Source organism: Streptococcus sp. (assembly GCF_032481935.1).
Taxonomy (GTDB): domain Bacteria; phylum Bacillota; class Bacilli; order Lactobacillales; family Streptococcaceae; genus Streptococcus.
Genome location: NZ_JAWERU010000002.1, coordinates 1 through 57,671 on the forward strand (window position 1 = coordinate 1; position 57,671 = coordinate 57,671).

The window sequence follows — 57,671 nt, forward strand, 5'->3', positions numbered from 1 at the left end:
TCTACCACAAACGTCTCACACTTAATTCCACCATAAAAATCCGTTTTAGACTAATTTCCACTTTGGTCAGGAAAGTGGAAGTTACTTTGAGAAGTTACCTCCCCAAAATAATCAAAACAACTTCAAATTAAGGTTTGTTAAAAATGATTTTTTATGGTAGAATGTATAAGAATGCATATCATTCGGATAAACAAATAAATTGAGGTAAAAACATGGAAATTATGGCGATTGTTATAGTTGTTTTTGCCGTCATCATTGGTTTAGTCATTGGATATGTCAGCATCTCAGTCAAGATGAAATCATCACAAGAGGCTGCAGAGCTGATGCTTTTAAATGCTGAACAAGAAGCAACTAATTTACGAGGACAAGCTGAGCGCGAAGCGGATTTATTACTCAATGAAGCTAAGAGCGAAAGCAAGTCTCTTAAAAAAGAAGCACTATTGGAGGCCAAAGAAGAAGCCAGAAAATACCGTGAAGAAGTGGACGCTGAATTTAAATCAGAACGTCAAGAACTCAAGCAAATCGAAAGTCGTTTGACCGAACGTGCTAGCAGTCTTGATCGTAAAGATGACAATTTGACGAACAAAGAAAAAACACTTGAACAAAAAGAACAAAGTATTTCTGATAGAGCAAAAAACCTTGATGTACGTGAAGAGCAACTAGAAGAAATTGAGAAACAAAAACAAGCTGAACTAGAGCGTATTGGAACTCTGACTCAGTCGGAAGCAAAAGACATTATCTTGGCCCAGACAGAGGAAAACTTGACTAAGGAAATTGCTAGTCGCATTCGTGAGGCTGAGCAAGAAGTTAAGGAACGTTCAGACAAATTGGCTAAGGACATCTTGTCCCAAGCTATGCAGAGAATTGCTGGTGAGTATGTAGCTGAGTCTACCAACTCTACAGTTCACCTGCCTGATGATACCATGAAAGGTCGTATCATTGGTCGTGAAGGGCGTAATATTCGTACCTTTGAAAGTTTGACAGGGGTTGATGTTATCATTGATGATACGCCAGAAGTGGTAACCTTGTCAGGTTTTGATCCTATCCGTCGCGAGATTGCCCGTATGACGATGGAAACCTTGCTTAAGGATGGACGTATCCACCCAGCTCGTATCGAAGAGTTGGTTGAGAAAAATCGTCAAGAGATTGATAATAAGATTCGTGAATATGGTGAGGCCGCAGCCTATGAAATTGGTGCACCAAACCTTCACCCAGACTTGATGAAAATCATGGGTCGCTTGCAGTTCCGTACTTCATACGGACAAAATGTCTTGCGTCATTCGATCGAAGTTGCTAAGTTGGCTGGTATCATGGCTAGCGAACTTGGTGAAAATGCTACCCTTGCTCGTCGTGCGGGATTCCTTCACGATATTGGTAAAGCCATTGACCGTGAAGTAGAAGGTAGCCACGTTGAGATTGGTACCGAGTTAGCTCGCAAGTACAAGGAGCACCCAGTTGTGGTCAATACTATTGCCAGTCACCACGGAGATGTAGAACCTGAAAGTGTGATTGCAGTTATCGTTGCTGCGGCGGATGCATTGAGTGCAGCCCGTCCAGGAGCTCGTAGTGAGTCACTCGAAAGCTACATCAAACGTCTCCATGATTTAGAGGAAATTGCGAATAGCTTTGAAGGTGTTCAAAATAGTTTTGCCCTTCAAGCAGGTCGCGAAATCCGCATTATGGTAAATCCAGGTCAAATCAAAGATGACAAGGTCACAATCTTGGCTCATAAAGTTCGTGAGAAAATTGAAAGTAATCTCGATTACCCAGGAAATATCAAGGTAACCGTGATTCGTGAACTTCGTGCAGTTGATTATGCAAAATAAATAAGAAAGAGCAGTTGAAAAATTACTGCTTTTTTGTTACACTAGATAGAAAGATTGTAGCGAGCAGAAATGGCTTTAGATATATAATCTTACAGAAATTTTCAAGTCATTTCACAAACTATCCAAAGGAGATATAATGGCAGACCGAGGCTTACTAATCGTTTTTTCAGGTCCTTCAGGAGTTGGAAAAGGAACGGTTAGACGAGAAATTTTTGAGAGTTCTGAAAATCAATTTCAATATTCTGTATCTATGACGACACGGGCACAACGTCCAGGTGAAGTAGACGGTGTTGATTATTTCTTCCGTACAAGGGAGGAATTTGAAGAATTGATCCGTCAAGGGCAAATGTTAGAGTATGCAGAGTATGTAGGCAACTACTACGGAACTCCTCTGACCTATGTCAATGAAACGCTTGATAAGGGAATCGATGTCTTTCTTGAAATTGAAGTGCAGGGAGCTCTTCAGGTCAAGAAAAAAGTTCCAGATGCTGTCTTTATCTTTTTGACACCACCAGATTTGGAAGAATTGCAAGACCGTCTCGTAGGCCGAGGTACAGATAGCGCAGAAGTAATTGCTCAGCGTATCGAAAAAGCCAAGGAAGAAATTGCTTTGATGCGTGAGTATGACTACGCTATTGTAAATGACCATGTTCCTCTTGCCGCAGAACGTGTTAAACGTGTGATTGAAGCAGAACATTTCCGTGTAGACCGCGTGATTGGTCATTATCAGGATATGCTACCAAAGTCTCCGACTATTCGATAAAATTTAGAAAACAGGTACAAACAAATGATGCTAAAACCCTCTATTGATACCTTGCTTGATAAGGTACCATCAAAATATTCACTTGTCATCTTGGAAGCAAAGCGTGCTCACGAATTAGAAGCTGGAGCACCTGCTACTCAAGAATTTAAATCTGAAAAATCAACTCTTCGTGCTTTAGAAGAAATTGAATCAGGGAATGTAACCATCCACCCAGATCCAGAAGGAAAACGCGAAGCTGTTCGTCGTCGTATCGAAGAAGAAAGACGATTGAAAGAAGAAGAAGAAAAGAAAATCAAAGAGCAAATCGCGAAAGAAAAAGAAGAAGGTGAAAAAATTTAAGGTTGGGGGGACTCAATCTTATTTTTTCTATTGCAAGAATACTCAATCATTTGAACGATTTAAGAAGAGAAGGAGGTGAGGACATGGCTATTGCAAAAATCATTGTGGATGTTCCCTTGATGCAGACAGACCAGCCCTATAGCTACAAGATTCCAGAGGAATTTGAGGGGATGCTGGAAGTTGGCATGCGGGTTCATGTCCCTTTTGGGAAGGCCAATCGCTTGATTCAGGGAATTGTTCTTGGAATGGAGACTCAATCTGATGCAGATGTGGCAGACGAAGATTTGAAAGAGATTGCCGAAGTGCTGGACTTTTCTCCTGTTTTAACGGAGGAACAACTCTGGCTAGCTGAAGAACTACGTAAGTCAGTTTTTTCATACAAGATTTCTATTCTGAAAGCTATGCTCCCTGGATTTTTGAACTCTAGCTATGATAAGATCCTCTATCCTCTGGAAGGCTTAAGTCAGCAGGAAAGAGAACGCTTATTTGGTTCACAGGAGTCTCTAGCATTTTCATCTCTAGACTTAGAAAAGCAGGCTGAGATGATGCGATTGACTCGAAAAGGGCTTTTAAAACTAGAGTACCAGGCTGTGGATCAGAAGAAGGTTAAGACGCAGTCTTGGATTGAAGTTCATCTTGAACAGTTAGAAAAACTAGAAATTTCAAATCGTGCCAAGAAGAAATTGGAACTGCGAGAATACTTATTAGTACATCCTGAAACAGTTCCTTTGGCTGATTTGTTAGAACATTACTCACGTGAACAAGTTAATTTCTTTGTGGAACATGGTGCTATCACCATAGTGCAAAAAGAAGTCCAACGTTCAGCGGCTTATTTTGAAGGTATTGAATCTAGCCAATCTTTAGAGTTAAATCCAGAACAAAAAGAAGCCTGTGAGGCGGTTGTTGGAGCGATTGGGAAAAAACATCCTCCATTTCTTTTACAAGGAATCACTGGAAGTGGGAAAACTGAGGTTTACTTGCAGATTATCCAAGGGGCCTTGGATATGGGAAAAACAGCGATTGTTCTAGTCCCAGAAATCTCTCTGACACCTCAAATGACAGAGCGTTTTATTGCTCGTTTTGGCGATAAAGTAGCCATTCTCCACTCGGGTTTGTCCAATGGTGAAAAGTATGATGAATGGCGCAAGGTGGAGCGTGGAGAAGCCCAGGTAGTTGTTGGTGCTAGATCTGCCGTTTTTGCACCTTTGAAAAATCTAGGGGTTATCATTATCGATGAAGAGCATGAGGCCAGCTACAAGCAAGACAGCAATCCTCGTTATCATGCTAGAGATGTGGCTCTTTTACGAGCTCAGTACAATCAAGCTGCCTTAGTTCTTGGTTCTGCAACACCTAGTCTAGAAAGTCGTGCGCGTGCTGGAAAAGGTGTCTATCAACACTTACGTCTGACCCAACGTGCCAATCCTCTAGCAAGTATTCCTCAAGTTCAACTGATTGACTTCCGTGATTATATCGGGCAAAATGAAACATCAAACTTTACACCACCACTAATTGAGGCCATTCAAGATCGACTGGATAAAAAAGAGCAGGTTGTTCTCATGCTCAATCGCCGTGGCTATTCTAGCTTTGTCATGTGTCGGGAATGTGGTACTGTGGATACCTGCCCTAATTGCGATATTTCCTTGACGCTTCACATGGATACCAAGACTATGAATTGTCATTATTGTGGTTTTTCTAAGGAAATTCCACATGTCTGTCCAAACTGTCAGAGTCGCAGCATTCGATACTATGGAACGGGAACTCAAAAGGCCTACGATGAGCTGGCTGAACTCTTTCCAGAGGCTCGCATTCTGCGAATGGATGTGGATACAACTCGTAAAAAAGGCAGTCACCAAACTCTACTCGAACAATTTGGCAATGGTGAAGCGAACATATTGCTAGGAACCCAGATGATTGCTAAGGGCTTGGATTTTCCCAATGTGACCCTTGTTGGTGTTCTCAATGCGGACACAGCCTTGAATCTGCCTGATTTCCGTTCTTCTGAGAGAACCTTCCAACTCTTGACCCAGGTGGCAGGTCGTGCAGGTCGTGCTGAAAAGGCAGGTCAGGTCCTGATTCAGTCCTATAATCCTCAGCACTATGCTATTCGTTTTGCCAAGGATCAGGATTATGAAGGTTTCTATGCCTATGAAATGGGCATCAGACGTCAGTTGGGTTATCCACCTTATTATTTCACAATTGGAATTACCTTGTCTCATAAGAAAGAAGAAGAGGTTCTTAGAAGAGCTTATGGAGTCATGGAAATATTGCGGTCAGGTTTGTCAGATGCTAGTATCATCCTTGGCCCAACGCCAAAACCTATCGCTCGTACCCACAACCTCTATCATTACCAGATTTTAATTAAATACCGTTTAGAAGATGAGCTAGGGCCAACCCTCAACCAGGTCTTAGCCTTGACTCAAGAACGGGAAAATAGTGAGCTCCGTCTCAGTATTGACCACGAACCGCAACAATTTTTATAAGAAGGAGAAGATATGACAAAACTAATATTTATGGGAACGCCTGAATTTTCAGCGACCGTTTTGAAGGGACTTTTGTCAGATGATCGCTATGAGATTCTAGCAGTTGTAACTCAGCCAGACCGTGCGGTTGGACGTAAAAAAGTCATCCAAGAAACCCCAGTGAAACAAGCAGCCAAAGAGGCAGGCCTACCTATCTACCAACCTGAAAAATTATCAGGTTGTCCAGAAATGGAAGCCATCATGAATTTGGGAGCTGATGGGATTGTAACAGCAGCTTTTGGACAATTCCTCCCAAGTAAACTCCTTGATAGCATGGATTTTGCAGTCAATGTTCATGCTTCCCTCCTTCCTAAACACCGTGGTGGTGCTCCGATCCATTATGCCTTGATTAAGGGTGATGAGGAGGCAGGAGTAACCATTATGGAAATGGTCAAGGAAATGGATGCCGGAGATATGATTTCTCGTCGTAGTATTCCAATTACAGATGAGGACAATGTTGGAACTTTGTTTGAAAAATTGGCCATTGTCGGTCGTGATCTGCTTTTGGATACGTTGCCTGCATACATTGCTGGCGAGATTCAACCAGAACCACAGGACCCAAGCCAGGTTACATTTTCGCCAAATATCAAACCTGAGGAAGAAAAGTTGGACTGGAACAAGACTAATCGTCAACTCTTTAACCAAATCCGTGGGATGAATCCATGGCCAGTTGCTCATACTTTTTTAAAGTGCGAACGCTTCAAAATCTATGAAGCCCTGCCAGTAGATGGTCAAGGGACTCCGGGTGAGATTATCTCCATCGGTAAGAAGGAATTGATTGTCGCAACAGCAGAGGGGGCTCTATCTCTCAAACAGGTTCAGCCCGCAGGAAAACCTAAGATGGACATTGCTTCCTTCCTTAACGGTGTGGGACGAACTTTGGCAGTAGGAGAACGATTTGGTGACTAAAGTAGAAACGGCTAGAAGTTTAGCCTTAGAGGTGCTAGAAGACGTCTTTGTCAATCAAGCATATTCCAATATCGCCCTAAATAAACATCTCAAGGGAAGTCAACTATCAGTTGCAGATAAGGGTTTGGTGACAGAGCTGGTCTATGGAACTGTAGCTCGAAAACTTACATTGGAGTGGTACCTGTCTCATTTTATCCAAGATAGAGATAAGCTAGATAGCTGGCTCTATGTTCTGCTTCTCATGAGCGTCTATCAACTCCAATACTTGGATAAGCTTCCTGACCATGCAGTGGTCAATGAAGCGGTGGAAATTGCAAAATCTCGTAAGAAGGGTAGTGAAAAACTGGTCAATGCAGTTCTTCGCCGTATCTTGCGAGAAGGTTTGCCAGATATTGCAAGTATCAAACGTAAAAATAAGCGCGATTCCATTGCCTATTCTCTTCCAGTTTGGTTGATTTCTAAGCTAAAGGAAGAGTACGGAGAAGAGCGAGCTCAAGCTATTTTTGAAAGTCTTTTGCAACGGAATAAAGCCAGTATCCGTGTGACAGATTTGAGCCGAAAAGAGGAAATCAAAGCTTTGCTTGGTGCAAGTGATTCTCTTTTATCTCCTGCTGGTCTGGTCAAGGAGCAGGGGCATTTTGCTGGCCATGATTTGTTTGCTGAAGGGTCTATTACTATCCAGGATGAGTCTAGTCAGTTGGTTGCACCGACACTAGAGCTACAAGGCGACGAGCAGGTTTTAGATGCTTGTGCGGCCCCTGGTGGAAAGACCGCCCATATGGCATCCTATTTGACGACAGGTCAGGTAACGGCTCTAGATCTTTACGACCATAAACTCACTTTGATTCAAGAGAATGCAGAGCGACTAGGTGTAGCGGACCGTGTCCAAACGCAAAAACTGGATGCTCGAAAAGTGCATGAATTTTTTAGTAAGGATCAATTTGATAAGATTCTTGTTGATGCTCCTTGTTCAGGGATTGGTCTATTGCGTCGAAAACCAGATATCAAATATAATAAAGAGACAGCAGATTTCGCGTCATTACAGGAAATTCAGTTGGAAATATTAGGTAGTGTTTGTCAAACGCTACGTAAAGGTGGTATAATAACTTATAGTACCTGCACTATTGTCTCTGAAGAGAACTTTCAAGTTGTTCAAGCATTTTTAGAAAGTCATCCAGAGTTCGAGCAGGTTAAACTAGAACACGAATGTAAGGATATCGTGAAAAATGGTTGTATCCTCATTACTCCGGAATTATACGGAAGTGATGGATTCTTTATCAGCCAATTTCGCAAGATATCCAAGTAGGAAGGAACTGACACAATGGAGATTTCATTATTAACAGATGTGGGTCAGAAACGTACAAATAATCAAGACTATGTCAATCTTTTTGTCAACCGTGCTGGTCGTACAATGATCATCTTGGCTGACGGTATGGGAGGACACCGTGCAGGTAATATTGCTAGCGAAATGGCAGTAACAGATTTAGGTGTTGCCTGGGTTGATACGCAGATTGACACCGTTAATGAAGTTCGCGAATGGTTTGCCCACCATCTAGAAGTTGAAAATCAAAAGATTTATCAAATGGGGCGTGATGAAGCTTACAAGGGAATGGGGACAACTTTAGAAGCCCTTGCAATCATTGATCATCAAGCTATTTATGCTCATATTGGAGATTCTCGTATCGGTCTGATTCGTGGTGAAGAATACCATCAATTGACCAGTGATCATTCTTTGGTCAATGAATTGCTCAAGGCAGGTCAATTGACACCTGAAGAAGCTGAAGCACATCCACAAAAGAATATCATCACCCAATCTATCGGGCAAAAAGACGAAATTCAACCTGACTTAGGAATTGTCAGCTTGGAACCAGGTGACTATCTGGTCATGAATAGCGACGGTCTAACCAATATGATTTCAGGCAGTGAGATCTATGATATTGTGACAAGCGATATTTCGCTTGATGATAAGGTAGCCACTTTGGTACGCTTTGCCAACAATGCCGGAGGGCTTGATAATATTACAGTTGCCCTTGTTTCGATTAAGGAGGAGGCGGCAGAATGATCCAAATCGGCAAGATTTTTGCCGGGCGGTATCGGATTATCAAACAAATTGGCCGTGGAGGTATGGCAGATGTCTACCTGGCCAAGGATTTGATTTTAGACGGGGAAGAGGTAGCTGTTAAGGTCTTGAGGACTAACTACCAGACTGACCCGATTGCTGTTGCTCGTTTTCAGCGTGAAGCGCGTGCAATGGCTGACTTAGATCATCCCCATATCGTTCGGATAACGGATATCGGCGAAGAGGACGGTCAACAGTACCTAGCTATGGAATATGTAGCTGGTCTTGATCTTAAGCGCTATATCAAAGAACACTATCCCCTCTCAAATGAAGAAGCTGTCCGTATCATGGGTCAGATTCTCTTAGCGATGCGCTTGGCGCACACTAAAGGTATTGTCCATCGTGACTTAAAGCCTCAAAATATTCTTTTAACTCCTGATGGAACGGCCAAGGTGACGGACTTTGGGATTGCTGTAGCCTTTGCAGAGACCAGTTTGACTCAGACCAACTCTATGCTGGGTTCTGTTCACTACTTGTCACCTGAGCAGGCTCGTGGCTCTAAGGCAACTGTCCAGAGTGACATCTATGCCATGGGGATTATTTTCTATGAGATGCTGACAGGGCATATCCCTTATGATGGCGATAGTGCAGTAACTATAGCCCTCCAGCATTTTCAAAAACCTCTTCCTTCGGTCATAGCTGAAAACCCATCTGTTCCCCAAGCTTTGGAGAATGTGGTCATCAAAGCAACTGCTAAAAAGCTTACAGATCGATACCAGTCGGTTTCAGAGATGTATGTTGATTTATCTAGCAGTCTATCTTATAATCGCAGAAATGAACCTAAACTTGTTTTTGATGATGCAACTAAGGCAGACACAAAGACATTGCCAAAGGTTTCTCAGACAACCTTGACCTCTATTCCTAAGGTTCAACCACAGACAGAAAGCCATCAGGCAACTAAAGCTAGCCCAGAAGCAAGTGCTAAAAAATCTGTGGAAAAACCAGTGAAAAAACGTCGTTTTAAAGCACGTTATCTAGTTCTACTAGCAAGTTTCGTACTGGTTGCCGCTTCTCTGGTGTGGATTTTATCCAGAACACCAGCTACTGTTGAGATTCCAAAAGTTGCAGGTCAAACTGTTGCTGAAGCTAAGGAAAACTTGAAAAAAGCGAATTTTGAAATTGGTGAGGAAAAAACGGAAGCTAGTGATACCGTAGAGGAAGGTCGGGTTATCCGAACAGATCCAGATGCTGGATCAGCTCGCAAAGAAGGAACTAAGGTTAATCTCATTATTTCTTCAGGTCAACAATCCTTCAAGATTGGTAATTACATCGGTCGGAAATCGACTGATGTCATTGCTGAGCTCGAGGAGAAAAAAGTTCCTAAAAATCTGATTAAGATTGAAGAAGAAGAGTCCAGTGAATGGGAACCCGGTGTGGTTTTGAAACAGAGCCTTTCAGAAGGTACGACCTATGATCTTACTAAGGCCACTTCTATCGTTTTGACAGTTGCTAAAAAGAAAAAGGTGACAACTGTGACCATGCCAAACTATGTTGGATATAGTCTTGAATTTGCTAGAAATAATCTTAAAAGTATAGGTATTAGTGAAGATAGAATTGAAATTAAAGAAGTGGAGATAGCACAAGAAGGAATTAAAGAAGGCGAGATTGCGAAACAAAGTCCTGCACCGGATGAAAAACTAGATTTAAGCAATCCGATAGTTAAACTATATATTTATAAACCTAAAAAAACTTCACCTTCAAGTAGTCAACCTTCGTCAGAACATAATTCTGGTCAAACTGACACAACAAATCCTACAAATCCTACGCAGGGTAACCATCCAACAACTCCTACGCAAGATGGAACTGGAAGTCAACGAAATCAATAGACTCTCTATATAAACCAATCTTTGTCACAGTTTTTGTGGCAAAGATTTTTTTTCCTCCGAAATTATGATAAAATAAAATGGAGTTTGAAAAAGGAGGGAAATATGGAAGAATCAAAAAAACTGAATGCAGTTATTGATGTCATCATGCTAGCTGGAACAATTCTACTTCGCAATGGTTCTGAGATTTATCGTGTTGAAGATACCATGATTCGGATTGCTCATTCACAGGGCATTATGGATTGTAATGTTTTAGCCATGCCTGCAGCCATTTTTTTCTCCATTGAAAATACAAATATCTCTCGCATGAAGCGAGTAACATCTTCAGCTTATAATATTGAGAAGGTTTGTGATGTCAACCAGATTTCACGCCAGATCGTATCAGGACAGCTTGATTTGGAAACGGCTTTTATGCAACTAAAGGAATTAAATGCTAAGGCCTCTCCCTACACCAATGTTCAACTGACTGCTGCAGCAACCCTCAGTGCTCCTTTCTTTTCAATCATGTTTGGAGGAAATCCCTACGATGCAATTGGAGCAGGAGTGGCGACCTTGTTTGCCTTTACTTTCTCTCTTTATGTAGAGAAGTTTATTCGTATTCCTTTTATGACAGCTTTTGCAGGTGCTCTTGTCTTCGGTTTGATTGCACAATTTTGGGCACGCTATTCTGGTTTGCCGTCGACGGCGGATTTAGTGATTGCAGGTGCGGTCATGCCTTTTGTACCTGGAATTGCTCTGACCAATGCTGTCCGAGATATTATGACCAATCACATTAACTCTGGTATGAGCAAGATGTTTGAATCCTTGCTGATTACCCTTGCCTTAGGGGCTGGAACATCAGTCGCCCTCGTACTCATGAACTAATATGACACTATCAACATTTTTATTGCAAGCTCTGGCAAGTTTGCTTGCCATTATCACCTTTTTAATCGTCTTAAATGTCCAGCGTTCTATGCTCATCCCTGGGGGTGTTTTGGGAATGTCAATCTGGCTCCTCTATCTAATACTCAAGGAGCCAACTAATGTCATTTTAGCAACCTTTATTGCTGCGGTAATTGGTTCTTGTATCAGCCAGATTATGAGCATTATCTACAAAACACCAGCCGTTGTTTTTGCTTTAGCCATCTTAGCTCCACTAGTTCCAGGTTACCTGTCCTATCGAACAACTTCCTTCTTCGTTACAGGTGACTACGGCCATGCCATTTCTAGTGCCATTTTAGTCATGATGTTGGCTCTCGTTATTTCCATTGGAATGGCCAGTGGAACAGTTTTGTTGAAATTGTATCATTATCTCAAAAAGAATCGAGCTAGCTAAGACTCGATTTTTTATGGCTCTTCAGTTCAGTTTGTTAGAGTATCCTAAAATGAGATAAACTTTTAAAAAAGAACTTGATTTGGGGAATCAAGTCTTTTTTCGCTCATTTGATCTCAATTATGATAAAATAGAGATGAACGAATTTTTATAATGAATGATAAAAATAGAGGTAAATATGAAAATCGGTATTGATAAGATTGGTTTTGCGACCAGTCAATACGTTTTGAAATTACAAGATTTAGCAGAAACCCGAGGAATTGATCCTGAAAAATTGAGTAAAGGGCTCCTTTTAAAAGAATTGAGTATTGCTCCTTTGACAGAGGATATCGTTACCTTGGCTGCCAGTGCAGGAAATTCTATCCTGACTGAAGAAGAAAAGCAAGAGATTGATATGGTTATCGTTGCGACTGAATCTGGGATTGACCAGAGTAAAGCTGCAGCTGTCTTTGTACACGGTTTGCTTGGAATCCAACCATTTGCTCGTAGTTTTGAAATCAAGGAAGCTTGCTATGGTGCAACTGCGGCTCTTCACTATGCTAAGTTACATGTAGAAAATTCTCCTAAATCAAAGGTTTTGGTGCTGGCTAGTGATATTGCAAGATATGGTGTCGAAACTCCTGGAGAACCAACTCAAGGAGCCGGCTGTGTTGCTATGTTGATTAGCCAAAATCCACGAGTTATGGTATTCAACAACGATAACGTTGCGCAGACTCGTGATATTATGGACTTCTGGCGTCCAAATTACTCGACAACACCATTTGTAAATGGGGTTTACTCAACACAGCAATATCTTGATAGCTTAAAAACGACTTGGGAAGAGTACCAAAAGCGTTATGACTGTAACTTGGAGGATTTTGAAGCTGTATGTTTCCACTTGCCATATCCGAAGCTAGCTCTCAAGGGATTGAAAAAAATCCTAGACAAATCCTTGCCTCAAGAGAAGAAGGACTTGCTTCAAAAGCACTTTGATGAATCTATTATTTATAGCCAAAAAGTTGGGAACATTTATACAGGTTCACTCTTCTTAGGTCTCTTGTCTCTACTTGAAAATTCTGATAGTCTCAAAGCTGGAGATAAGATTGCCCTCTATAGCTATGGTAGTGGTGCTGTATCTGAGTTCTTTAGTGTAGAATTGGTTGAAGGTTTTGAAAAGCAATTGCGGAAAAATCGCTTAGACTTGCTAGACCAACGTCAAGCATTGAGCGTAGCTGATTATGAACGAATCTTCTTTGAGGAAGCCAACTTAGATGAGTCTGGATCTGCAACGATGTCAGGCTATGAGGGACAAGACTATGCTCTTGTTGAGATTGTAGAACACCAACGTCGCTACAGCAAGGTTGAAAAATAATGAAAAAAAATTGGAATGGATTTGCTAAAAAATCAATTCAAGAGCGCCTAGAGTTCGTTAAGTCTCAGGCGCTTACTACTATTGAAGCCCAAGAAAGTTTGGAGCAAAATGAAAATCTTAGTCTAGCAGTTGCGGACCAACTGAGTGAAAATGTGGTGGGGACCTTCTCGCTTCCATACTCAATAGTTCCAGAAGTTCTAGTAAATGGTCAAGAGTATGCAGTTCCTTATGTGACCGAAGAACCGTCTGTGGTTGCTGCAGCTGCTTTTGCAAGTAAGATTATCAAGCGTGCGGGTGGTTTTACTGCACGAGTTCATCAGCGACAAATGATTGGTCAGGTAGCTCTTTATCAGGTTCCAGATAGGGATAAAGCTTGTGAGGCTATTCTGAGTCAAAAAGCAGAGTTGCTCGAACAAGCAAACCAAGCCTATTCCTCTATTGTCAAACGTGGTGGTGGAGCGAGAGAGCTAACAGTTGAGATAATTTCTGGTGAGGCTGACTTTTTAGTGGTTTATCTCCATGTAGATACTCAGGAAGCCATGGGAGCTAATATGCTCAATACCATGCTTGAAGCTTTAAAACCAAGTCTAGAGGCTCTAAGTCAAGGGCAAAGTTTAATGGGCATTTTATCCAACTATGCAACAGATTCTCTAGTAACAGCAACTTGTCGTATTGCCTTTCGTTATTTGAGTCGCCAGAAGGATGAAGCGCGTGAGTTGGCAGAAAAAATGGTTTTAGCCAGCCAGTTTGCCCAAGCAGATCCTTACAGGGCAGCGACCCACAACAAGGGAATCTTTAACGGAATTGATGCTCTCTTGATTGCTACTGGAAATGATTGGCGTGCCATTGAAGCAGGAGCACATGCCTATGCGAGTCATGATGGTTCCTATCGAGGTCTTAGTCGTTGGACTATGGATTTGGAAACAGAAGAGCTAATAGGAGAGATGACTATGCCGATGCCAGTTGCTACCAAGGGTGGATCAATTGGTCTTAATCCTCGTGTAGTTCTCAGCCATGAGTTGCTAGGTCATCCATCAGCTAAGGAATTGGCTCAAATTATCGTGTCAATTGGTCTTGCACAAAACTTTGCAGCTCTTAAAGCTCTTGTCAGCACAGGAATTCAGCATGGACACATGAAACTTCAAGCGAAGTCACTGGCCCTCCTTGCAGGAGCCACAGAGGCTGAAGTGCCTAAGTTGGTAGAAAGCTTGATTGCTGAAAAAACTTTTAATTTAGAAAAAGCCCAAACACTCTTGAAAAAATTTAGATCATAAGAAAAAACTCAGACTAATTCAGTCCGAGTTTTTTGTTTATACTCAATGAAAATCAAAGAACAAACTAGGAAGCTAGCCGCAGGCTGCTCAAAACACTGTTTTGAGGTTGCAGATGGAAGCTGACGTGGTTTGAAGAGATTTTCGAAGAGGATTAAATACTTTTACCTGGTAAGAGGCTGACTGGTAAGAAATAACCGGTTGTGGCAACTTCTTTTCCTTCGATTTTTTGAAGTAGTAAATCAACTGTCAGGCGAGCAATTTCTTCCAAAGGTTGTTTAATGGTAGTGAGGTGAGGGTAGAAATTCTCGATAAAATAAGTTCCATCATAACCAATAACCTTAAGTTGTTCTGGAACAGAGATACCAAGTTCCTGAGCAATCTTCATTACCAAGATGGCAGTCAAATCATCCGATGCGAAAATAGCATCTGGTTTTTGTTTGGTCAGGATACTTTTGATTTCCATTTCCTTGCGGAGGGGTGAAAAGTCACTGGAAATATTGATAATGGGAGCTTTTGGGAAGATAGAAGCAAATCCTGCATGGCGAAGTCCAGTTGGTGAATTGGAGTTGTCATTACCTGTAATCATAATGACAGACTTGGCTCCAGTTTTAGCCAAGGTTTGAGCTGCAAGGACTCCACCAGCATAGTTATCAGAAGAAACGACAGGAATGTCTGGTGATAGGTTTCGGTCAAAAGAAATGATAGGAGCCGTTACGCGATTGTAGTCCTCAATCCCTAAGTTATGGCTACCAGAGATAATGCCGTCCACTTGATTAGCTTCTAGCATTTCAAGATACTCACGTTCTTTTTCCGAATCGTGCTCACTGTTACAGATGATTGTCTTGTAGCCTTTTTTGAAGAGTTCGTGTTCCAATTTGTCAATCAATTCAGCATAGAAAACATGGCTGATTTTTGGGAAAATCAACCCAATTAACTTGGCTGATTTTCCTTGGAGGCTACGAGCAAGGTTGTTAGGTTTATAGCCCAACTCTCGCATGGCCTCATTGACCTTTTGAATGGTTTTTTCAGACAGATATCCCTTTTTATTGATGACACGTGAAACGGTAGTAGGGCTGACGCCAGCTAATTTTGCGACATCAGTTAGTTTTGCGACCATATTCTAATTCGTAGTAAGTTCCAGTTGGGTTTCCAGATTTAATGAGGATTCCATTTTGATCTTCATGAGGGAAGACACGACCAGAAAATACTTTTTCTCCTTTATTGATGAAAATTTCAAAGACTGAATTATCGATGAAGATATTTACAGTAGTAGCTTGGTTGTCGATTGAACATGAGCGAGTAGTTCCAAATTCTTGAGCATATTGCTCACCTGCTTGACTGCGGTCAACGGTAACTTGACCATTGACAAGGTCGAAATTGATAGAGAGTCCTTTGCCATCTTTATCAGCAAGAAGAACGATTTCACTTTGACTATCAGCTTCTAAGTTAAGCTCAAGCTCGTAGGTGTTTTTAGTTTTAGAACGATTTGAAAATTCCTCTTCTGAAGCACGGAGTTCTTTGATAGCAGCTACAGGATACTGATAGAGTTTGCCATCTTTAATGGTAAGTTCCTTGACCAATGAGAAAGTCCCTTGGTGATCAAAACGATCAGATGGATAAGACACATCTGGCAAACCAAGCCAACTAACTGCCAGAGCACGTCCATCAGGCGCATTGAAGGCCTGAGTAGCGTATGCTTCGAAACCATAGTCTAGATTGTGTAGTTCAGACACATCTACCAAACGAGCATTTTCAGGATCGAAGGAAGCACCAATTTTATACATATTTGGATAGATATTGTCATAGTCAAGGACCTTTTTGTCCAAACCTTGTGGACAGTAGAGAAGGACAGGTTGTTCTCCGACAAAGACAAGATTTGGGCACTCCATCATATAGGCAGTGCGGTCATTGTTGAAGTCCAACTCGCCAACTTCTTGCCAGTTTGTATAATCATTATCGACCGCTTTGTAGAGACGGACAAAACCTTTTTTCTCCAAGTCTTGTCCACCAACGATTGCGTAGTATTGTCCTTTAAAGTTAAAAATCTGTGGATCGCGAAAGTGGTCAGTAGCATCAGCAGGCTGATCAATCAAGACCTTATCAATCTTTTTAATATTTCCATCCTTATCCATCAAGGCACCAATCTGATAAGGGTGGCGAACCCAATTTTCATCACGGACATTTCCTGTATAGAAAAGGAACAATTGATCACCAAACTGCATAGCAGATCCTGAGTAAGCGCCGTGGCTATCCAGTGGAGTATCAGGCAAGATTTTAACACCTGTTTCAGTAAAGTGCACCAAATCGTCACTTTCAAGCTGAACCCAAGATTTTAAACCATGAGCTGCACCAAAGGGGAAGTTTTGGTAAAAGACAACCCACTTACCATCAAAATAAGAAAAACCGTTTGGATCGTTGAGAAGTCCTTCCTTTGGTTCAATGTGATAGCTGACATGCCATGGGGATTGCGCCATCTTTTCTTGGATTTCTTTTCTTTCTTCTTGTGTCCAATCTTCATAGCGTCTATAACGACGCTCGGTAGTCCATTCCATTTCTATTTCCTCCATAAAATTCTACTATCTTTATAGTAAACGTTTCCTTATAAAAAAGCAAGTCTTTTACACTAAATTAACGAAAAAAATGTCAAACGTTTGACAGAATGTAGAAGCACTATTTTATGAAAATAATGAAAAAATGAAAGTTTTTGAAAATTTAAAAGTAAAAACCTTGAGTTTATAGGGTATTTATTGCTGTATTGATGAAAAAATAGCAAAAACAATCAAAAAATAAAAATTAGCAAAATTTTTTCTGCAAAACGCTTGACATATTTTTTAAACGTGATAGAATAATATTCGTAGGGCGGATAAAATCGCTTTCAAACATTTTACAAATTTTTTATAAGGAGATTTTTGCAAATGACGAATACAGAAATTGCAAAAAAAGTCATCGAAGCCTTAGGTGGACGTGAGAACGTTAATAGTGTAGCTCACTGTGCGACTCGTCTTCGCGTTATGGTTAAAGATGAAGCGAAAATTAACAAAGATGCTATCGAGAGCTTGGAAAAAGTTCAAGGTGCTTTCTTTAACTCAGGTCAATACCAAATCATCTTTGGTACTGGTACAGTAAACAAGATGTACGATGAAGTCGTAGCTCTTGGTTTGCCAACTTCAACAAAAGCTGAAATGAAAGCAGAAGCTGCTAAACAAGGAAATTGGTTCCAACGTGCCATCCGTACTTTCGGTGACGTCTTCGTTCCAATCATTCCAGTTATCGTAGCAACTGGTCTTTTCATGGGAGTTCGTGGTCTCTTGAATGCTCTTGGAATGACACTTCCAGAAGATGTGACAACTTACACTCAAATTTTGACTGACACAGCCTTTATCATCTTGCCAGGTTTGGTCGTTTGGTCAACCTTCCGTGTATTCGGTGGTAACCCAGCTGTTGGTATCGTTCTTGGTATGATGCTGGTATCTGGTTCGCTTCCAAATGCTTGGGCTGTTGCTTCTGGTGGTGAAGTGACTGCGATGAACTTCTTCGGATTTATCCCAGTTGTTGGTTTGCAAGGTTCAGTTCTTCCAGCCTTCATCATCGGGGTTGTCGGAGCTAAGTTTGAAAAAGCTGTTCGTAAAGTGGTTCCAGATGTACTTGATCTCTTGGTAACACCATTCGTAACACTTCTCGTAATGTCAATTCTTGGTTTGTTTATCATCGGACCAGTCTTCCACGTTGTTGAAAACTACATCCTTCTTGGAACAAAAGCTATTCTTAACTTGCCATTCGGTCTTGGTGGTTTCTTGATTGGTGGAGTTCACCAAGTTATCGTCGTATCAGGTGTTCACCACATCTTCAACTTGCTTGAAGTTCAATTGCTTGCTGCTGACCATGTCAACCCATTCAACGCTATCATCACAGCTGCCATGACTGCTCAAGGTGCTGCAACAGTAGCCGTTGGTGTAAAAACTAAAAATCCTAAACTTAAAACACTTGCTTTCCCTGCTGCTCTTTCTGCCTTCCTTGGTATTACAGAGCCTGCTATCTTCGGGGTTAACTTGCGTTTCCGTAAACCATTCTTCCTTTCATTGATCGCTGGTGCTATCGGTGGTGGATTGGCATCTATCCTTGGGCTTGCTGGTACTGGTAATGGTATCACAATCATCCCTGGTACAATGCTCTACATTGGTAACGGACAACTTCCACAATACCTTCTTATGGTAGCTGTATCATTTGCTCTTGGTTTTGCTCTTACTTACATGTTTGGTTATGAAGATGAAGCAGAAGTAGCTTCAGAAACTACAACTGAACGTTTGGTTGACGAAGCGGTAACTGGTACTATTGTTGCTCCTAGCGAAGGTGTCATCCAAACTCCAATCGTTGGTGACGTTGTAGCTCTTGCTGATGTGAACGACCCAGTTTTCTCAAGTGGAGCTATGGGACAAGGGATCGCTGTGAAACCTAACCAAGATGTTGTCTATGCACCAGCTGATGCAGAAGTGACAATCGTCTTCCCAACAGGGCATGCTTATGGTTTGAAAACAGCAAACGGAGCTGAAATCTTGATCCACGTTGGTATCGACACTGTTTCAATGAACGGTGAAGGCTTCAACCATAAAGTTTCCCAAGGTGACAAGGTTAAAGCTGGAGATGTTCTTGGAACATTTGACTCAGCTAAGATTGCTGCTGCAGGACTTGATAACACAACTATGGTTATCGTGACAAACACTGCAGACTTTGCTTCAGTAAATCCAGTTGCTTCTGGATCAGTTGCTAAGGGTGATGCAATCATCGAAGTTAAAGCTTAATACTCTTCGAAAATCAAATTCAAACTGCGTCATACTCGCTTTGCCGTATGTATGTGTTACTGACTTCGTCAGTTCTATCTACAACCTCAAAGCTGTACTTTGAGCAACCTGCAGCTCGATTCCTAGTTTGTTCTTTGATTTTCATTGAGTACACTACTTTCGATTTAATAGATCAAAAAACGAACAAATGTTATGTTTGTTCGTTTTTGATTGAATCGTAAAATTTACAGAGGAAAAACTAAAATATTGAGCAACTTTCCTCCTGGAAATATGCTATAATAGAGAAAATAAAAACTAGAGGTTTATCATGACAAAATTATATGGAAGCTTGGAAGCGGGCGGTACAAAATTTGTCTGTGCTGTCGGTGATGAAAACTTTAACGTTGTAGAAAAAGTACAATTTCCAACAACAACTCCTATCGAGACAATCGATAAAACTATCGAGTTCTTTTCAAAATTTGATAATCTTGCAGGTCTTGCAATTGGTTCATTTGGTCCAATTGATATCGACAAAAATTCAAAAACTTACGGTTTTATCACAACTACACCAAAACCTCACTGGGCAAATGTTGACTTGCTTGGTGCTCTCCGCCGTGCTCTAAATGTACCAATGTATTTCACAACAGACGTAAACAGTTCTGCCTACGGTGAAGTTGTTGCTCGCAACAATGCTGGCGGACGTATTGAAAACTTGGTTTACTACACAATCGGTACAGGTATTGGAGCTGGTGTTATCCAACGTGGTGAATTTATCGGTGGTGTTGGACACCCTGAGATGGGACACTACTATGTAGCAAAACACCCAATGGATGAGGAGAAAGAATTTAACGGTGTTTGTCCTTTCCACAAGGGCTGTTTAGAAGGTTTTGCGGCTGGTCCAAGTTTAGAAGCTCGTACAGGAATTCGTGGTGAAAACATCGAACTCAACAGTTCTGTATGGGATGTTCAAGCCTACTATATCGCTCAAGCAGCTGTAAATGCAACTGTAACCTTCCGTCCAGATGTCATCGTATTTGGTGGTGGTGTTATGGCCCAACAACACATGCTTGACCGTGTGCGTGAGAAATTCACATCCTTGCTCAATGGTTACCTACCAGTTCCGGATGTGCGTGACTATATCGTAACACCAGCTGTTGCAGGTAATGGTTCAGCTACACTTGGAAACTTCGTTCTTGCTAAGAGCGTAGCAAAATAAGTATAAAAAATGAGGTCGAGATTTATCCCGGCCTCTTTCTTTAGTCTTTTTCAATTTTCGTTTCCTGATGGAATATATTTTGCCAAGTTTCATGTCTGCGCCAGATACTTGTATGGATGGTGTCACCAATCTGATAGCGGATGAGTTTTGTCTTCTGACTAATGGACGTCAAGTGAAGTTCCTTGATAGCAGAGGTTAATTCTTTTTCCTCCTTATAGGCTTCCTTGTCTAGTTCTAGTCCGTCTTGGCGAATATAAATGAAATCTTCGGCCAGTAATTCTTCCAATTGATTTCCTTGGTCGATCAGTTGCTCTCTCATGAGCAATTTTTTATAGACATTATCAAGAATTTCATCCTCAGGAATCGGTGCTGGTTCAATGTGGATATCGGTGTCAAAGACACCAAAGCGTTCTGATAACATGGATTCGACCTGATCGGCAATTTCGTGGCTTTCAAAAACAGAGAGGTCTGGATTCATCTCGAGAGTAATGTCCAGATAGATATTGCTTCCGTAAGTACGACCGCGTTGAGATTTGACCTTGCTAATCTTAGGAATTTCCATGATAGCTTTTTGGTAATCTTCGAGCAAGTGTTCATCAAAACCATCAGAAAGGCTGAAGGATGACTCGATAAAGATATCATAAGCAGTTTTAAGAATAAAGAAGGTAATGATAATCGCAACCAACTTATCCACGATTGGATAGTTAAAGCTACTAGCCAGGATAGCAATAGAAGTTCCAAGAGAAGTCACAGCATCTGACAAATTGTCCTTGGCTGCTGTCTTGAGAGCTTTGGACTTAGCTTGCTTGCTCAGATGGGTATTGTAGAGATAAACGGCAAACATGATGATAGCAGAGATGATTCCCAGAGTCGCCCCAAGTGGGTCAATGACCGTTTGCTCTCGGCTGAGTATCTTTTGAATGGTGTCCCGTAGAACATCAAAACCAACGTAAAACATGATGATGGAAGTGATGAGACTTGCCAAGTCCTCTATTTTCCAGTGGCCGAAGCGATGATCTCTATCTGCCGGTTGGCGAGCCAAACGAATCCCGATTAGAAGGGCCACGTTTCCGACGATATCTGAAACGTTGTTAAAACCATCGGCCACCAAACTGGATGAATGGAGGAGGTGGCCAGTTGCTAGCTTAGCTGCAGACAAGAATAGATAGGTCAAAATGCTGATAATGGCACCACGCTCAGCCAATTTTAAGTTTGAAACCGATTGATTCATCTAACTTCCCTTCTAGCATTTTAGTATTCTTTCATTATACTGGTTTTCCAAGGAAAATTCAAATGGCTATTAGGGTATTTATTCAGAAATCAACAGATTTTTATTTTGAAATATGATAGAATGATAAGGTAATATTTATTTTAGAAAGAGTTTTTAATGAATCATAAACAAATCATTGATAGAGTGATTCGAATTGGTTTGCTGTTGCTACCATTTCTTATTTTTTATGGCTATAGAGTAGTTAAGGGGTTTGATTATCCAGTGGTTGATGATATCATGGTTAATCAAACCATATTATCTGGTGATAATATGTTGCTTCCCTATATTGGAATTTTGTTATCATCTGCTTTAGTATTTCTTCAACAATTATATACAAATTGGAATATTTATTTTATTTTTTTAGCTATCAGTTTTTGCTTGAGTTTTAGCATCTATTTGGAGTTCTTTTTTAGAAAGAAATATTATTTCTTACTTCCCTTAGTAATTTTACTTCAAATGGTTTTAATGAAGTATTTCTCGTTTTCAGTAATTGCTTACTTGTTATCGACAGCAGCTATACTATTATTATTTGATAGAAAATACCTAACGGGAATGCTTTTGTCTGTAATAGGGTTATCGATTAGGCCGCAAATTATTGCTAGTTTATTATTGCTTTTGCTCCCCTTCCTAGCTTTTGAAGTCATCAAAGGAAAAAAGAAAAAAGAATTATTCTTGTTATCTGCTGTCATTTTACTTATCTTTGCTTCCAATAAAATTTATACCTTAATGAGACCAGATGTTCAAGAATACCTAAATTGGAATACTCTAAGTACCAATTTGAGAGATTTCCCTGCAATTGATTATGAGAAGCATGCCAAGGAATTTCAGGAACTGGGGGTCAGTGAAAACGACTTATCTGCTTCAACCTACTGGTTGTTTGCAGAAAAAGATGCTTTGAACAATGAGCTGTTAACAAAAATTCAATCCGTACGTTCTTTCTCTGAGAAGTACTCCTTTAATGTATTTCAGATGGTGAAAGATTATTTCCAAAACATTATTTTGACAACCTTTCTTCTTGTTATGGTTGGCTGGTTTTTGTTCTTCAAGCCTAAGAAAGTCTATGGCTGGGTACTCCCGCTTGTTCCATTTGTACTAATCGGTGCACTATTTGTTAGGCAGAGAGTAGTAGAACGTGTTTATATCCCGATTATCGTTAGCTTTTTAATCTTTTTCGTCTACTATGCGCCCTTATTTTACAATAAGCGTAAACTGTTGAAAAAAAGAGGAATTTTTTATAGTCTACAACTTGTAGGAATGCTGGCGAGTATGGCCTGGGTAAATAGTGTGGGACAAGAACTTTACTGGTTCCCAATCATTCAATCATCCATGGTATCAGAGTATCATGATGTAGTGGAAAAACATTCTGATAAATTGCTTGTTTTTGGCGGTTATGGAACACTTGTCAATTCTCAACCGAGCTTGGCTACGATTAGAAGGAAGCCTGATCAGTTGATTGAAAATACAACAACCTTAGGTAACTGGCAAACTTTTTCGCCACATTATTATCAATTAATGAAAAAGTATAATGTTGAGGAGCCTAGTAATCTTCTTTCTTCTGCTATCGATAAGGAGAATATCCTATTCTTTTGGTCACCCTCTTCAGGAAAGATGGATCAAGTCAAGAAAATAATGAAAGAACATTACCAGAAAGATGTTTATTTTGAAGAAGTTGAGGTGGTCACTTCTGATATGAATCTTTATCGACTAAGAACAGGAGAAGGGAGATAGGATGAAAAAGCGCATAGGTTACTTAGATATGGCTAAGGGGCTAGCGATTATACTTGTTATTATAGGGCATAGCAGTTTTGTGCCTCTTCGTGCAAAAATACTCCTCTATGTTTTTCATATCCCCTTATTTTTCTTCTTGTCAGGTTTTACTTTAAATGTCACTAAATACAAAACATTTAAGGAATATTTTCTTAGCAAGGTGAAAAGTTTGGTCGTTCCCTTTTTTTGCCTGAATATTTTTGTTTTTCTCTTTCAACTCTTTGTCATGTATCCTGAACAAGTGTTTAGTTTTAATCTTATTCATTTTACTAAACAGTTATTGTTGTCAGACCGCTTGCATGTTTATTTTCAGTTATGGTTTCTGAATGTCATGTTTTTAGCACATGTTTTTAGTTACTTTATTCTCAGAAAAAAATGGACCACTATCCAATGGCTTTTGATTAGTGTATCACTCTTATTTTTAGTCGTTTTGGGACAAAAAATCTATGCTTGGAATTTTTATCTTATCTGGAATATTGACCTGGTCCCTGTAGCCATTATCTTTACACTCTTAGGTGTCGGAGTGAGAAAATATTTAGCGCAGATGGAAAAGTTTTTTGCAATTTATTATTTGCCACTTGCCTTATTGCTAACTATATTTGTTGGTAGGTTGAACTATCATTGGAGTGGGAAACAGATTGTTGATCTTTACTATCAACAGATTGGAAACCATCTCTTGTTTTACATTGCTACAATTTCAGGTATATGGTCCACCCTCATATTCTTTAAGTCAATTCCTGAAATGACTCTCTTGAAATCAATCGGTCAAAGAACCTTGATTTACTATGGTGTCCATGCCCCGATTGTTTTAGTATTGGTAGAAAAATTAGTTTTACAATTATCTACTAGATACACCGGTATTTTTGTGAATGGCTACGTTACAACAAGTGTTGTGACAATATTGACTTTGGTAGGGTGTGAATTGATTGTCAGAGTATTTAGAGGGACAAACTTTCCCTTTGGAATTAAAAGGTTAGGAGTCAAAAATGAGTAGAAATAATCCGATTTTATATATCGTGATACCATGTTATAACGAGGAGCAAGTGTTACCTCATACCAATCCGATGTTTGTTGGGAAAATTGAGGAATTGGTAAAAAATCGAGAGGTTCATCCAAATAGTAAGGTCATGTATGTGAATGACGGCAGTAAGGATAAAACTTGGGAACTTATCCAAGAATATGCTTCATCGAATCCATATGTAGTAGGTATTTCTCAAAGTCGAAACCGTGGTCATCAAAGTAGTGTTCTTGCTGGGATGTACGAAGCTGCAGAATTTGCGGATATCGTGATTACCATTGATGCAGATGGTCAAGATGATATTGATTGTATGAATCAGATGATTGCTGAATATAAGTCAGGTTCAGAAATTGTTTACGGCGTTCGTGATAACCGAGAGACAGATTCGGCTTTTAAACGTATTACAGCAGAGGGATTCTATAAGGTGATGCATTTATTTGGAGCAGATGTCGTTTTTAATCATGCTGACTATCGTTTAGTCTCCAAACGTTTTATTCATGAACTTGCTAAATTTAAAGAAGTTAACTTATTTCTTCGAGGTATTATGCCTCTTGTAGGATTTAAGTATTCTTACGTGACTTATAAACGTCATGAACGAATTGCTGGAGAAAGTCACTATCCACTTTCTAAAATGCTTGGTCTAGCAATGGATGGTATTACTAGCCTATCTATTAAACCTATTCGCTTGATTACTAGCTTGGGAGTTATGACTTCACTTTTTAGTTTTTTGTTGATCATCTGGGTTTTGTGGAGCAAATTTGCTGGTAATGTAGTAGCTGGATGGGCCAGTACCTACGCCATTGTAAGCTTACTTGGCGGGGTTCAACTCATTAGTCTTGGTGTAATTGGGGAATATATCGGAAAAATCTATCTAGAAACGAAACAACGTCCAAGATATATTATTAGCAACCGCACCTATGATGAGAGTGATGAGTAACCCCACCTCAAAACTTGAAAACTTTTGAAATTCTGATATAATAGAACTACTCAAGGGAGTAGCTGGCGGTTAACCGCGATAGTGTCGTCATTACGAATTATTTCCGGCACTATATTAAACAGCGAGACTTGTTTTTTTAAAAAACAGGTCTCTTTTTTTGTAAAAAGAGGCCAAAAAGGAGGAGACTGTTTTGTCAAAAGAACAAAATAAAGACTTGTTTTACACACAAACCTCAGAAGAAGTCCTAAAGAACTTGGACTCATCTATCGAAGGTTTGTCAACTGCTCAAGCTCAAGAACGACTAGCGACTTATGGTCGTAATGAGTTAGAAGAGGGCGAGAAACGTAGCCTACTAGCTAAATTCCTTGATCAATTTAAGGATTTGATGATTATCATCTTGCTTGCGGCAGCGGCACTTTCTGTGATTACAGAAGGAATGGACGGTCTAACGGATGCCATTATCATCTTGGCTGTTGTAGTCTTGAATGCTGCCTTTGGGGTTTACCAAGAAGGGCAAGCAGAAGCAGCCATTGAAGCTCTGAAAAATATGTCTAGCCCAATGGCTCGTGTTCGTCGTGATGGTCATGTGATTGAGATTGACTCAAAAGAATTGGTGCCTGGGGACATCGTCTTGCTTGAAGCGGGAGATGTCGTGCCTGCAGATATGCGTTTGTTTGAAGCAGCTTCTCTTAAAATCGAAGAAGCAGCTCTTACAGGGGAGTCTGTCCCAGTTGAAAAAGATGTGACAGGACTTGTTGAAGCAGATGCTGGTATCGGGGATCGTGTTAACATGGGTTACCAAAACTCAAACGTAACATACGGTCGTGGTATCGGTGTCGTAACCAATACTGGTATGTATACAGAAGTTGGTAAGATTGCAGATATGTTGGCTAATGCCGACGAGACAGAGACACCATTGAAGCAAAGCTTGGAACAATTATCTAAGGCCTTGACTTACTTAATCATTGTGATTGCAGTAATTACCTTCTTGGTTGGTGTCTTTGTTCGTGGAGAACATCCATTAGAAGGCTTGATGGTGGCGGTTGCCCTTGCAGTAGCGGCTATTCCAGAAGGGCTTCCTGCCATTGTAACTATCGTTCTATCTTTGGGAACTACAACCCTTGCAAAACGTAATTCAATCGTCCGTAAATTGCCAGCGGTTGAAACGCTTGGTTCAACAGAAATCATTGCATCTGATAAAACAGGTACTTTGACCATGAACCAAATGACGGTTGAAAAAGTTTATACCAACGGTCAATTGCAAAGCTCAGCTGCTGAAATTGCGACTAGCAACAATACCCTTCGTATCATGAACTTTGCCAATGATACCAAGGTGGACCCGTCTGGCAAGCTGATTGGGGACCCAACGGAGACAGCTCTTGTACAGTTTGGTTTGGACCACAACTTTGATGTTCGTGAAGTCTTGAAGGATGAGCCACGTGTAGCTGAATTGCCATTTGACTCAGACCGTAAACTCATGTCTACCATTCATAAGGAAGCAGACGGTTCTTACTTTATCGCTGTCAAGGGTGCGCCTGACCAATTGCTCAAGCGCGTGACTCGTATCGAAGTCAATGGGGAAGTTCGCCCAATCACAGAAGAAGATAAAAATGCTATCCTTGCAACCAACAAAGAATTGGCCAAACAAGCTCTTCGTGTCTTGATGATGGCTTATAAGACAAGTCATGAAATTCCAACCTTGGAATCTGAAATTGTTGAATCTGACCTCATCTTCTCTGGTTTGGTCGGAATGATTGACCCTGAGCGCCCAGAGGCTGCAGAAGCTGTTCGTGTTGCTAAGGAAGCGGGTATCCGTCCGATTATGATCACTGGTGACCACCAAGATACAGCGGAAGCTATCGCTAAACGTCTCGGTATCATCGATCCAAATGATACAGAAGACCATGTCTTCACTGGTGCTGAGTTAAATGAACTCACTGATGAAGAATTCCAAAAAGTCTTCAAGCAATACTCTGTTTACGCGCGTGTATCGCCTGAGCACAAGGTTCGTATCGTGAAAGCATGGCAAAATGAAGGCAAGGTTGTCGCTATGACGGGTGATGGGGTCAACGATGCACCATCACTTAAGACAGCGGATATTGGTATAGGTATGGGGATTACAGGTACAGAAGTTTCTAAGGGAGCTTCGGATATGGTCCTTGCTGATGATAACTTTGCAACCATTATCGTAGCGGTAGAAGAAGGACGTAAGGTCTTCTCAAATATCCAAAAATCAATCCAATACCTCTTGTCTGCTAATATGGCTGAAGTTTTCACCATCTTCTTTGCAACCTTGTTAGGTTGGGATGTGCTTCAACCAGTGCATTTGCTATGGATTAACCTGGTAACAGATACGCTACCAGCCATCGCCCTTGGTGTGGAACCAGCTGAACCAGGCGTCATGACTCACAAACCTCGTGGGCGTAAGTCTAACTTCTTTGATGGTGGTGTCTTCGGAGCAATCATTTATCAAGGAATCTTCCAAACTATGCTCGTTCTAGGTGTTTATGCTTGGGCTCTTCTCTTCCCAGAGCACCAAAGTCATACTGAAATTCATGCGGATGCCCTTACCATGGCTTTTGCAACTCTCGGTTTGATCCAATTGCTCCATGCCTTTAACGTTAAGTCGGTTTACCAATCTATCTTTAAAGTGGGACTCTTTACCAACAAGACCTTTAACTGGTCTATCCCAGTTGCCTTCGTCCTCTTTGTGGTGACAATTTTGGTTCCTGGATTTAATAATCTCTTCCACGTTTCAAACTTGAGCTTGACTCAATGGATGGTGGTCGCTGTTGGAGCGCTCATGATTGTAGTCCTTGTTGAGATTGTTAAAGCAGTCCAACGAGCACTTGGAAAAGATAAAAACGCTATTTAAGCATTATGAAAAGTCATCTTCGGATGGCTTTTTGTTTGTATATAAAGGTAAACTGACAAAGATTTTATGCTATAATCAAGGAGAATGATATCGCATGGAGGAAAGAATCTTGGAAAAGAAAATAGTAAAAGATATCTTGTTTTTGTCGCAGGTATCCCAGCCTGCTAGTCAGGAAGATTTACCCCTAGCAAAGGATTTGCAGGATACTCTACAGGCCAATCGTGAGACCTGTGTTGGACTAGCGGCCAATATGATTGGGGTGCAAAAGCGAGTGATTATTTTTAATATTGGCATGATTCCCATGGTCATGTTTAATCCCGTTCTCAAGTCTTTTGAAGGGCCTTACGAGACCGAGGAAGGATGTTTGTCTCTGACGGGTGTGAGACCGACAACCAGGTATGAAAAAATTACCGTATCCTACAGAGATATTCATTGGAAAGAGCAGACTATTACTTTGACAGGTTTTCCGGCTCAGATCTGTCAGCATGAACTCGATCATTTGGAAGGTCGTATTATTTAGGCTCAAATCCTTGGTGCTCCTAGAAAAATATGCTACACTAAGACTATGAAAATTCTAATCCCAACTGCAAAAGAAATGAACACTGAAATCCCTAGTTTAGAGGCAGAACCTTTGTCTCCTGAGAGTCAGGCTGTTCTAGATGAATTAGCTAGATATTCTGCTCAAGAACTGGAAAATTTTTATAAAATTTCTGCTGAAAAAGCACAAGAAGAGTATGAACGCATCCAAGCTTTAAAAAATGGAACTGTAAACTCTTATCCTGCTTTGCAACTCTTTGATGGACTTATGTATCGCAACATCAAAAGGGACAATCTAAGCAAGGCTGAACAAGCCTATCTGGAGAAACACCTCATGATAACATCAGCTCTCTATGGTGTGATCCCGGCCTTTGCCCCCATTGCTCCCCACAGACTGGACTTTTTGATGAAGCTCAAAGTTGCTGGGAAAAGCCTAAAAAATCATTGGCAGGTGGCCTATGAAGAGTCGGTGAAGGAGGAAGATTGCATCTTTTCACTCTTGTCTTCAGAGTTTGAAAATGTCTTTCCAAAAGAAATCCGAGAGAAAATGTTGACCTTTAAGTTTATGGAAGACAGAGATGGAAAACTTAAAGTCCACTCAACCATTTCAAAGAAAGCTAGAGGTGGTTTCTTAACAGCCTTGATGGAAAATCAGGTGACTTCGGTAGAAGAAATCAAAAAGCTCAGCTTTGCAGGTTTCCACTATCGAGAAGACCTGTCTACTGGCAAGGAATTGGCTTTTGTGAAATAGATTGAAAATAGAGTCTGTCCTAGGTTGTATCAGGGCAGGCTTTTTTATGATTTGACGCTCCTATTTTTAGTTCAGAATGGTAGGAATTTTCTCACAATTTTGGTATAATAGGACTATTAGAAAATTTCGAGGAGACAAATATGTCAGTTAAGATTGCTTTACTTGGATTTGGTACAGTAGCCAGTGGTGTGCCATTCTTACTAAAGGAAAATGGAGAAAAAATTGTTCAAGCAGCACATTCAGAAATTGAAGTAGCCAAGGTTTTGGTCAAAGACGATGAAGAGAAAGCACGCTTGCTTGAGGCAGGAAATGATTTTAATTTTGTAACAAATATTGACGAAATCTTGTCAGACAAAGACATCACGATCGTTGTTGAGTTGATGGGACGTATCGAACCTGCTAAAACATTTATCACTCGTGCTTTAGAAGCAGGGAAGCACGTTGTGACAGCCAACAAGGACCTTTTGGCTGTTCATGGTGCAGAATTACTTGAGATTGCCAAAGCTCATAATGTTGCTCTTTACTATGAAGCAGCTGTTGCGGGAGGAATTCCAATCCTTCGTACCTTGGTTAACTCACTAGCATCAGACAAAATCACACGTGTTCTTGGTGTTGTCAATGGCACATCAAACTTCATGATGACCAAAATGGTAGAAGAAGGCTGGTCTTACGCTGACGCCCTTGCTGAAGCTCAACGACTTGGCTTTGCTGAAAGTGATCCTACAAATGACGTTGATGGGATTGATGCAGCATACAAGATGGTCATCCTCAGCCAGTTTGCATTTGGGATGAATGTCAAATTTGAAGATGTGGCTCATCAAGGAATCCGCAACATCACTCCAGAGGATGTGGCAGTTGCCCAAGATCTTGGGTATGTGGTTAAATTAGTAGGTTCTATCGAAGAAACACCATCTGGAATCGCTGCTGAGGTTACACCAACCTTCCTTCCTAAGGCTCACCCACTTGCAAGTGTCAATGGTGTCATGAATGCAGTCTTTGTGGAGTCTATTGGTATCGGTGAATCTATGTACTACGGACCAGGTGCCGGACAAAAACCAACTGCGACGAGTGTCGTAGCTGATATCGTTCGTATCGTTCGTCGTTTGAATGACGGTACAATTGGAAAAGCCTTCAACGAATATCATCGTGACCTTGTTTTGGCTCAGCCAGAAGATGTCAAAGCCAACTACTATTTCTCAATCTTGGCTCCAGACTCAAAAGGTCAAGTCTTGAAATTGGCTGAACTCTTTAACGCAGAAGATATTTCCTTCAAGCAAATCCTTCAAGATGGTAAGCAAGAAGGCAAGGCTCGTGTTGTCATTATCACTCATAAAATCAACAAGGCACAGCTTGAAAATATTACAGCAGCTTTGAAGGGTGTAGCTGAATTTGAACTTCTCAACACCTTCAAGGTTTTAGGAGACTAAGATGAAGATTATTGTACCTGCTACAAGTGCCAATGTGGGTCCTGGTTTTGACTCGGTTGGTGTAGCTGTAACTAAGTATCTAGAAATTCAGGTTTGTGAGGAACGTGAAGAATGGATGATTGAGCATCAACTAGGCAAATGGATTCCACGTGACGAACGTAATCTTTTGCTGAAGATTGCTTTACAAATTGCTCCAGACCTACAACCAAGACGTCTGAAAATGATTAGTGATATTCCACTTGCGCGTGGACTAGGTTCTTCTAGTTCAGTCATCGTTGCAGGAATTGAGCTGGCAAATCAATTAGGGAACCTAAAATTAACGGATCACGAGAAGTTGCAATTGGCAACTAAGATTGAAGGACATCCTGATAATGTTGCACCTGCTATCTATGGAAATCTCGTAATTGCTAGTTCGGTCGAAGGTCAGGTTTCAGCAGTTGTGGCGCCTTTTCCAGAGTGTGCCTTTCTAGCCTACATTCCAAATTATGAATTGCGTACTCGAGATAGTCGTGGTGTCTTGCCTAAGAAACTATCTTACAAGGAAGCCGTTGCGGCAAGTTCAATCGCCAATGTGGCTATTGCAGCCCTTCTGACCGGAGATATGGTCAAAGCAGGTCAAGCCATCGAGAGCGACCTCTTTCACGAGCGTTACCGTCAAGAACTGGTACGAGAATTTGCGACCATCAAGAAAGTTGCCAAGAGAAATGGTGCTTATGCGACCTACTTGTCTGGTGCTGGTCCGACTGTTATGGTCTTGGCTGATCCTGACAAGATGCCTAAGATTAAGGCAGAACTTGAAAAGCAACCTTTCAAAGGCAAGCTTCATGATTTGCAAGTAGATACACAAGGTGTTCGCGTCGAAGCAAAATAAACAGAACAATAGGATGGGGAAACTTTCTATTAGAAGGCTTCCTGTCCTTTTTTTGAAAATGAAACGTGGGAACTGATACTCAATGAAAATCAAAGAGCAAACTAGGAAGCGAGCTGCAGGTTGCTCAAAGCACTGCTTTGAGGTTGTAGATAAGACTGACGATGTCAGTTACATATATCTACGGCAAGGCGAAGCTGACGTGGTTTGAAGAGATTTACGAAGAGTATGAAATGTTTCCCGTGTTTATCGACCGATAGACGGTCAAGGAGGATTTGAAATGGCAGAAATATATCTAGCAGGTGGTTGTTTTTGGGGCTTGGAAGAGTACTTTTCACGTATTTCTGGAGTGTTGCAAACCAGTGTTGGTTATGCCAATGGTCAGGTAGAAACCACCAATTATCAACTGATCAAAGAAACAGATCACGCAGAGACTGTTCAAGTTATTTATGATGAAAAGGCAGTGTCGCTCCGTGATATTTTACTCTATTATTTCCGAGTTATCGATCCCCTTTCTGTCAACCAACAAGGGAATGACCGTGGTCGTCAATACCGCACAGGGATTTATTATCAATATGAAGAGGATTTACCGACAATCTATGCCCTTGTCCAAGAGCAGGAACGCATGCTTGGTCGCAAGATAGCAGTTGAAGTGGAGAAACTACGTCATTACATCTTAGCTGAAGATTATCATCAAGACTATCTCAAGAAAAATCCTGGTGGCTATTGCCATATCGATGTGAGAGATGCAGAGAAACCACTGATAGATGCTGCTAACTATGAAAAACCAAGTCAGGCAGTGCTAAAAGAAAAACTATCTGAGGAATCCTACCGAGTTACCCAAGAGGCTGCGACGGAAGCTCCTTTTAGCAATGCTTATGACCAAACTTTTGAGGAAGGAATTTATGTCGATATCACGACTGGTGAGCCCCTCTTCTTTGCCAAGGATAAGTTTGCCTCAGGATGTGGTTGGCCAAGTTTTAGCCGTCCTATTTCCAAGGAACTGATTCATTACTACCAAGACTTGAGTCACGGTATGGAGCGAATCGAAGTCCGTTCACGTTCAGGGAATGCTCATTTGGGGCACGTATTTACAGATGGCCCTCGTGAACTAGGTGGTTTACGCTATTGTATCAATTCTGCATCCTTACGATTCATTGCTAAGGATGAAATGGAAGAGGCTGGTTATGGCTACCTGCTTCCATATTTGAACAAGTAAAAAGATGGTGGGTTTTCCACCTTCTTCATGTTGGAATAGAAGGGACATATGAAACAATTACTTTCTTACTTTAAACCCTACCTCAAGGAGTCATTTCTAGCGCCCTTGTTTAAGCTACTAGAAGCCGTTTTTGAACTCTTGGTTCCCATGGTGATAGCTGGGATTGTCGACCAATCTATCCCCCAAGGAGACAAAGATCACCTGTGGATGCAAATGGGTCTCCTATTTGTGTTTGCGGTCATCGGTGTCCTAGTTGCCTTAGTTGCTCAGTTTTACTCAGCCAAGGCAGCTGTTGGCTTTACCAAGGAGTTGACCAATGACCTCTATCGTCATATTCTCTCGCTCCCCAAGGATAGCAGAGACCGTTTGACGACTTCGAGTTTGGTGACGCGTTTGACTTCAGATACCTATCAGATTCAGACAGGAATCAATCAATTCTTGCGCTTATTTTTAAGGGCGCCTATTATTGTTTTTGGTGCCATTTTTATGGCCTATCGTCTCTCGCCTGAATTGACCTTCTGGTTCTTGGTCATGGTTGCCATTTTGACCTTTGTCATTGTCGTGTTATCACGCTTGGTCAATCCTCTATACAGCAGTTTGAGAAAGAAAACAGACCAGCTGGTTCAGGAAACACGCCAACAGATACAAGGGATGCGTGTGATTCGTGCTTTTGGCCAAGAAAAACGAGAAATTGAACATTTTCAAGTACTAAACCAAGTCTATATGGCTATCCAAATGAAAACAGGCTACTGGTCTAGTCTCTTGACACCCTTGACCTATTTGATTGTCAACGGAACTTTGCTGGTGATTATCTGGAATGGTTATATTTCTATTCAGGGAGGCTGGCTCAGTCAGGGTGCCTTGATTGCTCTAATCAACTATCTATTACAGATCTTGGTAGAGTTGATTAAACTAGCCATGCTGATTAATTCACTCAACCAGTCTTATATATCAGCTAAGCGCATTGAGGAAGTCTTCGCTGAAAAACCTGAAGATATTCATTCTGAGATTCATGTAGGAAAAGTATCTGGACATCGAGTTTTACAAGTTAGTCACTTGACCTTTACTTATCCAGATGCAGCTCAACCTTCGCTAAGGGATATTTCTTTTGATATGCAGCAAGGAGAAATTCTTGGAATTATCGGAGGAACTGGTTCTGGTAAGTCAACCTTGGTACAGGTTTTACTTGGTTTGTACAAACCAGATAAAGGAACAGTGGCCCTCTATCAGGCTGGGAATAGTCCTCAAAATCTGGCTCAATGGCGGTCTTGGATTGCCTATGTCCCTCAAAAGGTTGAACTTTTTAAAGGGACTATTCGTTCTAATTTGACTCTGGGTATGGAAGAGCCTGTCTCGGACCAAGAACTCTGGCAGGCCTTGGAAATTGCTCAGGCCAAGGACTTTGTCAGCGATAAGGAAGGTCAGCTGGACGCAGAGGTTCAAGCAGGCGGTCGTAATTTTTCAGGTGGGCAAAAACAACGTTTGTCTATCGCCCGAGCAGTCTTGCATCAATCACCTTTTCTCATATTGGATGATGCGACGTCAGCTCTTGATACCATTACTGAATCCAATCTTCTAAAGGCCATTCAGGAGAACTTACCTGACACTAGTTTGATTTTGATTTCCCAACGGACTTCAACCTTGAAGATTGCAGAGCAGATTCTTCTTTTAGAGAAAGGTCAGCAATTAGCACTTGGAAATCATGAGGAATTGATGAAATCTAGTCAGGTCTATCGTGAAATCAATGCATCCCAACATGGAAAGGAGGACTAGAATGAAAGGTAAACATGCAAGTCAAACCCTCAAACGTTTGGCAAAAGATTTAGCTGGTCATCCAGTTCTCCTTTTTCTAGCTTTCTTGGGGACCATCGCCCAGGTTGCCTTATCAATTTATCTGCCAATCTTGATTGGACAAGTAATTGACCAAGTCTTAGTGACGGGCTCATCTCAGGTATTTTGGCAGATTTTTCTCCAGATGATCTTGGTGGTCATAGGAAATACACTAGTACAATGGGCCAATCCTCTCCTCTATAATCGACTGATTTTCTCCTATACCAGAGATTTACGTGAAAAAATCATTCAAAAGCTCCATCGTCTTCCGATTGCCCTTGTAGATAGACAAGGTAGTGGAGAAATGGTCAGCCGTGTAACGACAGATATCGAGCAGTTGGCAGCGGGACTGAACATGATTTTCAACCAATTTTTCATCGGAGTTCTGATGATTTTGGTCAGCATCCTTGCTATGCTCCAAATCCATCTATTGATGACTCTATTAGTTCTGCTCTTAACACCTCTGTCTATGGTCATTTCACGCTTTATTGCCAAGAGATCTTATCATCTTTTTCAAAAACAGACAGAGTCTAGGGGTATTCAAACCCAGCTGATAGAAGAATCCCTCACCCAACAGACCATTATCCAGTCCTTCAATGCCCAAGAAGAATTTATCCAAAAACTTCATGAGGCAAACGATACTTATGCAGGATATTCTCAGTCGGCCATCTTTTATTCATCAACAGTCAATCCTTCGACTCGTTTCGTCAATGCCCTCATTTATGCCCTACTAGCTGGCGTTGGTGCCTTCCGTATCATGGCGGGTTCTACTTTAACAGTTGGGCGTTTAGTGACCTTTTTGAATTATGTACAGCAGTATACCAAGCCCTTTAACGATATTTCATCAGTCTTAGCTGAGTTGCAAAGTGCTCTAGCTTGTGCTGAACGTGTTTATGCAGTTTTAGAAAGCCCTGAGATTACAGAAACTGGTCTTAAAGAATTGAACAGCGACCAAGTCAAGGGAGCTATTTCCTTTAAGCATGTTTCTTTTGGTTACACTCCTGAAAAAATCTTAATCAAGGACTTGTATATTGATATCCCAGCTGGTAGTAAGGTTGCTATCGTAGGACCAACGGGTGCTGGGAAATCCACCCTCATCAATCTCCTCATGCGTTTTTATCCGATTAACTCTGGAGATATTTTGCTAGATGGTCATTCGATTTATGACTATACCCGATCATCATTGAGACAGCAGTTTGGGATGGTTCTTCAAGAAACTTGGCTCAAGCAAGGAAGCATTCATGACAATATTGCCTTTGGCAATCCTGATGCTAGCCGAGAGCAGGTCATTGCGGCAGCCAAGGCGGCTAATGCGGACTTCTTTATCCAGCAGTTGCCACATGGTTATGATACTAAGCTTGAAAATGCTGGTGAATCCTTGTCTGTTGGTCAGGCTCAGCTTTTAACCATTGCCCGTGTCTTTCTAGCCATTCCTAAGATTCTTATCTTAGATGAGGCGACTTCATCCATCGATACCCGGACAGAGATCTTGGTTCAGGATGCCTTTGCCAAACTCATGAAGGGGCGGACAAGCTTTATCATCGCTCACCGTTTGTCAACCATTCAGGATGCTGATTTGATTCTTGTCTTGGTGGATGGAGATATTGTCGAGCACGGCAATCATCAGGAACTGATGGCTAGAAAAGGTAAATATTATCAAATGCAAGAAGCAGCTGCTTTTAGTCCAGAATAGACTTTTAATCGTTTATAAAGCAAATAAGCAAATACAGAATAAAAGTTGCCTTCGGGTGACTTTTTTGTTACAATAGCTAGAAAAATTATCTAGTATGAAAGCTAATACTCAATGAAAATCAAAGAGCAAACTAGGAAACTAGCCGCAGGTTGCTCAAAGCACTGCTTTGAGGTTTTAGATAGAACTGACGAAGTCAGTAACATATATACGGCAAGGCGACGTTGACGCGGTTTGAATTTGATTTTCGAAGAGTATAATTTAGAAAAGGAGCCTATTGATGAAAGTCTTTCAGCATGTAAATATCGTGACTTGTGACCAAGATTTTCATGTCTACCTGGATGGTATCTTAGCTCTTGAAAATTCTCAAATCGTCTATGTCGGTCAGGAAAATCAAGAAATTCTCAAGCAAGCAGATCAAATCATAGACTATCAGGGTGCTTGGATTATGCCTGGTTTGGTTAACTGCCATACCCACTCTGCCATGACAGGCTTGAGGGGGATTCGTGATGATAGCAATCTCCACGAATGGCTAGAAGACTATATCTGGCCAGCAGAAGCAGAATTTACACCAGAGATGACTACAAAAGCCGTCAAAGAGGCGCTAACAGAGATGCTCCAGTCAGGAACGACAACTTTCGATGATATGTACAATCCGAATGGAGTAGAGATAGAGAAGATTTATGAAGCAGTCAAGGCATCCAAGATGCGTTGCTATTTTTCTCCAACTCTCTTTTCTTCAGACATGGAGACCACAGATGAGACTATAGCAAAAACTCGTGCTGTCATCGGGACAATAAAAGGCTATCAGGATCCCAATTTCAAGGTTATGGTGGCTCCTCATTCGCCCTACAGTTGTAGTCGAGAATTGTTAGAGGCTAGTTTGAACCTAGCAAAAGAAGAAGATATTCCACTTCATATTCATGTGGCAGAAACAAAAGAAGAGTCAGGGATTATCCTGAAACGTTATGGCAAACGTCCAATAGCCTTTCTAGATGAACTTGGCTATTTAGATCATCAGGCTGTATTTGCCCACGGTGTGGAGTTAAATGAAGCAGAAATTACCCGCTTGGCAGATTCGCAAGTCGCTATCGCCCACAATCCTATCAGCAACCTCAAACTAGCTTCGGGAATTGCACCAATCATTCAATTACAAAAAGCAGGTGTTCCAGTTGGTATCGCGACGGACTCAGTTGCTTCTAACAATAACCTCGATATGTTTGAGGAAGGACGCACGGCGGCCCTTTTACAGAAAATGAAGAGCGGTGATGCCAGTCAATTTCCTATTGAAACTGCTCTCAAGGCACTGACGATTGAAGGAGCTAAGGTGTTGGGAATGGAAGATGAGATTGGTAGCCTAGAAGTCGGCAAGCAAGCAGATTTTCTCGTTATCCAACCGCAAGGAAAAATCCATCTCCAACCTCAAGAAAACATACTGTCTCACCTAGTATATGCTGTCAAATCCAGTGATGTTGATGACGTCTACATTGCAGGTGAGCAAGTCGTGAGAGCTGGGAAGGTACTAACAGTAGATTTGTAAGTGATACTCTTTCTAAATTTTTTAAAGCTAGGTCGGTGTTGTCTTGACTTCGTATGCTCTAACAAGTTTATTGAGTGAGTATTTATTGTCCGTAATGCTGAATGATATATAGAAAAAAGAAGACTCGCAAGGTCTTCTTTTTGTTGTATAATATTTAATCTGAACACTTTTGAGAAGGATAAAGACCTCTATCTTCTTTTAATCTTAGAACGAACTAAGTCAAGCGCATAATGAAGTGTTTTATCTTTGATAATAAAGAGGGTAATGGCGTAATAGATGCCACAAGCTGCGATTGTAGAAAGAACCATGCTAATCATCTTCATCGTAACTTCATAGCTATGAACTTGGAAGAGGGTTTTAAAAATATAATAAATTGGGATGAAACCAAGAGACACGATTGTGTAGCGAGCCAAGGTTGTAAAAATCTCTTTCAAATCCAATAGTTTGTGCTTCTGAATAAAGCTAATTTCTAGCAGTACCACGATTGATTCTGCTATAATGGTTGTTCCAATGTAGTATTCGGGACTAAAGATATTATTGAAAAGGAGTAGTGAGTTTAGGACTACATTGACACCGCCACCGATAAAGTAGAAAGCAGTCAAACGATTTTCATGGTCATTAATAAAGATAATCTGTTTTCCAAGGATTAATTCGATAGCCCAGATAATGGTACGAAAGGCAAAGATGCTTGTTACTATTCCTGCTTCTAGATATTTCTCAGAAGAGTAGATAACTGTAGCATAGGTACCCAAAATCATGATGCCAATGCTGGTTGGGATCATGAGGAAGTAAAAGAGGGATGCGCCCTGATTGACCAAATTTTTATAAGAAGTAAAATCTTTTTTTCCTAGATAATAACCAAGTCGTGGGATGCTAACGTTGATAGCTCCACTGAGGACACTAGCGATCAGCATAACGATACTGGAGGCGATGGTATAGTAGGAGATAAAATTCTCATTAGGTCCTTTAGTGATGAACATACGGTCTAGCAAGGTATAGAGCATATTAGCATTTGCTAGAAGGAGCATGGTTAAGAGTGGTTTAGATGACTTGAGAAGTTCGATGAACTCAATCTTAACAAAGGAAACCTCTCGTTTAATCCAGAGGAAGCTAAGTAGATAGTTGATAATGGTTGTCGCGCTCATGATTGTAGCATAAGGGACGATATCATCAGGTGTCTTGACAAAGGCAAAGATAGCCACTAACATTCCAATTCGGATAACCAGTGTTTTATAAAGGATAAAAGAATAATTCTCGTAGGCTTCATTCATCCACTCGATATTCAGAAATTGGAAGAGAGCTTGAATTCCAAGGATATAGTAAAGGATTTTCAGATTGACAATACTAGTATCAAAATGAATAAAGAGGAAATAGATAGCTGTTGTCAGAATTGAAGTAATCAGGGAAATATAGAATAACTTAGAAAAGACATAATTGATCTTATTCTTATCATCCTTAACCTTACTAATAGCTCGAATCCCATAATTGTAAATCCCAAAGGCAGCTAGTGGAATGACAAAGCTCGCCCAGGTATTGGCAGTGTTGAAGTAACCGTAATTGGATTTACTAAGAATCCGCGTTAGATAGGGATTAGTAATCAAAGGAAAAACGATATTTAAGATATTGACCAGCAAGCTAGCCAAAGCATTAACTTTTATATTTTTCATGAAATTTTCTTTCTTATATTCTAAAATAGATACTAGTATTATATCACATTCCAACGCCATTCTTTTGATAAAATCTGTGAAATCTTGTATAATAGATAGAACTGAAAGTATGAGGTTACGAACTATGAAAATGAAACAAATCAGTGATACGACATTAAAGATCACCATGTCTTTAGAGGATTTGATGGATCGAGGGATGGAAATCGCAGACTTTCTCGTTCCACAAGAGAAAACAGAAGAATTTTTCTATGCAATCTTGGATGAGCTAGAGATGCCAGATAGCTTCTTGGATACAGGTATGCTCAGCTTCCGAGTAACACCTAAGCCAGACAAGGTTGATGTTTTTGTGACAAAATCTAAGATCGACCATAATTTAGATTTTGACGATTTGGCAGATCTTCCTGATATGGATGAGTTGGCTAAAATGTCTCCAGATGAGTTTTTAAAAACCTTGGAGAAAACCATGGCAGAAAAAACTAAAGATGATATTGAAGCTATTCAATCTTTAGAGCAGGTTGAAAAGGAAGAAGAAGCAGCGCTTGATGAAGCCCTCGAAGTAGAAGAAGGAAAAAGAGAGCCTTATATCTACTACATCTTACGTTTTGACGATTTATCTAGTTTGGTTTCTTTTGCCCAAACGGTTGACTACCAAATGGAAACTTCAGAACTCTATAAGATGAATGATCAGTACTATTTGACAGTCTTAGTTGATGTAGAAGATCAACCTAGCCTTTATCCAGCTTGGTTGTTGGCACGTATGCGCGAATTTGCGGATGATAGTGATATCAGCCGTTCGGTTCTACAAGAATATGGTCAAGTGCTCATCAATCATGATGCGGTTCAAGGACTCCAAAAAGTTTAATAGAGAAAAAGCAGGGAAGGAGAACTTCTCTGTTTTCGTTGTAAATTTTAGACTTTTGTAAAATTGGAGTCAGTTTGTATTTAAAAATCTGTCATAGTATAATTTGAGAGTGAAATTAAAGGTTATGCATCATTTCATGAAAGTTTTCTGAATGATTAAAGGTTAATACAAGGTAGAAAAAAAGTCCAAAAAATAGGGCAAAGTAGTAGCTTTAATAGAAGAAATGGGGTAGAATAGTAGAAGTTGCTTTTCGGTAGTTTAGGATCGAATCAACTGACAAATCTTTTAGATATACATGTTGTTAAATCAACTATTTTACTAAACTATTATATTTTTTTTGTTTTCAAGATGGTGTTTTATGTTGTCTTGGGAAGTGAAAGAGATTAGAATCAGTTTTTGAAAAAAGCCCTCATATAGTTTTTGAATCCTAGCAAATGGACCCCTATCTTTTCCAATCTTGCTAAAATTGATGAAAAACGATATGATAGAATGAAAAAAGCGAGGTGAAAAATGGACCAAAGACGGATTCAAACAGAAACACAGCAGATACTTGAAGATGTTTTAGACAGGGCTTCTTTACAGGAAGGTGCACTATTTGTCTTAGGTTTGTCTTCGAGTGAAGTGCTGGGAGGACACATTGGCAAAGATTCGAGTCAGGAGATTGGTGAGCTAATCGTCAAGACAATGTTGGAGCTGTTGACGGCTAAGGGGATTCACTTAGCTGTTCAAGGTTGTGAACATGTCAATCGCGCTCTAGTTGTTGAACGGGAAGTAGCTATAAAACATCAGTTGGAAATTGTGAGTGTACTCCCGACCCTACATGCAGGAGGTTCTGGTCAATTGGCCGCCTTTCGCTATATGAAGGATCCCGTGGAGGTCGAATTTATTAGCGCTGATGCTGGTTTGGACATCGGTGATACAGCTATCGGTATGCATATCAAACATGTTCAGGTACCCATTCGACCAGTCTTAAGAGAGATTGGTCAGGCTCATGTAACGGCACTTGCTAGTCGACCAAAACTCATTGGAGGAGCGCGTGCTCAATATCCAATAGATCATATTAGGAAGATATAAAATGAATACTAGAAAAATGCAGTTTGAGAGAGTCATTAAATACTCTATTCGGAAGTTCTCGGTTGGTGTCGGTTCTGCGGTTATCGGGACATTTCTTTTGGGGGCAAATAACTTTTTAGTTGAAACTGTTTCAGCTAACGAAGTGGTAACACCCAACCAAGTTCATTACCGTTATTTGGCTGAACAAGAATTGACAGAAGCAGAAAAAGCTTTGATCCATCACGAACTCCCTTCTGATTTAAAGCAAGATGATGTTGTCTATCTTGTTTACAGAAAGAAGGAAGTGAATTCTCAACAATTGCCAAACACTGGAAGCAAGGAGCTGGCACTGGCAACTCTTGGTTTTGCAACAGCGTCTATGGTTGTTGTGGTGATGTCTAAAAAACACCGCAATAAAATGCTTGGCCTTCTCTTTATCGGAGCTCTAGGTGGTAGTTACTTTATCCCTCAGTCAGCTCAAGCCTTTGAGAATAAAATCTTGGTTTCCTTCAATCAAACGATTGCAGCAAGTAGTCAAGAGGACTTGGCAAAAGGTGTCATTCAAATCGAAGGATACGAATACGTCGGTTACTTTAAAGCATCAGACTTCCAAGACCAACCAGAGCAAATGACGACTGCTAAGGGAACTCAAGAAGAAGGCCACGAAGGCGAATCTTTGGTTCAACCAGAGTTGCCAGCCTACACCGACGAACTTACAGCCAAAGGCACCCAAGAAGAAGGTCACGAAGGCGAATCCCTAGTTCAACCAGAAGCTCCAGCTTATACGGGCGAGATTAGTGCCAAAGGCACCCAAGAAAAAGGCCACGAAGGCGAATCCCTAGTTCAACCAGAGTTGCCAGCCTACACTAGCGAGATTAGTGCCAAAGGCACCCAAGAAGAAGGTCACCAAGGTGAGTCTTTGGTTCAGCCAGAGTTGCCAGCCTACACCGGCGAGCTTACAGCCAAAGGCACCCAAGAAGAAGGTCATGAAGGTGAATCCCTAGTTCAACCAGAAGTCCCAGCTTATACAGGCGAGCTTACAGCCAAAGGTACCCAAGAAGAAGGCCACGAAGGCGAATCTTTGGTTCAACCAGAGTTGCCAGCCTACACCGGTGAGATCACAGCTAAAGGCACCCAAGAAGCAGGTCATGAAGGCGAATCCTTAATTCAACCAGAAACTCCAGCTTATACCGGTGAGATTAGTGCCAAAGGCACCCAAGAAGAGGGGCACCAAGGTGAATCTCTAGTTCAGCCAGAATCCCCAGCTTATACAGGCGAGATTAGTGCCAAAGGAACCCAAGAAGCAGGTCACCAAGGTGAATCCCTAGTTCAGCCAGAATTGCCAGAGTATAAAGTAGCTGAAGCAACTATTACAGAAACTGAAACAGTAGCAGTTCCATATACAAAGGAGTATGTAGCTGATGATACTCGTTACACTGATGAAGAAACAGTGATTCAAAACGGTCAAGCAGGAAGTCAGCTGATTCATCGTGTCTATAAGACAGTCAATGGCCAAAAAGTTGGGGACCCAATCAGCACGAGTACAGAAACTGTTACGGCACCAGTAAACGAAAAAATTAGTCGTGGTACAAAGGCTATTGAAGGTCAAGTTGAAGAAGTTTCATTTGAAGAAATTCCTTTCGAGACAAGAACAGAAGTAGACAGCACTCTTCCGAAGGGAACAGAAGTTGTTGCTCAAGCTGGTCAAAACGGTAAGAAAAAGATTACCAAAGTCTATAAGACTCTTAAAGGAGTGAAAACTGCAGATGCTCCAACGATTTCAGAGGAAGTTGTTGAAGTAGTTCAAGATCGTATCATCAAAAAAGGTGATCAAATCCTGACTGAGCCAACGTTGACTCTCACTCATATAGACAAAGAAGAATTAGAGCGTAGTGCCAAGGTTCGTTACCAATTGGTCAAACCAACAGGTGTAACCATTAAATCTCTTGAAGTTGTTTTGAAAGATGGAGACACTAGCCTTCAAACAGTCAATATGTCTGAGGGAGACCTGACTGCTAATCTTACAAACTTGAAGTATTACAAGGACTACAAGATTGCGACTAAGATGGTTTACGATCGTGGAAATGGGAATGAAGAAGTAGTTCTTGCGGAAGAACCACTAAGGCTGGATTTAAAGAAAATCGAGATTAAAGATATTCTAAGAACGGATTTGATCAAATATGAAAATCAAATCGAAATGGATGAAACTCGACTGACTTCAGTGCCAACCGACTTGTCAAACTATTATCTGAAAGTTACCTCTAATGACCATAAGACCAATCTACTAGCGGTTCAAAAAATCGAAGAGTCAACAATTGATGGAAAACAAGTCTACAAGGTAACAGCAGTAGCGGAGAACTTGGTTCAACGTAATGTCGATAATCGCTTTAATGAAACTTATACCTACTATATTGAAAAACCAAAAGCTAGTCAGGATGGTGTTTTCTACGACTTTGGAGAATTGATCCAAGCCATTCAGGCAAATCCTGCTGGTGAATTTAAACTGGGTCAAAGTATGAGTGCTCGTAACGTTGTTCCTCAAGGTAAATCTTACATTACTTCGGAGTTTACTGGTAAACTATTGAGTGATGGTGACAAACGTTTTGCTATCCATAATTTGGAACATCCCCTCTTCAATGTCATTAATGGTGGGACTATTAAGAACATTAACTTTGAAAATGTAGATATTAATCGTTCTGGTCAAAATCAAATTGCTACGGTTGGATTTAACCTTAAAAATAAAGGTCTGATTGAAGATGTTAAGGTGACTGGTTCGGTTACTGGTAACAATGATGTTGCAGGTATTGTCAATAAGATTGATGAAGATGGTAAGGTTGAAAATGTCGCCTTTATTGGTAAAATCAACTCTGTAGGAAATAACTCGACAGTTGGTGGTATTGCTGGTTCAAACTATATGGGCTTTGTCAATAGAGCCTATGTAGATGCGACTATTACGGCGCAAAATGCAAATGCAAGTATGCTAGTGCCATTTGTCACTTACATGCTAAATAGTTGGAAATCAGGTACAAAAGCAAGATTAACAAATTCTGTTGCCAAGGGTATCCTTGATGTTAAAAATACTAGAAACGTTGGTGGTATTGCCTCTAAAACATGGCCATATGGAGCTGTACAAGATAACGTAACATATGCTAAAGTAATCAAAGGTCATGAAATATTTGGTTCTAACGATGTTAACGATGAAGATGGTGGCCCACATATTAAAGACCTTTTTGGCGTAGTTGGCTATAGCTCAGCTGAGGATGGTACTGGTAAAGATACCAAGAGTCCTAAAAAACTCAAACATTTGACTAAGGAAGAAGCTGATAAGCGTGTTGCTGGTTACAATATTACAGCTGATAAATTCATAAGTGAATCTTATGAATTGAACAAGTTGAACAATGTAAGCACCCGTGAAGCAGCTTATGAGTCTATTCAAGACTACAATCCAGACTATAAACTTGCTTATAAGAATATTGAAAAAATACAACCATTCTATAACAAAGATTTTATCGTTAATCAAGCTAATAAATTAGATAAGAACCACAAGTTAAATACTAAAGAAGTTATTTCTGTTACTCCAATGAATGATAATAACTTTGTAACAGATCTAAGTGTTGCAAACAAAATTATTGTTCACTATGCTGATGGAACAAAAGATTACTTCAACCTATCTTCTAGTGATGAGGGTCTAAGTAATGTTAGAGAATACACTGTAACAGACTTAGGTATTAAATATACACCTAATATCGTTCAAAAAGATCATAGTGCTTTAATTAACGGTATCGTAAATATCTTAAACCCTATCGAGCTTCAATCTGATCCAATTTACCAAAAACTTGGCAGAACAGGACCTAATAAAGTAAATGCGATTAAAAATCTATTCTTAGAAGAAAGTTTCGACTATGTAAAAGCTAATCTTAATACATTAGTAACTAAACTAGTTGAAAATGAAGATCACCAACTTAATAATTCTCCCGCAGCTCAACAAATGATTCTTGATAAAGTTGAGAAAAATAAAGCTGCCCTATTATTAGGTTTAACATACTTAAACCGTTACTACGGCGTTAAATTTGGTGATGTTAATATTAAAGAATTAATGTTATTCAAACCTGATTTCTATGGTAAAAACGTTGATGTTCTTGATAGATTAATTGAAATTGGATCTAAAGAGAATAATATCAGTGGTTCAAGAACATACGATGCTTTCGGTGAGGTTCTAGCGAAATACACTAAATCTGGAGATTTAAATGGTTTCTTAGACTACAACAGAGGATTATTCACTAATATCGATAATATGAATGATTGGTTCATTGATGCGACTAAGGATAAGGTCTATGTAGTAGAAAAAGCTTCTCAAAATCCAGGAGTTGGCGAACATAAATATCGTGCTTATGACAATTTGACTCGTGGTCTTCATAGAAAAATGATTCTACCTTTGTTGAATCTAGATAAGACAGAAATGTTCCTCATTTCTACTTACGATACGATGTCTTATGGTACAGCTAATAAGTACAATACTACTTTGGAAAAACTTAAACCGGAGATTGATCTAGCCGCACAACGTCAGATTAATTATCTTGATTTCTGGCATCGATTGGCCTTGGATAATGTGAAGAATAGATTGTTCAAAGATATCGTCTATCCAGTTTGGGAAGGATTCTATGTTTGGGGTCACGGTTGGCCAGGCTGGCCTGAACGCTATGGCCAATTCAAAAATAGTACGGAAGTATATGCCCCAATCCGTGAAATCTATGGACCTGTAGGAGAATACTACGGTGATAATGGAGCTGTTGCTGGAGCTTATGCAAGTATTTACGATAATCCAAATGATAATCGTGCTAAAGTAACTTTCGTTATGTCTAATATGATTAGCGAATACGGAGCTTCTGCGTTCACACACGAGACTACACACTTAAATGACCGTCTTGTTTACTTCGGTAATTTTGGTCGTCGTGAAGGTACAGATGTTGAAGCCTTTGCCCAAGGTATGCTTCAATCACCTGCAACACAAGGCCACCAAGGTGAATATGGAGCTCTAGGATTAAACATGGCATTTGAAAGACCTAACGATGGTAACCAATGGTATAATACGAATCCAAATGATCTTAAATCACGTGAAGCTATCGATAACTACATGAAAGGTTATAACGATACTCTGATGATGTTAGACAATCTTGAGGCTGATGCAGTTCTTGGACAAAATAGTCAAGAATTGAATAATGCTTGGTTCAAGAAAGTTGATAAGCAAATGAGAGGAAACTCTAAGAACCAATACGATAATGTTCGTGCTCTAAATGATACTGAAAAAGCTATTCAACTTCATTCCGTGAACGACCTAGTAGATAACAACTTTATGACTAACCGTGGACCAGGAAATGGTATCTATAAACCAGATGACTTTAGTTCTGCATATGTCAACGTCCCTATGATGACAGGTATCTATGGTGGTAACACAAGTGAAGGTGCTCCTGGAGGAATGTCATTTAAACATAATACATTCAGATTATGGGGTTACTACGGCTATGAAAAAGGCTTCCTAGGCTATGCTACTAATAAGTATAAACAAGAGGCTAAGGCTGCAGGTAAGAACACCCTAGGTGATGACTTTATTATCAACAAGATTTCTGAAGGAAAATTCAACAATCTTGAAGATTGGAAGAAAGCTTACTATAAAGAAGTGAAAGACAAGGCTACAAATGGTTTGACAACCTTTGAAGTAAATGAAACTAGCATTTCATCTTACAGTGATCTTCTTCGCTTGTTCAAGGAAGCTGCTGCTAAGGATGCTGCAACCTTAAAAACAGAGAAGAATGGTAATAAGTCTGTGTCAACAAATAATGTAACCAAACTTAAGGAAGCTGTTTATAAGAAACTTCTTCAACAAACAGATAGCTTTAAAACTTCTATCTTTAAATAATCCAAAGCTCTCATCTGCTTAGCAGGTGGGAGTTTTTTGGTAATCAAGAAGATTATTGATTTTCCAAACAGATTCTAAGTATTTTTAGCAAGGTAGGTATATAATAGAACTACAAAGCCAATATCTATATTCATATAACAAAAAAGAAGGTGATGAAGATGAAAACATGGCAAGCAACTGTATTGGTCTGCACTAGTCAGGTTTGTCTATCGGCTTGTAACAATCAGATGGAGAACCAAGCTGATAAGCAAAATAGAGACAAAAATGCGCAAGTTAGTTCTCAAATGGCAAAACAAGGTGAAGCAGTTCCAGACTTTGAGCTTATGGGAGTTGATGGTAAAACCTATCGCCTATCAGATTACAAAGGCAAAAAGGTCTATCTCAAATTTTGGGCTTCATGGTGTTCTATTTGTCTAGCCAGCCTCCCTGATACCGATGAACTGGCAAAAGAAGCTGGCGATGACTTTGTAATCTTGACAGTCGTTTCTCCTGGTCAAAAAGGCGAGCAAGCAGAAGAAGGCTTCAAGAAATGGTATCAGGGCTTGGACTATAAAGATTTACCAGTATTGTTAGACCCTTCGGGACAACTTTTGGCGAGTTACGGAGTTCGTTCTTATCCGACTCAGGCCTTTATTGATAAGGAAGGTAGACTCGTTAAGACCCAACCAGGTTTTATGGACAAAGAAACTATTTTACAGACGCTAAAAAGCATAGATTAGAGGCTCATCATGAATGATAAATTAAAAATAATTGTATTCATTGGAATCATCATTTGCATTATTATCGGAATTTTATTTCTTTTGGAAAAAAGGAGCGCAAGCTACACAGATACCACTCAAATCGAGAAGGCAGCAGTTAGTCAAGGACAAAAGGCCAAGAAAAAAACTGATTCAAGTAAAGATGCTGACTTGCATGAAATCTATCTAGCTGGAGGTTGTTTCTGGGGAGTCGAAGAATATTTTTCACGAGTAGCAGGTGTGACAGATGCTGTCTCTGGTTATGCTAATGGTAGAGGAGAAACAACCCAGTATGAATTGATCGGCCAAACTGGGCATGCTGAGACTGTTCATGTGACCTATGATGCCAATCAAATCTCTCTAAAAGAGATCTTGCTTCATTATTTCCGCATTATCAATCCAATCAGCAAGAATAAGCAGGGAAATGATGTGGGGACTCAGTACAGAACAGGAGTCTACTATACAGATGAGAAAGATTTAGAAGTCATCAATCAAGTTTTTGACCAAGTTTCTAAGAAGTACGACCAACCTCTAGCGGTTGAAAAGGAAGCCTTAAGCAATTTTATCGTGGCTGAAGATTACCACCAAGACTATCTCCAGAAAAACCCTAATGGCTATTGCCATATCAATGTCAATCAAGCATCCTATCCTGTTATTGATGCAAGTCAATATCCAAAACCGAGCGACGATGAATTGAAAAAACTTTTGTCTCCAGAGGAGTATGCCGTGACACAAAATGGTCAAACAGAACGTGCCTTTTCAAATCGTTACTGGGATAAATTTGAAGCAGGTCTTTATGTGGATGTTGCGACTGGCGAACCTCTCTTTTCTTCGAAAGATAAATTTGAATCGGGCTGTGGTTGGCCAAGTTTTACCCAGCCTATCAGTCCAGATGTTGCGACCTACAAGGAAGACAAGTCATACAATATGGTCAGAACGGAAGTCAAAAGTCGAACAGGGAATTCTCACCTAGGACATGTCTTTACAGATGGACCTAAGGACAAGGGAGGTCTACGCTATTGTATCAATAGTCTGTCCATTCGCTTTATTCCTAAGGATCAAATGGAAGAAAAGGGCTATGGCTATTTGTTGGATTATGTTGAGTAATCTTGAGATTATTAAAAAGTGTTTACTTGAAATATATTTTAATTCATAAGAAGTGTAGAATTTGGATTATAGAAGCGATTGGGCAATTTAATCGAACGTGTTGGAATCACTCCTGAAAATTTTTGATTTTGAAAACAAGTAAGGTGAAAGCTATCCGTTTTTCAATGCTTGAAGCTATTTGTAAAGAACTGGGGTGTCAGCCAGGTGATATATTGGAATATGTACCAGACTAAAAATGTGGTTCAGCCAATGCTGATCCACTTTTTTATTTAAAAAATATCAATTTATCTCGAAAATATTTTGTAAAAAAATCAACAAAATATTATAATAAGATTATGAAAACGGAATAAAGGAGATGTCTTTAAGGACAAGAACGAAGCTGATATGGAAGATAGAAAAAAGCTACAAAAATTTGCCATTCGTAAACTGAGCATGGGAGTGGGCTCGGTATTGATTGGACTTGCCTTCATTGGAGGAACACTTGAACCGAAACTGGTTCAGGCTGATGAAACCAAGCAAGTTTCCTTTCATTACTTAGCAGAATCGGAGTTGACAGCTGCTGAACGTGAACTCATTCATCATGAATTGCCACAAGATCTTAGTCAAGAGAGCTATTATCTAGTTTATCGCAAGCAGGGACAAGCCGTCTTACCTCAAACAGGATCCGTCACCTTCCCCTTGGCTGGTCTTGGTCTTTTGACTGCTAGTTTGGTGGTTTTCCTATTTTCCAAGAAAAAACCTTCTAAGATAGTTGGAGTGTTATTGATTGCTTCTGTAGGTAAGAGTTTATTACTACCTTATCAAGTATTTGCTTTTGAACACAAGGACTTACTAGCTTATGATCAGACTAAAACCCTTGTGTCTGCTGATGGTTTATCACAAGGGATTATAGACATTAAAGGCTATGACTATGTTGGTTATTTATTAGAGTCGGATTTAAGAGGAAGAGGCCAAGATCTAACGTCTAGTGGAAATCCAGAAATTCCTGCAAAGCCAGTAAATCAAGCAGGCGTTCATGAAATTCCTGAATTCACAGGTGGCGTATCTGGCGACTCCTTAGTCGAGCCAACAAAACCAACATTTGAAGGTGGAGTCAATGGCCCAGGTGCAGTAGCTGAAGCCATACCAGAGTATACACCGGAATTTAGCAGTCAAAGTGGCCTTCCAGAAGTCCGCAAAAAACCAGAATTTACAGGCGGAGTATCAGGCGAATCCTTTGTTGAGTCGTCTAAACCATCATTTGAGGGTGGTGTCAATGGCCCAGGAGCAGTAGCTGAAAGCTTACCAGAGTATACACCAGAATTTGGCAGTCAAAGTGGTCTTCCAGAAGTCCACGAGAAACCTGCCTTTACAGGCGGAGTATCAGGCGAATCCTTGGTCGAGCCAACAAAACCAACATTTGAGGGTGGTGTTAATGGCCAAGGAGCAGTAGCTGAAGCATTACCAGAGTACACACCAGAATCGAGTAGTCAAAGTGGCGTGCCAGAAGTCCACGCCAAACCAGACTTCACAGGCGGTGTATCCGGCGAATCCTTAGTTGAGCCAACAAAACCAACATTTGAAGGAAGCGTCAATGGTCAAGGAGCAGTAGCTGAAAGCTTACCAGATTATGAAGGTGGTGCAGTTCCAGTTGATACTCTGAAACAGGAGATTCCAGAGTTTACAGGTGGCGTATCCGGCGAATCCTTAGTCGAGCCGTCAAAACCAACATTTGAAGGTGGAGTTAATGGCCCAGGTACAGTAGCCGAAGACTTACCAGAGTATGAAGGTGGTGCAGTTCCAGTTGATACTCTGAAACAGGAGCACCCAGAGTTCACAGGCGGCGTATTCGGCGAATCCTTGGTTGAGCCAACAAAACCAACATTTGAGGGTGGTGTTAATGGCCAAGGAGCAGTAGCTGAAACTTTACCAGAGTATGAAGGTGGTGCAGTTCCAGTTGAAACTTTGAAACAGGAACTATCCGAGTTTACAGGTGGCGTTAATGGTGAACCGCTTGTTGAGCCTGCCCGACCTAGCTATGAAGGCGGAGTTAATGGCCTGGGTGCAGTGTCCGAAGCCTTACCAGAGTATGCACCAGAATTGAGTAGTCAAAGTGGCGTGCCAGAAGTCCATGACAAATCAGAGTTCACAGGCGGTGTATCAGGCGAATCTTTAGTTGAGCCGTCTAAACCAATATTTGAAGGTGGCGTTAATGGTCCGGGTACAGTAGCTGAAAGCCTACCAGATTATGAAGGAGGCGCAGTCCCAGTTGACACTCTGAAACAGGACACACCTAGCTATAGTGGTGGTGTGAATGCTACTGAAGCGCTGATTCAGGATACAAACCCGACTTTACATATTGAAGTCCGAAAAGAGTTGATTCCTAAACAAACTAGGGAAAAGATTGATCCAGACATGCTTGTCGGTGAAACAAGAATTGAGCAAGTCGGTCAAGATGGTGAGAAAGAGATTGTTACCAGCTATGAGGAAAAAGATGGGAAACGTATTTCAGAGCCGAAAGAAACAACACGGATTTTAAAAGAAGCTAAAGATCAGGTTATCATCCGTGGCAGTAAGGAAAAAGAAAAAATTAAACCTGAACCTGTCCTAACTCTTTCAACTATTACTGGAAATTCGATGGGCCGTTCAGCTCGCCTAAGTTATAACTTGGAGAAGGCAGATGGTGTTACCATTTCAAAAATTAGTGCCACTATTAAAGCTAAAGGGCTAGAGGATCAGACTCTTGACTTGACGAGTGATCAGCTGGAAGCAACAGTTGATAATCTGAAACTTTATACGGATTACACCATATCTACAAGGATGGTCTTTAATCGTGGCAAGGGTGAAGAGAGCACTCTACTTGAGGAAAAGAAGCTTCGTTTAGAACTTAAAAAGCTAGAAATAAAAGATATCAAGAAAACAAGCCTTGTTAAGGTTGAAAATGGCAAAGAGTCTGTGATTCAGCACTTGACAGAAGTGCCAAGAAACTTGGAAGACTATTATCTCAAGATTAATTCAGAGGACCATAAGACTAGCCGTTTAGCCATCAAGTCTATTCAAACTGAAAGAATAAACGGAAAAGACTATTACAAGGTGACTGCTGAGGCAACTGACTTGATTCAACGTAATGCTCAGAAAACCTTTGAAGAAGGCTACAGTTACTACTTGGCTAAGTCAAGTGCTGATTCTCCTACGATTTCTGGTGTAAAAGAATACGCTTATCAGGATATCCAAGATTATGATAGTCGCCATGATCAAGCCTATCGAAACCTTGAAAAATTGCAACCTTTCTACAATAAAGAATGGATTGTAAATCAAGGAAACAAGCTGGATCTTGATCACAATCTAGCCAAGAAAGAGGTAGTCTCTGTTATTGCCATGAAAGGGAAAGACTTTGTGACAGACCTTTCAGTGGCAGACCATATCATGGTTCATTATGCAGACCAGACCAAGGATGTATTTGCAATTACCTCGCAAAATTCTGGCTTGACTGCTATTAAGGAATACAAGATTGCTGACTTGGATGTGCTTTATACTCCAGATATGCTGGTTAAGGACCGTTCAGCCTTAGCCAAGGAGCTAACATCTATCCTGAAAACAGTGGACTTACAGTCTGAGGGAGTTTATCGAATCCTAGATGATCAAACCACTAGCCTTGATAAGAAGGTTGAGGCAGTGCAGAATTGGTACCTAGAAGAAAGCTTTGCAGAAGTCAAAGCGCAGCTGGGAAGCCTGGTTGATAAGTTACTTACAAATCTAGACTACCAGTGGAATGATTCTCTTGCTAGAACTGCTGCCTTGAAGAAAAAAGTTCAGGATCATCAATCAGCTATCATGCTTGGTCTTGCTTATCTCAATCGTTATTACGGTGTCCGATTTGCGGATTATAATCTGAAAGAACTCATGCTTTTTAAACCAGATTTTTATGGCAAAAATGTGGATGTCTTGGATCGGTTGATTGAACTCGGTTCAAGAGAAAGTAACCTAAAAGGCGACCAGACTCATGAAACCTTTGCCAGAGTCCTAGCCAAAGATACAAAATCTGAAGATTTACATGCCTTCTTAGACTACAACAGACAGTTATTGACGACTGACAAGGATATGAATGAATGGTTTGTGAATGCCACCAAGGACCATGTGTACATAGCAGAGCGAGCTTCGAAGAATCAAGAAATTGCAAATCGGAAGCATCGTGCTTATGACAATCTGAATAACTGGTTGCATCGCAATATGATTCTGCCTTTGTTGAATGTAAAGAAGGCGCAGATGTTCCTGATTTCCAACTACAATACCATTACTTTCGGATCAGCTGATAAATCTGGCAAAACCATAGACCAGATGAAAGCTGACATTGATCTAGTAGCGGACCGCCAGTTGACTTACTTGGACTTCTGGTATCGACTTGCTACTGATGAAGTTAAAGACCGTATGGTTAAGAGTGATTTTAATGTAGCTACACCAGTTTGGGAAGGTTATCGCGTTGATAGACGTGGCTGGGTAGAGCGTTATGGACATACTAGTGGTATGGAAGACTATGCACCAATTCGAGAGGTATTTGGACCAGCAGGTCGCTACTATAAAGACAATAAACTAGGAGCCTATGCCTCTATCTATCCTAATATCAATGCCAGAGATGCTGTGCACTTTGTAGAAATAGATATGATGAGTGAGTATGGCTTGTCTGTCTACACCCATGAGACAACGCACGTCAACGATCGTATTGTCTATCTGGGGGGATACAAACATCGTGAAGGAACCTATGTAGAAGCCTATGCTCAGGGTATGCTCCAGTCACCGGCTGAGGAAGGCCATCAGGGTGAATATGGCGCTCTCGGGCTCAACATGGCTTACATGCGACCAAATGATGGGGATCAATGGTACAATCCAGATCCAACCAAGTTGCAAACACGTCAGCAGATTGACCACTACATGAAAGGTTATAATGAGGCTTTGATGCTTCTAGATTATCTGGAAGGAGAACGAGTTCTCGCTAAGAATGATCTGGCTTTGAAGAAGGCTTGGTTCAGCAAGATGACCAAGCAGATGCGCTATCAGGACAAGGACAATAAACTCCTTGCTCCTAATCAGTGGGACTATGTCCGTCCATTGACAGATGAGGAAGCCAAGACTCAGCTAAATTCTGTAGATGATCTAATCAAAAATAACATCATCACCAATAGGCATTATCAGGGAACTTACCGACCAGAAGAACTCAAGACAGCTTATGTCAATGTCAAGATGGTAGATGCTATCTACGGTGGAAATACAAGTCAGGGAGCTCCTGGAGCCATCTCCTTCAAACATAATGCTTTCCGTATGTGGGGTTATTATGGTTACGAAAATGGTTTCCTAGGCTATGCTTCTAATAAATACAAGGATGAGGCCTTAAGCGAGGGACGTGACACCCTTGGGGATGATTTCATTATCCAGAAGGTTTCGAAAGGCAAGTTCCAGAACTTGGAAGAATGGAAGAAGGCCTGGTTTGACGCTATTATTGCTAAGGCAAAACGAGGAATCCATAGTTTTGAAATTGATGGTCAGCAAATTGATTCTTATGAGAAATTGCAAGATTTGTTTGACCAAGCAGTAGAAACGGATTACCGAAACTTCAAGTATGGAGGCTCAGTTGCCAATTATACAGTAGCGCTGAAGAAAAAAGTCTTCCAAAAACTATTGCAGGTGACAGATGCATTTTCATCTGAACTCTTTCCTAAAGGATAGATAAAAAGTCGGTGTGATAAAAGAGGATGCTATGTTCAGATTTTCTTAGAAAGTGACATCTACTTTATCATTCTCAAAGAATAAAATTGCCAGATCTCCTGTTGGGGTCTGGCTTTTATGGTATACTTAGGATATGCATAGAAAAACAGTGATTGATTTTAGGGCTTTGGGCGAGCGATACACCTTTACCCAGCCTATCAAAGAGTTAAAAACCAGAGATTTAGCAGAAGTAACAGACTTGTTAGCTCAAGTGGAAAGCTACCAAGAGCAGGGCTATTATGTGGTGGGTTATGTCAGCTATGAGACTGCGCCAGCTTTTGAGGAGAAGTTGGCGGTTCACGAGGGTCCCTTGTTAGGAGAGTATCTCCTCTATTTCACTATTCATGACAGCGTTGAAAAATCTAGCATTCCTCTGACTTATGAGGAGGTGGATTTGCCGTCAAACTGGCAGGAAGTAACAGCGGCAGAGGACTATGAAAAAGCGATTGCCCAGATTCATCATCATTTACGACAGGGCGATACTTATCAGGTCAATTATACTGTTCAACTCAAGCAGGAGTTGTCTGCCAATCCTTTTGCCATCTACAATCGTATGGTGGTGGAGCAGGAGGCGGGTTACAATGCCTATGTTGAACATGACGACATGGCAGTGATTTCTATGAGTCCAGAACTCTTTTTTGAACAAAATGATCGTGAATTGACGACTCGTCCAATGAAGGGGACGACTAAACGTGGTCTGACTGATGCTGAAGATTTGAAAGAAGCAGCTTGGTTGGAGCAGGATCCCAAAAATCGTTCAGAAAATATGATGATAGTGGACCTCTTGCGCAATGACATGAATCGTCTGTCTGAGGTGGGAAGTGAGCATGTGGAACGTTTATGTCAGGTGGAACAGTATTCAACGGTTTGGCAGATGACTTCGACCATAAAGAGTCAGTTACGACCGGATGTTGACCTAGTAGAAATCTTCCGTTCACTCTTTCCATGTGGTTCTATTACAGGAGCTCCCAAGATAGCGACTATGGAAATTATCAAGAACTTGGAACCACAAGCGCGTGGAGTTTACTGTGGAACTGTTGGACTCTTACTTCCCAATGGACGAAGGATTTTCAATGTGGCTATTCGAACCATTCAACTGCATAGAGAGCAAGCCATCTATGGAGTTGGTGGTGGCATCACTTGGGATAGTACTTGGGAGTCAGAATACCGTGAAGTCCAGCAAAAGGCAGCTGTTCTTTACCGAAAACAGCCTCGTTTTCAACTGATTACGACAGGAAAAATCAGCCAGAAAACCTTGCTCTTTGAAAAGCAACATCTAGAAAGACTACAAAAGGCTAGTCGTTATTTTGCCTTTCCATTTGACCAAGAAGTTTTGAGACAAAAGATAAAGGAAGAGTGTCAAGCTTGTGACCTCCATCAAGACTACCGTTTGCGAATCAGTCTCAATAAGTCTGGAGAAATAGACATTGATCGACAAGTATTAACACCACTTAGTTCTAGCTTCTGTCAGGCTAAACTTTGTCGGCAAGAAGTTGATTTGCAGCAGGCCTTTACCTACTTTAAGACGACACACCGACCACATTTGACAACAGGAGAGCAGGAAATCATCTATCACACTGCTGGTGGAAAATTGCTTGAAACCTCTATTGGCAATCTGGTCTTAAAAATGGATGGCAAGCTCTATACACCTCCTAGTCAGCTAGGCCTGTTACCAGGGATTTATCGCCAACATTTACTTGAAAATGGGCAAGTAGAAGAGAAAATTCTGACTTTAGAAGATTTGAAGCGAGCAGAAGCCATTTATGGATGTAATGCAGTTAGGGGATTGTATGAGTTGTCTGTAAAGGAGAACTAAATGAAATTAATATTTTTGCACGGTTTGGGACAGTCAGCAGATAGTTGGAAAGAAGTTCAGGATTTGCTGGCAGATTATCCCTCTGAAGCCCTGGACTTATTTCCTTCAGGAGTTGGGACCTACCAAGAAGCCAAGGAACGCATTTATCAGCACTTATCAAAGGAAACAGAACCTTTTGTCTTAATCGGTTTGTCTTTAGGGGCTGCACTTGCATTGGAGCTTTCAAGTTCTGAGATACCAAATCTTCAGGCCTTGGTTTTGTCAGGATGTCCACTGAAATTAGCAGGTAACATTCCTTTTTATATTCAGTTGCTGATATTCAAATTGCTTCCTAAGAGGATATATGAGAAGCAGGGGGCAGATAAGGCTCTTATGGTTGGAGTTTCCGAAGAATTAAAAACACTTGATTTAAGAGAGATTGCCCGGAATTGCCCCTATCCAAGCTTGTTAATTTGTGGTAGTCAGGATAAGCCTAATCTCACTTCAATGAAAAGTATTCATGAACTGATGCCAGATTCCCAGTTTCAGATCATCCCTGACGGCCCTCATGTCTTGAATAAGGCAAAACCAAAAGAGTTTGCAGAATTAACCAGAAGTTTTCTTGAATTGCTGAAATAAGTTTGATAAAATAATACTGAGGTTGATATTATAATTTTAGGAGAAAATCATGAACAAACGTCATTTATTAAAACTAGGCTTAGCTTCTTTACCTGCCCTAGCTTTGTTTTTACAACCTGTTGTGGCAGATGAAAGTATCCATTTTTCAAGCTGTAAGGAAGCTTGGGAGAATGGTTATGCAGATATTCATAAGGGAG

Annotated in this window: 39 protein-coding genes and 1 pseudogene (1 of these 40 running past the window's edge); 36 read left to right on the forward strand and 4 right to left on the reverse strand. The window is 40.7% G+C overall.

What is annotated here, in order from left to right; translation table 11 throughout:
* Nucleotides 1-212: 212 nt before the first annotated feature.
* The 12 genes from E7C97_RS00475 (at nt 213) to E7C97_RS00530 (ending at nt 14,235) form a co-directional block, all read left to right on the forward strand.
* Nucleotides 213-1,826: a ribonuclease Y gene (locus tag E7C97_RS00475; RefSeq protein WP_223140069.1), complete on the forward strand. Its 1,614-nt coding sequence runs from the start codon at nt 213-215 to the stop codon at nt 1,824-1,826.
* 136 nt (nt 1,827-1,962) lie between these two features.
* Nucleotides 1,963-2,589 (forward strand): guanylate kinase, encoded by a 627-nt coding sequence (gene gmk / locus E7C97_RS00480; RefSeq protein WP_000775049.1) that lies wholly within the window; start codon nt 1,963-1,965, stop codon nt 2,587-2,589.
* Between the two features lie 24 nt (nt 2,590-2,613).
* Nucleotides 2,614-2,928, forward strand: a complete 315-nt coding sequence (gene rpoZ / locus E7C97_RS00485) for a DNA-directed RNA polymerase subunit omega (protein WP_006146546.1) — start codon at nt 2,614-2,616, stop codon at nt 2,926-2,928.
* 83 nt (nt 2,929-3,011) lie between these two features.
* On the forward strand, nt 3,012-5,408 hold the full coding sequence (locus tag E7C97_RS00490) for a primosomal protein N' (protein ID WP_316107570.1): 2,397 nt from the start codon (nt 3,012-3,014) through the stop codon (nt 5,406-5,408).
* Between the two features lie 12 nt (nt 5,409-5,420).
* Nucleotides 5,421-6,356, forward strand: coding sequence for a methionyl-tRNA formyltransferase (fmt, locus tag E7C97_RS00495; RefSeq protein WP_316107572.1), 936 nt, complete (start codon nt 5,421-5,423; stop codon nt 6,354-6,356).
* Entirely contained in the window at nt 6,349-7,662 is a 1,314-nt protein-coding gene (rsmB, locus tag E7C97_RS00500; RefSeq protein ID WP_316107575.1) for a 16S rRNA (cytosine(967)-C(5))-methyltransferase RsmB, read from the forward strand. Before fmt ends, rsmB begins: the two co-directional genes overlap by 8 nt.
* Nucleotides 7,663-7,677: 15 nt before the next feature.
* Nucleotides 7,678-8,418, forward strand: a complete 741-nt coding sequence (locus tag E7C97_RS00505) for a Stp1/IreP family PP2C-type Ser/Thr phosphatase (protein ID WP_316107576.1) — start codon at nt 7,678-7,680, stop codon at nt 8,416-8,418.
* Nucleotides 8,415-10,301, forward strand: a complete 1,887-nt coding sequence (gene pknB, locus E7C97_RS00510; protein WP_316107577.1) for a Stk1 family PASTA domain-containing Ser/Thr kinase — start codon at nt 8,415-8,417, stop codon at nt 10,299-10,301. Before E7C97_RS00505 ends, pknB begins: the two co-directional genes overlap by 4 nt.
* Nucleotides 10,302-10,403: 102 nt before the next feature.
* A complete protein-coding gene (locus E7C97_RS00515) occupies nt 10,404-11,162 on the forward strand; it encodes a threonine/serine exporter family protein (RefSeq protein ID WP_316107580.1) in 759 nt (252 codons plus the stop codon).
* A gap of 1 nt (nt 11,163) precedes the next feature.
* On the forward strand, nt 11,164-11,613 hold the full coding sequence (locus E7C97_RS00520) for a threonine/serine exporter family protein (RefSeq protein ID WP_049508872.1): 450 nt from the start codon (nt 11,164-11,166) through the stop codon (nt 11,611-11,613).
* 175 nt (nt 11,614-11,788) lie between these two features.
* Complete coding sequence (locus tag E7C97_RS00525; protein WP_316107581.1) at nt 11,789-12,961, forward strand: hydroxymethylglutaryl-CoA synthase; 1,173 nt, start codon at nt 11,789-11,791, stop codon at nt 12,959-12,961.
* A complete protein-coding gene (locus E7C97_RS00530; protein WP_316107583.1) occupies nt 12,961-14,235 on the forward strand; it encodes a hydroxymethylglutaryl-CoA reductase, degradative in 1,275 nt (424 codons plus the stop codon). The genes E7C97_RS00525 and E7C97_RS00530 overlap by 1 nt, the downstream gene beginning before the upstream one ends.
* Before the next feature lie 151 nt (nt 14,236-14,386).
* Here E7C97_RS00530 and E7C97_RS00535 read toward each other — a convergent pair whose 3' ends face one another.
* Nucleotides 14,387-15,352 carry a LacI family DNA-binding transcriptional regulator gene (locus E7C97_RS00535; RefSeq protein WP_000225981.1) on the reverse strand — a complete coding sequence of 322 codons (966 nt, stop codon included), beginning with the start codon at nt 15,350-15,352 and terminating at the stop codon, nt 14,387-14,389.
* A complete protein-coding gene (locus E7C97_RS00540; RefSeq protein ID WP_049509577.1) occupies nt 15,333-16,787 on the reverse strand; it encodes a sucrose-6-phosphate hydrolase in 1,455 nt (484 codons plus the stop codon). Before E7C97_RS00540 ends, E7C97_RS00535 begins: the two co-directional genes overlap by 20 nt.
* Before the next feature lie 363 nt (nt 16,788-17,150).
* Between E7C97_RS00540 and E7C97_RS00545 the strand changes: the two genes are divergently transcribed.
* Both E7C97_RS00545 and scrK read left to right on the forward strand, forming a co-directional pair.
* Nucleotides 17,151-19,034 carry a sucrose-specific PTS transporter subunit IIBC gene (locus E7C97_RS00545; protein ID WP_316107585.1) on the forward strand — a complete coding sequence of 628 codons (1,884 nt, stop codon included), beginning with the start codon at nt 17,151-17,153 and terminating at the stop codon, nt 19,032-19,034.
* Between the two features lie 307 nt (nt 19,035-19,341).
* Nucleotides 19,342-20,229 (forward strand): fructokinase ScrK, encoded by an 888-nt coding sequence (scrK, locus tag E7C97_RS00550; protein ID WP_316107587.1) that lies wholly within the window; start codon nt 19,342-19,344, stop codon nt 20,227-20,229.
* Nucleotides 20,230-20,269: 40 nt separating this feature from the next.
* Here scrK and E7C97_RS00555 read toward each other — a convergent pair whose 3' ends face one another.
* Complete coding sequence (locus E7C97_RS00555; RefSeq protein ID WP_316107589.1) at nt 20,270-21,460, reverse strand: cation diffusion facilitator family transporter; 1,191 nt, start codon at nt 21,458-21,460, stop codon at nt 20,270-20,272.
* 156 nt (nt 21,461-21,616) lie between these two features.
* Here E7C97_RS00555 and E7C97_RS00560 point away from each other — a divergent pair, with 156 nt between their 5' ends.
* The 12 genes from E7C97_RS00560 to E7C97_RS00615 all read left to right on the forward strand — a co-directional run bounded on the left by E7C97_RS00560 (nt 21,617) and on the right by E7C97_RS00615 (nt 37,958).
* Nucleotides 21,617-23,227, forward strand: a complete 1,611-nt coding sequence (locus tag E7C97_RS00560) for a hypothetical protein (RefSeq protein WP_316107592.1) — start codon at nt 21,617-21,619, stop codon at nt 23,225-23,227.
* A 28-nt stretch (nt 23,228-23,255) separates the two neighbouring features.
* A complete protein-coding gene (locus E7C97_RS00565) occupies nt 23,256-24,260 on the forward strand; it encodes an acyltransferase family protein (RefSeq protein WP_316107654.1) in 1,005 nt (334 codons plus the stop codon).
* The gene (locus tag E7C97_RS00570) at nt 24,253-25,221 is read left to right on the forward strand and encodes a glycosyltransferase family 2 protein (protein WP_316107593.1); all 969 of its coding nucleotides are present in this window, start codon (nt 24,253-24,255) and stop codon (nt 25,219-25,221) included. The genes E7C97_RS00565 and E7C97_RS00570 overlap by 8 nt, the downstream gene beginning before the upstream one ends.
* Before the next feature lie 190 nt (nt 25,222-25,411).
* The gene (locus E7C97_RS00575; RefSeq protein WP_316107594.1) at nt 25,412-28,096 is read left to right on the forward strand and encodes a cation-translocating P-type ATPase; all 2,685 of its coding nucleotides are present in this window, start codon (nt 25,412-25,414) and stop codon (nt 28,094-28,096) included.
* Nucleotides 28,097-28,205: 109 nt separating this feature from the next.
* Nucleotides 28,206-28,616, forward strand: a complete 411-nt coding sequence (locus E7C97_RS00580) for a peptide deformylase (RefSeq protein ID WP_316107657.1) — start codon at nt 28,206-28,208, stop codon at nt 28,614-28,616.
* Between the two features lie 45 nt (nt 28,617-28,661).
* Nucleotides 28,662-29,384, forward strand: a complete 723-nt coding sequence (yaaA, locus tag E7C97_RS00585; RefSeq protein ID WP_316107595.1) for a peroxide stress protein YaaA — start codon at nt 28,662-28,664, stop codon at nt 29,382-29,384.
* A gap of 140 nt (nt 29,385-29,524) precedes the next feature.
* Nucleotides 29,525-30,811 (forward strand): homoserine dehydrogenase, encoded by a 1,287-nt coding sequence (locus E7C97_RS00590; RefSeq protein WP_316107596.1) that lies wholly within the window; start codon nt 29,525-29,527, stop codon nt 30,809-30,811.
* Between the two features lies 1 nt (nt 30,812).
* On the forward strand, nt 30,813-31,682 hold the full coding sequence (gene thrB, locus E7C97_RS00595) for a homoserine kinase (RefSeq protein WP_316107597.1): 870 nt from the start codon (nt 30,813-30,815) through the stop codon (nt 31,680-31,682).
* 277 nt (nt 31,683-31,959) lie between these two features.
* A complete protein-coding gene (msrB, locus tag E7C97_RS00600) occupies nt 31,960-32,898 on the forward strand; it encodes a peptide-methionine (R)-S-oxide reductase MsrB (protein ID WP_316107599.1) in 939 nt (312 codons plus the stop codon).
* Between the two features lie 48 nt (nt 32,899-32,946).
* The gene (locus E7C97_RS00605; protein WP_316107602.1) at nt 32,947-34,671 is read left to right on the forward strand and encodes an ABC transporter ATP-binding protein; all 1,725 of its coding nucleotides are present in this window, start codon (nt 32,947-32,949) and stop codon (nt 34,669-34,671) included.
* 1 nt (nt 34,672) lies between these two features.
* Entirely contained in the window at nt 34,673-36,421 is a 1,749-nt protein-coding gene (locus E7C97_RS00610; RefSeq protein ID WP_316107604.1) for an ABC transporter ATP-binding protein, read from the forward strand.
* A 277-nt stretch (nt 36,422-36,698) separates the two neighbouring features.
* A complete protein-coding gene (locus tag E7C97_RS00615) occupies nt 36,699-37,958 on the forward strand; it encodes a TRZ/ATZ family protein (protein ID WP_316107606.1) in 1,260 nt (419 codons plus the stop codon).
* 188 nt (nt 37,959-38,146) lie between these two features.
* Here E7C97_RS00615 and E7C97_RS00620 read toward each other — a convergent pair whose 3' ends face one another.
* Nucleotides 38,147-39,625 (reverse strand): oligosaccharide flippase family protein, encoded by a 1,479-nt coding sequence (locus E7C97_RS00620; protein WP_316107609.1) that lies wholly within the window; start codon nt 39,623-39,625, stop codon nt 38,147-38,149.
* Between the two features lie 124 nt (nt 39,626-39,749).
* Between E7C97_RS00620 and mecA the strand changes: the two genes are divergently transcribed.
* The 10 genes and pseudogenes from mecA to E7C97_RS00670 form a co-directional block, all read left to right on the forward strand.
* Nucleotides 39,750-40,487: an adaptor protein MecA gene (gene mecA / locus E7C97_RS00625; RefSeq protein WP_316107610.1), complete on the forward strand. Its 738-nt coding sequence runs from the start codon at nt 39,750-39,752 to the stop codon at nt 40,485-40,487.
* 510 nt (nt 40,488-40,997) lie between these two features.
* The gene (locus E7C97_RS00630; protein WP_316107611.1) at nt 40,998-41,561 is read left to right on the forward strand and encodes a TIGR01440 family protein; all 564 of its coding nucleotides are present in this window, start codon (nt 40,998-41,000) and stop codon (nt 41,559-41,561) included.
* 1 nt (nt 41,562) lies between these two features.
* Complete coding sequence (locus E7C97_RS00635) at nt 41,563-47,457, forward strand: ZmpA/ZmpB/ZmpC family metallo-endopeptidase (protein ID WP_316107613.1); 5,895 nt, start codon at nt 41,563-41,565, stop codon at nt 47,455-47,457.
* A gap of 158 nt (nt 47,458-47,615) precedes the next feature.
* A complete protein-coding gene (locus tag E7C97_RS00640) occupies nt 47,616-48,176 on the forward strand; it encodes a redoxin family protein (RefSeq protein WP_049526243.1) in 561 nt (186 codons plus the stop codon).
* Nucleotides 48,177-48,185: 9 nt separating this feature from the next.
* On the forward strand, nt 48,186-49,301 hold the full coding sequence (gene msrB, locus E7C97_RS00645; RefSeq protein WP_049526241.1) for a peptide-methionine (R)-S-oxide reductase MsrB: 1,116 nt from the start codon (nt 48,186-48,188) through the stop codon (nt 49,299-49,301).
* A 78-nt stretch (nt 49,302-49,379) separates the two neighbouring features.
* A pseudogene (locus tag E7C97_RS00650) lies at nt 49,380-49,534 on the forward strand (helix-turn-helix domain-containing protein).
* Between the two features lie 151 nt (nt 49,535-49,685).
* Nucleotides 49,686-55,001: an SIALI-17 repeat-containing surface protein gene (locus E7C97_RS00655; protein ID WP_316107614.1), complete on the forward strand. Its 5,316-nt coding sequence runs from the start codon at nt 49,686-49,688 to the stop codon at nt 54,999-55,001.
* 133 nt (nt 55,002-55,134) lie between these two features.
* Nucleotides 55,135-56,856 carry an aminodeoxychorismate synthase component I gene (pabB, locus tag E7C97_RS00660; protein ID WP_316107615.1) on the forward strand — a complete coding sequence of 574 codons (1,722 nt, stop codon included), beginning with the start codon at nt 55,135-55,137 and terminating at the stop codon, nt 56,854-56,856.
* Nucleotides 56,857-57,474 (forward strand): alpha/beta hydrolase, encoded by a 618-nt coding sequence (locus E7C97_RS00665; RefSeq protein WP_316107616.1) that lies wholly within the window; start codon nt 56,857-56,859, stop codon nt 57,472-57,474.
* Nucleotides 57,475-57,523: 49 nt separating this feature from the next.
* Nucleotides 57,524-57,671, forward strand: the beginning of a protein-coding gene (locus tag E7C97_RS00670; RefSeq protein WP_316107618.1) for an excalibur calcium-binding domain-containing protein. It continues 683 nt past the right edge of the window; the window shows 148 of its 831 coding nt (coding positions 1-148); the start codon lies at nt 57,524-57,526; its stop codon lies beyond the right edge, outside the window.

Coding starts and splice junctions, on each gene's coding strand:
- E7C97_RS00475 (WP_223140069.1), top strand. CDS start 213: ATGGAAATTATGGCGATTGTTATAGTTGTTTTTGCCGTCATCATTGGT.
- gmk (WP_000775049.1), top strand. CDS start 1,963: ATGGCAGACCGAGGCTTACTAATCGTTTTTTCAGGTCCTTCAGGAGTT.
- rpoZ (WP_006146546.1), top strand. CDS start 2,614: ATGATGCTAAAACCCTCTATTGATACCTTGCTTGATAAGGTACCATCA.
- E7C97_RS00490 (WP_316107570.1), top strand. CDS start 3,012: ATGGCTATTGCAAAAATCATTGTGGATGTTCCCTTGATGCAGACAGAC.
- fmt (WP_316107572.1), top strand. CDS start 5,421: ATGACAAAACTAATATTTATGGGAACGCCTGAATTTTCAGCGACCGTT.
- E7C97_RS00505 (WP_316107576.1), top strand. CDS start 7,678: ATGGAGATTTCATTATTAACAGATGTGGGTCAGAAACGTACAAATAAT.
- pknB (WP_316107577.1), top strand. CDS start 8,415: ATGATCCAAATCGGCAAGATTTTTGCCGGGCGGTATCGGATTATCAAA.
- E7C97_RS00515 (WP_316107580.1), top strand. CDS start 10,404: ATGGAAGAATCAAAAAAACTGAATGCAGTTATTGATGTCATCATGCTA.
- E7C97_RS00520 (WP_049508872.1), top strand. CDS start 11,164: ATGACACTATCAACATTTTTATTGCAAGCTCTGGCAAGTTTGCTTGCC.
- E7C97_RS00525 (WP_316107581.1), top strand. CDS start 11,789: ATGAAAATCGGTATTGATAAGATTGGTTTTGCGACCAGTCAATACGTT.
- E7C97_RS00530 (WP_316107583.1), top strand. CDS start 12,961: ATGAAAAAAAATTGGAATGGATTTGCTAAAAAATCAATTCAAGAGCGC.
- E7C97_RS00535 (WP_000225981.1), bottom strand. CDS start 15,352: ATGGTCGCAAAACTAACTGATGTCGCAAAATTAGCTGGCGTCAGCCCT.
- E7C97_RS00540 (WP_049509577.1), bottom strand. CDS start 16,787: ATGGAATGGACTACCGAGCGTCGTTATAGACGCTATGAAGATTGGACA.
- E7C97_RS00545 (WP_316107585.1), top strand. CDS start 17,151: ATGACGAATACAGAAATTGCAAAAAAAGTCATCGAAGCCTTAGGTGGA.
- scrK (WP_316107587.1), top strand. CDS start 19,342: ATGACAAAATTATATGGAAGCTTGGAAGCGGGCGGTACAAAATTTGTC.
- E7C97_RS00555 (WP_316107589.1), bottom strand. CDS start 21,460: ATGAATCAATCGGTTTCAAACTTAAAATTGGCTGAGCGTGGTGCCATT.
- E7C97_RS00560 (WP_316107592.1), top strand. CDS start 21,617: ATGAATCATAAACAAATCATTGATAGAGTGATTCGAATTGGTTTGCTG.
- E7C97_RS00565 (WP_316107654.1), top strand. CDS start 23,256: ATGGCTAAGGGGCTAGCGATTATACTTGTTATTATAGGGCATAGCAGT.
- E7C97_RS00570 (WP_316107593.1), top strand. CDS start 24,253: ATGAGTAGAAATAATCCGATTTTATATATCGTGATACCATGTTATAAC.
- yaaA (WP_316107595.1), top strand. CDS start 28,662: ATGAAAATTCTAATCCCAACTGCAAAAGAAATGAACACTGAAATCCCT.
- E7C97_RS00590 (WP_316107596.1), top strand. CDS start 29,525: ATGTCAGTTAAGATTGCTTTACTTGGATTTGGTACAGTAGCCAGTGGT.
- thrB (WP_316107597.1), top strand. CDS start 30,813: ATGAAGATTATTGTACCTGCTACAAGTGCCAATGTGGGTCCTGGTTTT.
- msrB (WP_316107599.1), top strand. CDS start 31,960: ATGGCAGAAATATATCTAGCAGGTGGTTGTTTTTGGGGCTTGGAAGAG.
- E7C97_RS00605 (WP_316107602.1), top strand. CDS start 32,947: ATGAAACAATTACTTTCTTACTTTAAACCCTACCTCAAGGAGTCATTT.
- E7C97_RS00610 (WP_316107604.1), top strand. CDS start 34,673: ATGAAAGGTAAACATGCAAGTCAAACCCTCAAACGTTTGGCAAAAGAT.
- E7C97_RS00615 (WP_316107606.1), top strand. CDS start 36,699: ATGAAAGTCTTTCAGCATGTAAATATCGTGACTTGTGACCAAGATTTT.
- E7C97_RS00620 (WP_316107609.1), bottom strand. CDS start 39,625: ATGAAAAATATAAAAGTTAATGCTTTGGCTAGCTTGCTGGTCAATATC.
- mecA (WP_316107610.1), top strand. CDS start 39,750: ATGAAAATGAAACAAATCAGTGATACGACATTAAAGATCACCATGTCT.
- E7C97_RS00630 (WP_316107611.1), top strand. CDS start 40,998: ATGGACCAAAGACGGATTCAAACAGAAACACAGCAGATACTTGAAGAT.
- E7C97_RS00635 (WP_316107613.1), top strand. CDS start 41,563: ATGAATACTAGAAAAATGCAGTTTGAGAGAGTCATTAAATACTCTATT.
- E7C97_RS00640 (WP_049526243.1), top strand. CDS start 47,616: ATGAAAACATGGCAAGCAACTGTATTGGTCTGCACTAGTCAGGTTTGT.
- msrB (WP_049526241.1), top strand. CDS start 48,186: ATGAATGATAAATTAAAAATAATTGTATTCATTGGAATCATCATTTGC.
- E7C97_RS00655 (WP_316107614.1), top strand. CDS start 49,686: ATGGAAGATAGAAAAAAGCTACAAAAATTTGCCATTCGTAAACTGAGC.
- pabB (WP_316107615.1), top strand. CDS start 55,135: ATGCATAGAAAAACAGTGATTGATTTTAGGGCTTTGGGCGAGCGATAC.
- E7C97_RS00665 (WP_316107616.1), top strand. CDS start 56,857: ATGAAATTAATATTTTTGCACGGTTTGGGACAGTCAGCAGATAGTTGG.